The sequence below is a fragment of the Foliimonas ilicis genome (assembly GCF_039939195.1).
GTDB lineage: Bacteria > Pseudomonadota > Alphaproteobacteria > Rhizobiales > Rhizobiaceae > Foliimonas > Foliimonas ilicis.
Genome location: NZ_JBDUUH010000017.1, coordinates 57,672 through 114,887, shown reverse-complemented (window position 1 = coordinate 114,887; position 57,216 = coordinate 57,672). Strand labels below are relative to the sequence as shown.

At 56.1% G+C, this 57,216-nt stretch carries 57 protein-coding genes and 2 pseudogenes (1 of these 59 cut by a window edge); 30 read left to right on the top strand and 29 right to left on the bottom strand.

Features of this window, described 5'->3' with window-relative positions; all coding sequences use genetic code 11:
* The first annotated feature begins 173 nt into the window (after positions 1–173).
* Positions 174–1,151 carry an SDR family oxidoreductase gene (locus ABFT80_RS26480; protein ID WP_347974944.1) on the top strand — a complete coding sequence of 326 codons (978 nt, stop codon included), beginning with the start codon at positions 174–176 and terminating at the stop codon, positions 1,149–1,151.
* 75 nt (positions 1,152–1,226) lie between these two features.
* Here the strand turns inward: ABFT80_RS26480 and prpB are convergent, their stop codons facing one another.
* The 4 genes from prpB to ABFT80_RS26460 form a co-directional block, all read right to left on the bottom strand.
* Positions 1,227–2,141, bottom strand: coding sequence for a methylisocitrate lyase (gene prpB / locus ABFT80_RS26475; RefSeq protein WP_347974943.1), 915 nt, complete (start codon positions 2,139–2,141; stop codon positions 1,227–1,229).
* Positions 2,142–2,149: 8 nt separating this feature from the next.
* Positions 2,150–3,316, bottom strand: coding sequence for a bifunctional 2-methylcitrate synthase/citrate synthase (gene prpC, locus ABFT80_RS26470; protein WP_347974942.1), 1,167 nt, complete (start codon positions 3,314–3,316; stop codon positions 2,150–2,152).
* 19 nt (positions 3,317–3,335) lie between these two features.
* On the bottom strand, positions 3,336–4,853 hold the full coding sequence (locus tag ABFT80_RS26465) for an MmgE/PrpD family protein (protein ID WP_347974941.1): 1,518 nt from the start codon (positions 4,851–4,853) through the stop codon (positions 3,336–3,338).
* A gap of 69 nt (positions 4,854–4,922) precedes the next feature.
* Complete coding sequence (locus ABFT80_RS26460; protein WP_347974940.1) at positions 4,923–7,310, bottom strand: transketolase-like TK C-terminal-containing protein; 2,388 nt, start codon at positions 7,308–7,310, stop codon at positions 4,923–4,925.
* 131 nt (positions 7,311–7,441) lie between these two features.
* Between ABFT80_RS26460 and ABFT80_RS26455 the strand changes: the two genes are divergently transcribed.
* Positions 7,442–7,906, top strand: coding sequence for an Lrp/AsnC family transcriptional regulator (locus tag ABFT80_RS26455; RefSeq protein WP_347974939.1), 465 nt, complete (start codon positions 7,442–7,444; stop codon positions 7,904–7,906).
* Between the two features lie 370 nt (positions 7,907–8,276).
* On the opposite strand, the gene ABFT80_RS26450 is transcribed toward ABFT80_RS26455, so the two are convergent.
* Together ABFT80_RS26450 and ABFT80_RS26445 are read right to left on the bottom strand one after the other, a co-directional pair.
* Positions 8,277–9,332 carry a linear amide C-N hydrolase gene (locus tag ABFT80_RS26450; RefSeq protein WP_347974938.1) on the bottom strand — a complete coding sequence of 352 codons (1,056 nt, stop codon included), beginning with the start codon at positions 9,330–9,332 and terminating at the stop codon, positions 8,277–8,279.
* A 41-nt stretch (positions 9,333–9,373) separates the two neighbouring features.
* Positions 9,374–10,117 carry a hypothetical protein gene (locus ABFT80_RS26445; RefSeq protein WP_455190016.1) on the bottom strand — a complete coding sequence of 248 codons (744 nt, stop codon included), beginning with the start codon at positions 10,115–10,117 and terminating at the stop codon, positions 9,374–9,376.
* Positions 10,118–10,875: 758 nt separating this feature from the next.
* Here ABFT80_RS26445 and ABFT80_RS26440 point away from each other — a divergent pair.
* Positions 10,876–11,397, top strand: a pseudogene (locus tag ABFT80_RS26440) (serine--glyoxylate aminotransferase); the annotation flags it as partial.
* Between the two features lie 101 nt (positions 11,398–11,498).
* Here ABFT80_RS26440 and ABFT80_RS26435 read toward each other — a convergent pair.
* From ABFT80_RS26435 to ABFT80_RS26370, 14 genes are all read right to left on the bottom strand, one after another.
* Positions 11,499–12,203, bottom strand: coding sequence for an autoinducer binding domain-containing protein (locus ABFT80_RS26435; protein WP_347974937.1), 705 nt, complete (start codon positions 12,201–12,203; stop codon positions 11,499–11,501).
* 184 nt (positions 12,204–12,387) lie between these two features.
* Entirely contained in the window at positions 12,388–13,692 is a 1,305-nt protein-coding gene (gene trbI / locus ABFT80_RS26430; protein ID WP_347974936.1) for an IncP-type conjugal transfer protein TrbI, read from the bottom strand.
* A 9-nt stretch (positions 13,693–13,701) separates the two neighbouring features.
* Entirely contained in the window at positions 13,702–14,157 is a 456-nt protein-coding gene (gene trbH, locus ABFT80_RS26425; RefSeq protein WP_347974935.1) for a conjugal transfer protein TrbH, read from the bottom strand.
* Positions 14,154–14,999: a P-type conjugative transfer protein TrbG gene (trbG, locus tag ABFT80_RS26420; RefSeq protein WP_455190015.1), complete on the bottom strand. Its 846-nt coding sequence runs from the start codon at positions 14,997–14,999 to the stop codon at positions 14,154–14,156. The genes trbH and trbG overlap by 4 nt, the downstream gene beginning before the upstream one ends.
* A gap of 16 nt (positions 15,000–15,015) precedes the next feature.
* Complete coding sequence (locus tag ABFT80_RS26415; protein ID WP_347974934.1) at positions 15,016–15,678, bottom strand: conjugal transfer protein TrbF; 663 nt, start codon at positions 15,676–15,678, stop codon at positions 15,016–15,018.
* 17 nt (positions 15,679–15,695) lie between these two features.
* On the bottom strand, positions 15,696–16,886 hold the full coding sequence (gene trbL, locus ABFT80_RS26410; RefSeq protein WP_347974933.1) for a P-type conjugative transfer protein TrbL: 1,191 nt from the start codon (positions 16,884–16,886) through the stop codon (positions 15,696–15,698).
* 166 nt (positions 16,887–17,052) lie between these two features.
* Positions 17,053–17,874 carry a P-type conjugative transfer protein TrbJ gene (trbJ, locus tag ABFT80_RS26405; RefSeq protein ID WP_347974932.1) on the bottom strand — a complete coding sequence of 274 codons (822 nt, stop codon included), beginning with the start codon at positions 17,872–17,874 and terminating at the stop codon, positions 17,053–17,055.
* Positions 17,846–20,302, bottom strand: coding sequence for a conjugal transfer protein TrbE (locus tag ABFT80_RS26400; protein WP_347974931.1), 2,457 nt, complete (start codon positions 20,300–20,302; stop codon positions 17,846–17,848). The genes trbJ and ABFT80_RS26400 overlap by 29 nt, the downstream gene beginning before the upstream one ends.
* 10 nt (positions 20,303–20,312) lie before the next feature.
* Positions 20,313–20,612 carry a conjugal transfer protein TrbD gene (locus ABFT80_RS26395; protein ID WP_347974930.1) on the bottom strand — a complete coding sequence of 100 codons (300 nt, stop codon included), beginning with the start codon at positions 20,610–20,612 and terminating at the stop codon, positions 20,313–20,315.
* Complete coding sequence (locus tag ABFT80_RS26390; RefSeq protein WP_347974929.1) at positions 20,605–21,006, bottom strand: TrbC/VirB2 family protein; 402 nt, start codon at positions 21,004–21,006, stop codon at positions 20,605–20,607. Before ABFT80_RS26390 ends, ABFT80_RS26395 begins: the two co-directional genes overlap by 8 nt.
* Positions 20,996–21,958, bottom strand: a complete 963-nt coding sequence (gene trbB, locus ABFT80_RS26385; RefSeq protein ID WP_347974928.1) for a P-type conjugative transfer ATPase TrbB — start codon at positions 21,956–21,958, stop codon at positions 20,996–20,998. The genes ABFT80_RS26390 and trbB overlap by 11 nt, the downstream gene beginning before the upstream one ends.
* Before the next feature lie 786 nt (positions 21,959–22,744).
* Positions 22,745–23,839: a siderophore-interacting protein gene (locus ABFT80_RS26380; RefSeq protein WP_347974927.1), complete on the bottom strand. Its 1,095-nt coding sequence runs from the start codon at positions 23,837–23,839 to the stop codon at positions 22,745–22,747.
* 39 nt (positions 23,840–23,878) lie between these two features.
* Positions 23,879–24,919 (bottom strand): ABC transporter substrate-binding protein, encoded by a 1,041-nt coding sequence (locus ABFT80_RS26375; RefSeq protein ID WP_347974926.1) that lies wholly within the window; start codon positions 24,917–24,919, stop codon positions 23,879–23,881.
* Positions 24,920–25,038: 119 nt separating this feature from the next.
* The gene (locus ABFT80_RS26370) at positions 25,039–27,306 is read right to left on the bottom strand and encodes a TonB-dependent siderophore receptor (RefSeq protein ID WP_347974925.1); all 2,268 of its coding nucleotides are present in this window, start codon (positions 27,304–27,306) and stop codon (positions 25,039–25,041) included.
* Between the two features lie 202 nt (positions 27,307–27,508).
* Between ABFT80_RS26370 and ABFT80_RS26365 the strand changes: the two genes are divergently transcribed.
* The 3 genes from ABFT80_RS26365 (at position 27,509) to ABFT80_RS26355 (ending at position 30,574) form a co-directional block, all read left to right on the top strand.
* Positions 27,509–28,525, top strand: coding sequence for a helix-turn-helix transcriptional regulator (locus ABFT80_RS26365; protein ID WP_347974924.1), 1,017 nt, complete (start codon positions 27,509–27,511; stop codon positions 28,523–28,525).
* A 51-nt stretch (positions 28,526–28,576) separates the two neighbouring features.
* Positions 28,577–29,053: a DUF6506 family protein gene (locus tag ABFT80_RS26360; RefSeq protein ID WP_347974923.1), complete on the top strand. Its 477-nt coding sequence runs from the start codon at positions 28,577–28,579 to the stop codon at positions 29,051–29,053.
* A 381-nt stretch (positions 29,054–29,434) separates the two neighbouring features.
* The gene (locus ABFT80_RS26355) at positions 29,435–30,574 is read left to right on the top strand and encodes a serine hydrolase domain-containing protein (RefSeq protein ID WP_347974949.1); all 1,140 of its coding nucleotides are present in this window, start codon (positions 29,435–29,437) and stop codon (positions 30,572–30,574) included.
* Between the two features lie 163 nt (positions 30,575–30,737).
* Here the strand turns inward: ABFT80_RS26355 and ABFT80_RS26350 are convergent, their stop codons facing one another.
* Positions 30,738–31,652: a LysR family transcriptional regulator gene (locus ABFT80_RS26350; protein WP_347974922.1), complete on the bottom strand. Its 915-nt coding sequence runs from the start codon at positions 31,650–31,652 to the stop codon at positions 30,738–30,740.
* Positions 31,653–31,842: 190 nt separating this feature from the next.
* On the opposite strand from ABFT80_RS26350, the gene ABFT80_RS26345 reads away from it, so the two are divergent.
* The 18 genes and pseudogenes from ABFT80_RS26345 (at position 31,843) to ABFT80_RS26260 (ending at position 42,947) form a co-directional block, all read left to right on the top strand.
* Positions 31,843–32,544 carry a glutathione S-transferase family protein gene (locus tag ABFT80_RS26345; RefSeq protein WP_347974921.1) on the top strand — a complete coding sequence of 234 codons (702 nt, stop codon included), beginning with the start codon at positions 31,843–31,845 and terminating at the stop codon, positions 32,542–32,544.
* Positions 32,545–32,629: 85 nt separating this feature from the next.
* The gene (locus ABFT80_RS26340) at positions 32,630–33,268 is read left to right on the top strand and encodes a HipA domain-containing protein (RefSeq protein WP_347974920.1); all 639 of its coding nucleotides are present in this window, start codon (positions 32,630–32,632) and stop codon (positions 33,266–33,268) included.
* 297 nt (positions 33,269–33,565) lie between these two features.
* Entirely contained in the window at positions 33,566–34,087 is a 522-nt protein-coding gene (locus ABFT80_RS26335; protein WP_347974919.1) for a hypothetical protein, read from the top strand.
* The gene (locus tag ABFT80_RS26330) at positions 34,063–34,365 is read left to right on the top strand and encodes a hypothetical protein (RefSeq protein ID WP_347974918.1); all 303 of its coding nucleotides are present in this window, start codon (positions 34,063–34,065) and stop codon (positions 34,363–34,365) included. The genes ABFT80_RS26335 and ABFT80_RS26330 overlap by 25 nt, the downstream gene beginning before the upstream one ends.
* A 109-nt stretch (positions 34,366–34,474) precedes the next feature.
* Entirely contained in the window at positions 34,475–34,807 is a 333-nt protein-coding gene (locus tag ABFT80_RS26325; RefSeq protein ID WP_347974917.1) for a hypothetical protein, read from the top strand.
* Between the two features lie 184 nt (positions 34,808–34,991).
* Positions 34,992–35,555, top strand: coding sequence for an RNA polymerase sigma factor (locus tag ABFT80_RS26320; RefSeq protein WP_347974916.1), 564 nt, complete (start codon positions 34,992–34,994; stop codon positions 35,553–35,555).
* Positions 35,552–36,295: a hypothetical protein gene (locus ABFT80_RS26315; RefSeq protein WP_347974915.1), complete on the top strand. Its 744-nt coding sequence runs from the start codon at positions 35,552–35,554 to the stop codon at positions 36,293–36,295. The genes ABFT80_RS26320 and ABFT80_RS26315 overlap by 4 nt, the downstream gene beginning before the upstream one ends.
* A gap of 54 nt (positions 36,296–36,349) precedes the next feature.
* The gene (locus tag ABFT80_RS26310) at positions 36,350–36,838 is read left to right on the top strand and encodes a hypothetical protein (protein ID WP_347974914.1); all 489 of its coding nucleotides are present in this window, start codon (positions 36,350–36,352) and stop codon (positions 36,836–36,838) included.
* Positions 36,839–36,926: 88 nt separating this feature from the next.
* On the top strand, positions 36,927–37,523 hold the full coding sequence (locus ABFT80_RS26305; RefSeq protein ID WP_347974913.1) for a hypothetical protein: 597 nt from the start codon (positions 36,927–36,929) through the stop codon (positions 37,521–37,523).
* 264 nt (positions 37,524–37,787) lie between these two features.
* Complete coding sequence (locus ABFT80_RS26300) at positions 37,788–37,943, top strand: hypothetical protein (RefSeq protein ID WP_347974912.1); 156 nt, start codon at positions 37,788–37,790, stop codon at positions 37,941–37,943.
* Between the two features lie 38 nt (positions 37,944–37,981).
* Positions 37,982–38,332 (top strand): hypothetical protein, encoded by a 351-nt coding sequence (locus tag ABFT80_RS26295; protein ID WP_347974911.1) that lies wholly within the window; start codon positions 37,982–37,984, stop codon positions 38,330–38,332.
* 61 nt (positions 38,333–38,393) lie between these two features.
* A complete protein-coding gene (locus tag ABFT80_RS26290; RefSeq protein WP_347974910.1) occupies positions 38,394–38,936 on the top strand; it encodes a hypothetical protein in 543 nt (180 codons plus the stop codon).
* Between the two features lie 7 nt (positions 38,937–38,943).
* Positions 38,944–39,510, top strand: coding sequence for a hypothetical protein (locus tag ABFT80_RS26285; protein ID WP_347974909.1), 567 nt, complete (start codon positions 38,944–38,946; stop codon positions 39,508–39,510).
* Between the two features lie 112 nt (positions 39,511–39,622).
* Positions 39,623–40,375, top strand: a pseudogene (locus tag ABFT80_RS26280) (AraC family transcriptional regulator); the annotation flags it as partial.
* A gap of 231 nt (positions 40,376–40,606) precedes the next feature.
* Positions 40,607–41,008: a hypothetical protein gene (locus ABFT80_RS26275; protein ID WP_347974908.1), complete on the top strand. Its 402-nt coding sequence runs from the start codon at positions 40,607–40,609 to the stop codon at positions 41,006–41,008.
* Between the two features lie 169 nt (positions 41,009–41,177).
* Entirely contained in the window at positions 41,178–42,245 is a 1,068-nt protein-coding gene (locus tag ABFT80_RS26270) for an integrase (RefSeq protein ID WP_455190014.1), read from the top strand.
* 150 nt (positions 42,246–42,395) lie between these two features.
* Positions 42,396–42,641 (top strand): type II toxin-antitoxin system CcdA family antitoxin, encoded by a 246-nt coding sequence (locus ABFT80_RS26265; RefSeq protein WP_347974907.1) that lies wholly within the window; start codon positions 42,396–42,398, stop codon positions 42,639–42,641.
* Between the two features lie 9 nt (positions 42,642–42,650).
* Entirely contained in the window at positions 42,651–42,947 is a 297-nt protein-coding gene (locus ABFT80_RS26260; RefSeq protein ID WP_347974906.1) for a CcdB family protein, read from the top strand.
* Between the two features lie 13 nt (positions 42,948–42,960).
* On the opposite strand, the gene repC is transcribed toward ABFT80_RS26260, so the two are convergent.
* From repC to ABFT80_RS26235, 5 genes are all read right to left on the bottom strand, one after another.
* On the bottom strand, positions 42,961–44,223 hold the full coding sequence (gene repC / locus ABFT80_RS26255) for a plasmid replication protein RepC (RefSeq protein ID WP_347974905.1): 1,263 nt from the start codon (positions 44,221–44,223) through the stop codon (positions 42,961–42,963).
* A gap of 209 nt (positions 44,224–44,432) precedes the next feature.
* The gene (repB, locus tag ABFT80_RS26250) at positions 44,433–45,485 is read right to left on the bottom strand and encodes a plasmid partitioning protein RepB (protein WP_347974904.1); all 1,053 of its coding nucleotides are present in this window, start codon (positions 45,483–45,485) and stop codon (positions 44,433–44,435) included.
* Positions 45,472–46,725: a plasmid partitioning protein RepA gene (gene repA, locus ABFT80_RS26245; protein WP_347974903.1), complete on the bottom strand. Its 1,254-nt coding sequence runs from the start codon at positions 46,723–46,725 to the stop codon at positions 45,472–45,474. The genes repB and repA overlap by 14 nt, the downstream gene beginning before the upstream one ends.
* A gap of 330 nt (positions 46,726–47,055) precedes the next feature.
* Positions 47,056–47,655 (bottom strand): inorganic diphosphatase, encoded by a 600-nt coding sequence (locus ABFT80_RS26240; protein WP_347974902.1) that lies wholly within the window; start codon positions 47,653–47,655, stop codon positions 47,056–47,058.
* 517 nt (positions 47,656–48,172) lie between these two features.
* Positions 48,173–48,424 (bottom strand): helix-turn-helix domain-containing protein, encoded by a 252-nt coding sequence (locus ABFT80_RS26235; RefSeq protein ID WP_347974901.1) that lies wholly within the window; start codon positions 48,422–48,424, stop codon positions 48,173–48,175.
* 105 nt (positions 48,425–48,529) lie between these two features.
* Between ABFT80_RS26235 and ABFT80_RS26230 the strand changes: the two genes are divergently transcribed.
* From ABFT80_RS26230 to mnhG, 6 genes are read left to right on the top strand one after another with little or no spacing between them, the layout of a single operon-like run.
* Positions 48,530–51,448 carry a monovalent cation/H+ antiporter subunit A gene (locus ABFT80_RS26230; protein WP_347974900.1) on the top strand — a complete coding sequence of 973 codons (2,919 nt, stop codon included), beginning with the start codon at positions 48,530–48,532 and terminating at the stop codon, positions 51,446–51,448.
* Complete coding sequence (locus ABFT80_RS26225) at positions 51,448–51,786, top strand: Na+/H+ antiporter subunit C (RefSeq protein ID WP_347974899.1); 339 nt, start codon at positions 51,448–51,450, stop codon at positions 51,784–51,786. The genes ABFT80_RS26230 and ABFT80_RS26225 overlap by 1 nt, the downstream gene beginning before the upstream one ends.
* Positions 51,786–53,429: a monovalent cation/H+ antiporter subunit D gene (locus ABFT80_RS26220; protein WP_347974898.1), complete on the top strand. Its 1,644-nt coding sequence runs from the start codon at positions 51,786–51,788 to the stop codon at positions 53,427–53,429. Before ABFT80_RS26225 ends, ABFT80_RS26220 begins: the two co-directional genes overlap by 1 nt.
* Complete coding sequence (locus tag ABFT80_RS26215; RefSeq protein ID WP_347974897.1) at positions 53,426–53,911, top strand: Na+/H+ antiporter subunit E; 486 nt, start codon at positions 53,426–53,428, stop codon at positions 53,909–53,911. The genes ABFT80_RS26220 and ABFT80_RS26215 overlap by 4 nt, the downstream gene beginning before the upstream one ends.
* Complete coding sequence (locus ABFT80_RS26210; protein WP_347974896.1) at positions 53,908–54,189, top strand: K+/H+ antiporter subunit F; 282 nt, start codon at positions 53,908–53,910, stop codon at positions 54,187–54,189. The genes ABFT80_RS26215 and ABFT80_RS26210 overlap by 4 nt, the downstream gene beginning before the upstream one ends.
* Entirely contained in the window at positions 54,186–54,551 is a 366-nt protein-coding gene (gene mnhG, locus ABFT80_RS26205) for a monovalent cation/H(+) antiporter subunit G (RefSeq protein WP_347974895.1), read from the top strand. The genes ABFT80_RS26210 and mnhG overlap by 4 nt, the downstream gene beginning before the upstream one ends.
* Here mnhG and ABFT80_RS26200 read toward each other — a convergent pair.
* The 3 genes from ABFT80_RS26200 to ABFT80_RS26190 all read right to left on the bottom strand — a co-directional run.
* A complete protein-coding gene (locus tag ABFT80_RS26200; protein WP_347974894.1) occupies positions 54,540–54,725 on the bottom strand; it encodes a hypothetical protein in 186 nt (61 codons plus the stop codon). The genes mnhG and ABFT80_RS26200 overlap by 12 nt on opposite strands.
* 356 nt (positions 54,726–55,081) lie before the next feature.
* Entirely contained in the window at positions 55,082–56,308 is a 1,227-nt protein-coding gene (locus ABFT80_RS26195; RefSeq protein WP_347974893.1) for an AGE family epimerase/isomerase, read from the bottom strand.
* Positions 56,305–57,216 carry the 3' portion of a LacI family transcriptional regulator gene (locus ABFT80_RS26190; RefSeq protein ID WP_347974892.1) on the bottom strand. The gene runs 108 nt beyond the window's last position, so the window shows 912 of its 1,020 coding nt (coding positions 109–1,020); its start codon lies beyond the right edge, outside the window; the stop codon is at positions 56,305–56,307. Before ABFT80_RS26190 ends, ABFT80_RS26195 begins: the two co-directional genes overlap by 4 nt.

Sequence of the window (57,216 nt, the reverse complement as noted above, 5' to 3'; positions counted from 1 at the left end):
GTAATAACACGATGAGCCCTGTACCAAATCGGAGGCTTTTCCAATGCGGTTTGCACGCATCAAATTCTCATTCTCTTATGAGTGTTCATCTGGCGCTTTTTCAGGAAATCCATTTTAAGAATTAAACTTTTGGCGTTTTTGCGCGTTCCATTTTTTAGAAGGAGATGACCGCAATGTCCAAACGCAGCGAGACGTCAGCAGTAGGCGAAAAAAGCAAACAGCAGCGGATACAGACCAAGGTGGACGCGGACGATCGCGCCAAGCCGCGCTCGAAACCGAAAGCTGCGATGCAGGCCGGGGCGCGAAAATATCCCGTCCCGCCCTTCCCCAAACAGCACCATTCCAAACCTGGTGAAGAATGGAAGATCGACCCTCAACCGCTTTACGATGCACCTTTCTATATCGGTTCCAAAAAGCTCGACGGAAAGATCGCTCTGATCACCGGTGGAGATTCTGGAATCGGGCGTGCGGTCGCAGTGCTGTTTGCCCGTGAAGGAGCTGACGTAGCTATCTCCTATCTTACCGAACACAAGGACGCCGAGACGACGAAGGCAGCGGTCGAAGCAGAGGGTAGAAAGTGCATTCTGCTTCCCGGCGACGTGAGCAGCCGTGCCTATTGCAGGAAAGCCGTATCCCAGACAGTGACGAAACTCGGTGGGCTTGATGTGCTGGTGAACAATGCCGCGTTCCAGATTCATTCCGCCGACTTCGAAGACCTGACGGACAAGCATTTCGATACGACGCTGAAGACAAACTTGTATGGCTATTTCCAGATGGCACAAGCAGCCGTCGCCGAAATGAAACCGGGATCGGCAATCGTCAACACAGGGTCGGTTACAGGCATTTCAGGCAGCAAGAACCTCATCGACTATTCCATGACGAAAGGCGGCATTCATGCCTTTACCCGCGCTTTGGCAGGCAATCTGGTCTCAAAAGGTATCCGTGTAAATGCGGTTGCGCCCGGGCCGGTCTGGACGCCGCTGAACCCTTCGGACAAAGAGGCTGACGATGTCTCAAAATTCGGTGCAGACACACCTATGAAGCGTCCCGCGCAGCCGGAGGAGATTGCGCCAGCCTACGTGTTTCTCGCCTCATCGCATTGCTCAAGCTATATCACCGGCGAGATATTGCCGATCGTAGGCGGCTATTAGACGTGGCGACGAGAAAAATGAGACGGCGGCCGGATTTAGCTAGGCGGCCGCTGTCTTACCACCCAGTTCCTCTGGCTATTCAGCGTTTGTCGGAATAACCGTCTTAACTATGGATGCATCAAGCTCCTCGTAATCGTGCAAACCGATATGCTGGTACAGTTCTGCGCGCGTTTGCATGGCCGCTAACATCGCCTGCGTAGACCCGTCTTTCTTCAACGTGGCGTACAACTTCGCCTGCGCCTTATTGGCGACACGGAGCGACGAGACAGGCCAAATCAACATTTTGTAGCCCATCTCCTCGAATTCGGAAGCAGTGAAGAAAGGTGTGCGGCCAAATTCGGTCATATTGGCGAGCAACGGCACTCCCGGCATCCGTGCGGCAAATTCGCTGAACATCTCGGCAGTATTCAAAGCCTCTGGAAAGATCGCATCGGCACCTGCGTCAAGATAAAGCTTTGCCCGGGCAACTGCTCCGTCGAGACCTTCGCTTGCAGCCGCATCTGTGCGGGCGATTATGTAGAGATGTCTACGCGCCTTCGCGGCTGCAGCGACCTTCGCTGCCATATCATGGGCATCGGCGAGCTTTTTGTCATTGAGGTGTCCGCATTTCTTCGGCAGGAGCTGATCTTCAATATGGACCGCACCAGCACCTGCGTCCTCAAAAGTGCGGACCATGTGCATGACGTTAAGCGCTTCGCCGTAGCCAGTGTCACCGTCGACCAGCAACGGGAGGCCACTGGCCCGGGCGATCTGCCGGATAAAGAAGGAAACCTCGTCCACCGTGATAATGCCAAGATCCGGCAAACCCATCGATGCTGTCATCGCAGCACCCGATAGATACAGTCCGTCAAACCCCGCCGCCTTTGCCTGGAGTGCTGCCATGCCATTGTGGGCGCCAGGGAGTTGGACGATGCCACCACGGTCGAGAAGTGCTCTGAAGCGCTGTCCCGCCGGCAGGTCTGGCACATCGGATGAAACGAGATAGGGCATGTTATTCCTTAAACAGCTTTGTCTTGAAAAGTTGTTTGACCGCGACGCTCAATCGGAACGAACTCCTGATCTTCTGGCCCGACATAATTGGCCGACGGGCGAATGATTTTGTTATCTTGTCTCTGTTCGATGATGTGCGCGGCCCAACCTGACATGCGCGAAATAACGAACAGAGGCGTGAACATCGAGGCCGGCACCCCCATCATGTGATAGGATACGGCACTGAACCAATCGAGGTTCGCAAACATAGCTTTGCTATCTGCCATAGTGGCTTCGATACGTTCGGCTATATCGAACATTCTCGTTGAGCCGGCATCGATAGATAGCCGTTTTGCTATGGACTTGATGACATTGTTGCGTGGATCCGAAGTCAAGTAGACCGGGTGGCCAAAACCAATGACGACTTCCTTCGCCTCCACGCGACGCCGAATGTCCACCTCAGCCTGATCAGGGTCGGAATATCGGTTTTGGGTTTCAAAGGCGAACTCGTTAGCACCGCCATGCTTGGCACCTCTCAATGCGCCAATCGCTCCCGTAACGGCCGAGTAGACATCGGATCCAGTCCCCGCAATCGAGCGGGCGGTGAAGGTCGATGCGTTGAACTCATGCTCGGCATACAGGATCAGTGACGCGTGCATCGCTTTAACATGAGAAGGGTCCGGAGCAATTCTGTGAAGCAGATGCAGAAAATGTGCGCCAATGCAATCGTCGTCGGTCTCGACGTCTATTCGCCGTCCGTTCCGTGCAAAGTGGTGCCAATAAAGCAGCATTGAACCAAGGGAGGCGATCAGCCTGTCGGCGATGTCGCGTGCACCAGGAGGATTATGATCGGTTGCTTCGGGAAGGATGCAACCGAGCGCGGAGACTCCCGATCTCATTACGTCCATTGGGTGTGTGGCTGCGGGAAGCAATTCCAAAGTGTGCTGTACTGTCCTGGGCAGTCCACGTAGCGACTTGAGCTTCGCCTTGTAGGCAGAAAGTTCAATTGGAGTTGGAAGAGTGCCATGTACCAGGAGATGTGCAATCTCCTCAAATTCACACGCTTGCGCTACATCCAAGATGTTATAGCCGCGGTAGTGGAGGTCGTTACCTGTTCGGCCCGCCGTACAGAGCGCCGTGTTGCCAGCGATCACACCTGACAACGCAACGGACTTTTTTGACCTTTGCACTTTCATGACATAACTCCAAAACCCATCATTTTTTGTTCCAATCGAAAATTCCACGGGCGTCTTGAGGATCGAGCGTAGCGTCATCGACAGTGAAGTTCAGGCCCGCCAATTCGTCAGGTTTGAGATCAATCAGACGCTGGACGGTCTTGATAAATCTGTCCTGCTCTGGCGGTGCAACGATGCCGTCAGCCAAGGTTCGAAATTTTTCGACGTAGTCCGTTCGTGCGAATGGCCGTGATCCGAGCGGGTGTGCGTCGGCGACGGCCAGTTCGTCTTCAATTGTCCTGCCACCTTCAAGGGTGATGATTACCTTGCCGCCGAACGCTTTGTCCTGGGAGTCATGACTGTGATAGCGACGTGTCCACGCAGCATCCTCGATGGTGCTGATCTTGTGCCAGAGCGAAATTGTCTCAGGCCGCTTTGCACGTGCAGATGCATAAGATTTCTCGTGGTGCCAACATCCATCCTCCAGTGCCACCGCAAAGATGTACATGATGGAGTGATCGAGAGTTTCTCGGCTGGCCTCAGGATCCATCTTTTGTGGGTCGTTTGCGCCAGTGCCTATCACGTAGTGAGTGTGGTGACTGGTGTGGATCACGACGCTTTTCACCTTTGAAAGATCGCCGATTTTCGGCCCCATGCGGCGCGCCAGGTCGATCAATGCCTGGCTTTGATACTCGGCCGAATGCTCCTTGGTATAAGTATCTAGTATGGCTCGTTTGGCCTCGCCCCTGTCAGGTAATGGCACGGCATACTTGGCAGTTGGTCCGCTCAACAGATATGCGATAAAGCCGTCCTCACCTTCCCAGGCGGGAGATGGAGCGCCCTCACCCCGCAGAACTCTATCGACTGCCTCCACGGCCATCTTGCCTGCGAAGGCTGGCGCATATGCTTTCCAACTTGAAATCTCGCCCTTGCGCGACTGGCGGGTTGTCGTTGATACATGAAGGGCTTGCTGAACGGCCTGAAAGATCACCTCTGCAGACAATCCCAACGCTGCGCCGATGCCGGCTGCTGCCGAAGGCCCAAGATGCGCAATGTGATCGATCTTATGTTCATGAAGGCAAATGCCTTTCACCAAATTCACCTGGATCTCGTAACCGGTAGCAATACCTTTTGCCAGTTGCGAGCCCGACAAGCCGCAATGTTGGGCAACGGCGAGAACCGGTGGAATGTTGTCACCGGGGTGGGAGTAATCGGCGGCAAGGAATGTGTCGTGAAAATCTAGCTCACGCACCGCTACGCCATTTGCCCAAGCCGCCCATTCCGGCGACACTCGTTTGCTGGTTGGAAGGCCGAAAACGCATGCACCTGGTAAGAATGGGTGAGCTACAGCCTGAGCGCGTGCGCTTGCCACTGGATGGCGTGCCAAAGACGCGGCCGCCACGGCTGCGTTGTCGATGATACGGTTACCAATCATCTCGACGACATCGTCGTCGAGCGACACATTGTCGGACGCGACCGACGCGATCTTCCATGCGAGTTGATCCTCGCGCTCAAGCTTTTCTGCCGATTTATAGGTGCGGACAGTATGTGATTTCACAAAAACGCTTCCTTTTTTTATCGTCTGTTTATGCTTGGTGAGCTTCAGGTTCTTGTCACTGCTCGCGTATTACCGAGATAGATACCTGACTGGTCTACCCGGTACGAGCATCTCTGCTGCCTTCAAAATGCCCTGCGCATCAATGCTGAAGTGCCTGTAAAGATCAGCGATCGTTCCGGTTTGGCCGAAATGTTCCACCCCCAGTGATCGTGTTCGATGCCCACGAACGGAGCCGAGCCACGCCAGCGTTGCAGGGTGCCCATCGAGGACAGTTATCAGGCCGCAAACTGGCGGCACTTTCCCGAGCAGTCTCTCGACATGACTCTCGGCGTCGCTCCGGCCGCTTTCGCGCGCACGTTGCGCTGCAGTCCATCCGGCATTCAACCTGTCCGCTGAAGTGATTGCCAGGACACCGACATCCCGGCGATCTTCGGCTAGCAAACCGGCCGCCTCCACGGCCTCCGTCGCAACCACACCCGTGTAAGCAATGACGACCTCAGCGTTAGGTCCTGGCCTACGAAGCCAGTAACCTCCATTGATAATGTCGCGTGCAGTCTCTGGGTCTAGTTTCCTGTTCGGTTGCTCGATCGCCCGGGTGGACAAGCGCAAATACACAGCGCCACCATTTTCATCGCGGAGCCAACTGTCGGAATCGGGAGAGCCATCACCGTTCCGCTGGATGTAGTCGAAGGCAAAACGAAAAATCACGGCCAACTCGTCGACGAATGCGGGCTCGAAGCAAGCAAGGCCGTCTTGGGCCATACCGATCAGCGGCGTCGCGATGGACTGATGCGCGCCCCCTTCTGGTGCAAGCGTAACCCCCGACGGCGTTGCTGCCAGAATAAAGCGCGCATCCTGGTAGCAGGCATAGTTCAAAGCATCCAAGCCACGCTCGATGAACGGGTCGTAGAGCGTCCCGACCGGCAAAAGCCGTTCCCCGAATATCGTATGCGAAAGTCCCAACGCCGATAATGTCAGGAAAAGATTCATCTCGGCGATGCCGAGTTCGAGATGTTGGCCATTGGGCGTAAAATGCCAGTTGAACGTTGACGGGATTTTCTCCTTGCGGAAAAGATCGGCCATTTCCTCACGGGCAAAAAGGCCTCGTCGGTTCACCCAGGCCCCGAGATTGGTTGAGACAGTTACATCGGGCGAGGTCGTGACGACCCGTTTAGCAAATTCTGTGTCCAGCTTTGCAATGCCATGCATTAGCAGGCCAAAGCCCTGCTGAGTCGACATGGATGGCGATAACTTCACGTCCAGGCGATTGGGGACGTCGATCGTTGGCGCAGTATGTCGCCGTGTCCCATTCTGATTGAACGGAACACGTGAAAGGTATTTTTCCAGCCGAGCGACATCGCCTTGGATGCCTTCGGTCGGGGCCCACTCGTGCCCTTCCCTGACATTCATATTTTTGCGGAGTTCAGTTATCTGAGCGGGCGTCATCAGCCCGGCATGATTGTCCTTGTGCCCGGCAAGCGGCAACCCGAATCCCTTGACTGTGTAGGCAATGAAACAGACCGGCCGATCATGCGATATCGCGTCCTCAAACGCCTCCAGCAATACTGGAAGGTCGTGTCCTCCCAGGTTGGTCATCAGCTTTTGTAGTTCGGCATCATTTCGTCGGTCAATAAGGTGACTGACGTCCCCCTGGTCGCCCAGATCGCTCATTAGGCGCTGGCGCCAAGCCGCACCACCTTGAAACGTCAATACGGCATATAGCTGGTTAGGACAGGTATCGATCCAATTCCTAAGCGCCTGGCCGCCGGGCTCAGCGAACGCTTTCAATTGGAGGGAGCCGTATTTTAAAACAACGACATCCCATCCAAAGTTTTTAAAGATCGCCTCGAACCGTTCCCATAGCCCTTCCCTGACGACAGCGTCCAAACTTTGGCGGTTGTAATCCACAATCCACCAGGTGTTGCGAAGGCCATGCTTCCAACCTTCTAAAAGCGCCTCGAAAATGTTTCCTTCGTCCATCTCGGCGTCACCGAGAAGTGCCACCATGCGCGCCTCTTTTGCGGCCGCTGACCACTCCTTTGCATCCAGATAGTCTTGGACCAACGATGCGAACAGTGTTTGGGCAACACCAAGCCCGACTGAGCCAGTCGAGAAATCGACGTCGTCAACATCCTTGGTTCTGGACGGATAGGATTGCGCGCCCGAGTAGCCCCTGAAGTTCTCCAGCTTTTCTCGCGACTGATTTCCCAAGAGATATTGGATGGCGTGGAAAACCGGGCTTGCATGCGGCTTGACTGCAACGCGGTCTTTCGGCCTCAAAACCGCAAAATACAACGCGGTCATGACTGTAGTGAGCGAAGCGGACGAGGCTTGATGCCCGCCCACCTTCAAGCCATCATCGTTTGGACGGACATGGTTTGCATGGTGGATCATCCAGCTCGAAAGCCAAAGCACCTTTCGCTCAAGCTCGGACAGAATGGAAATGTTATCTCTCATGGCTAAACGCCCCCCTCGTGAACTGACACTAGGTCAAACGCGGCGGCGATAGTTCTCAAAATCGATAGCAAAAGGGGTTGATTTTGGTGGGATCCGCCAAGAGTATATTTGCTCGCGGAGGATTCCACCAAATGGATAAGTTGGATCACATCGGTCGCAAGATAATAGCGGCCCTGCAAAGTGACGGACGCATTACCGTTCAGGAACTGGCCGAAAAGGTGGGGTTATCAGCCTCACCATGTGCCCGGCGAGTGCGCATGATGGAAGACGAAGGCGTCATCAAGGGGTACAGCGCCGTCATTGATCAGGCAAAGATAGGCCTGCCAATGAGTGCGTTTGCTTCGATAAAGCTTGAGAAGCAAAGGGAGGACCATCTCGACCGGTTTGCAAAAGCGATCGCGGACTGGCCTGAGGTAGTGGACTGCTACTTAATGACCGGACAGTACGATTATTTGATGCGAATAGTCGTTTCCGACCTTGCCTCATACGAACAGTTTCTCAAAACAAAACTCACTCGACTGGACGGCGTTTCATCAATCGAAACGAGCTTTGCTCTCGGCCAAACCAAACGGTCGGAGGTACTGCCGGTGGGCTGATCGCAATCAACCAAGACCACACGCGCTACGGCAACACGTAGTCCCTGTTACTCGGATAGATTCGCGCTCCGGTCAAAGCTAACAGATGGCCGTGGTCGTGAGTTGTCGGCTCAAAATGTTACACAAATCGATTTGCAGGATACCTGGGCTACGGTGTGTCATTTTTGGATTTATTAAGACTAAAAAGTCCTCACATTATATTAGAGAAATTAAATGTAGCTGTATTTAGGCTGATTAAAAATGCGAAGAATCGTTGCCGACTTTCGCCATCGAGAGGCACATTGAGGCACTGGGGATGACTCTGCTCAAATGACGCCATCGGGTGGAAAGCGGTCAGGCAGCTTCCATTCGGTTGGCAAAAAAGCAGCCTTCATTCGGCTTCCATAAATTCGAAAGGCTTTTCAGGGACGAACTGGTCCGATGCCTCACCGGCAAGCACCCGGGCCATGTCCACCCCGAGATCCAGTTTGCGCACCTGCGCAGCTTCGGAGAAGTCCAGCTTCTTCAAATCCACCCAGAAAACGTTGGGCGAAGTAGCAGATTCTCCATAGAAAAGCATGCTCTTCTGATCCGCCACCACACGCCACCGCGTCGTGGAAAGGTTCGGCGCCTCGGGCAGGCTCACGCCATAGGGCACCGAAGCGTTCCGGACAACGCTAAACACAGCAGCGGCAGCAATCCGGGGGTCGTCGCTTTGTGTCACCGCGTTGATATAGAAACCGGCGCGCACAAAACGATCTTCAGAGCGGCCGCTGCCGGGGAGGAAGTTGAGGGAGTCAACCGCGCTCCAGTATTTCTGGTTGGCGAGTTGGTCATCATAGGGCGGATCGTTCGTCACCACTTGATACGCGCGGCCGTGATGAATGCTGAGCTCTCCACCGATCCATTCGAGAACAGCACTGTCGCCGGTTGCATCGGAGAGCGTCAGATGGAGCGGTGCGAGACTGCCAGGACGCCCGGGCACCTCACCGCTCACCACCTGCATAGGGTGGTTTTGCGCGTATTCGACCGCCTCGGCGACCGTCGCGAATTGATCGAGGTAGAATTGCGCCCAGATCGAAAGTGACATGCGAGGCGTCGCCTCGTCGTCCTCTGGGAACTCCGTGGCGTTAAGCCAAAGCAGGCTAGCGTTGAGCCCGGCTTCGTTCATGCCGTCGACCGTCGAGATGTCATAGCCAGAGACGGCCAGGCTGCCGAACTTCGATGTCCATTCCACAGAACGCGAACCGGCGGCTCCATCTCGCTTCATTCCGCGAGGAAAGACCCAAAAATTGCTGACCATCGGATCCTTGAAGTCCATGTTGCGGCCCGTGAGATTGCGCCCGTCAGGCCCCTGATAGACGACCCGAGTGCAGGCCTGGGCCTCAGCGGTCAACAGCGCCGAAGCGGCAATCAAAGTGGAGAGAATGCGTATGAATCCAGACATATTGAACACCAATCCATAAGAAAACTGCGCAAGAATACCGATCAGAACCTATAGGTCATGCCGAGAACCGGGCCGCTGAGGCGCGTGTCATAAACGTGACCGTCGTGATCGTAATCGACGGAGAGCACCTTGTAGCCCACAGAGGCGGAAATGTGCTCGCTGAAGACGTAATTGACGGTGGCCATCGCTGACCACGTGAGGTCGGAACCAGTTCCGAATCCGCCGATGTCGGCCTGCCCCTGAAGGGACAGATTTTCGGTTAGTGGAAGGAAGGCGCGCAGGCCCACCAGCGGATCGACCCAGCCGAAGCTTTCATCGTAGCTGACAGACCCGCTCAGTCCGCCAAGGCTCCCGGTAAGCTTCACATCGTTGGAGATGTGCCAGAAGCGCGCGCCGCCAAGAGCGTCGAGAGTGAACTGCGGCGTATCGATGATCCGATAGCCGCCCATCAATGTCGCGGTGAACTGTTTCGTATCAACCCTCGCATCGATGTTGCCACCCGGCGGGATCACGCCGACGCCTGGAATCGGGAATGCCGGCAGCGGTCCCGTACTATGGCTGTCGGTCGTGTCTACGTACATAATGTCGCCTGTAAACACGAAGCGATCGTAGCGTCCCCAAACATTGATGAAACCGCCAAAATTCAGGTCGTCCATGACGTCGGAGAATGACTTTTCGACACCAATCGTGGGGCCACGTTGAAACGGGGAAACATGCCCATCGAGGCCAGCAGCCCACATATAGGGTGTAACCTGTAAGGCCCAATATGGGGGGTCTTCCTGCACGTCGAGCGTAGCGTCCGCGCCATACGCGGAATGTGCGCCGCATAGGGATAAGGCAATGACAGCGGCATACCAAGGCGACAGAACGGCGGCGACGTTGGTGACAATTGGCTGGCCTTGGGGGGTGTGACAGGTGTGATCCCGACTACGAGACTTTTTCCTAGATCGAAATACCATGATGCGCCCCTCTCGCTGCATCTATGTCAAATAGACTGACAATATCCGTTAGTAAATCAGCGTTGTCGAGCGCTGTGCTCTATAAAGGTTCCGCACAATTGCCAGAACCTGTGACCGATGTGGTCGAAAACAACAGCGACTGCGAAGGCTGTAAGCGTCTTCGCCTCTTGCCTAACGGCAAGGATGAGGTCGAAAATGCCGATTAGGCCATCTGCAACGCCTAGCGTGAATCCGTGTCCGAGTACTGCACAAGGGCCCTTGTCGCTTGGTCCTGTTGTGTCGCAGTCAAATCACCTACTGTGCAGGTTGACCTTCTTCAGGATTAGTGCCCTGCGTTTCACCACCCGAGCCGGTGTCCGGGGTTGGGTCTCGGTCAACTGGCGCAGACTGCGGTGCCTGAGTTCCTTGCCCCTCGCGCTGCTGCTGCTGCGACGAATCATTGCAGGCTGCTGCTATCAATGCAAGAAGTCCTAAAGCTATCACCTGTCTCATCTTCAATCCTCCATGTCGTGGAACGGAAATGGAGAGAACCAGTTCCGGAGTTTCATGCAGAAGGGTTGGCATTCGTTGCAGCATCGGCGCCTAACAGTATGAAACGATCCTACTGGGATTGGGAAGAAATGCTGAAGACAAATGCAAACGGATATTTTCCCTACACCCCCGCGACGAATCTTCTTTATGGATTGCCCGAATCCATCTCCATATTGCTCGAAGAAGGTCTTGAAAATGTTTTCGCCCGCCATCAGTGTCTCGCAGCGGCAACACGCGCGGCGGCCGATGCATGGGGGCTGGAGATATTGTGCCGAAATGCCGAAGAATACTCTCCCGTTCTGACGGCAATTTTAATGCCGGAAGACCATGACGCGGATCACTTCAGGCAGGCCGTTCTCAAGTCTTACAATATGTCGCTTGGCGCCGGTCTGGGAAAAGTGGCAGGGCGTGTGTTCCGCATCGGTCACTTGGGCGAAACAAACGATTTGACGCTACTCGGCGCCCTTTCGGGCGTGGAAATGGGGCTCACCGTTTGTCAGGTCCCACATAATTCCGGCGGGGTCGAAGCAGCAACGAAAGTGCTGCTGGACCAAAACGCGTCAGTCTCGCATTAAAGGGTGCAAGACGGAGCTGCCACTGGAGCAGTCCATGATTGATGCAGAAGCGATTACGCCTGCCTGGAACGCGGCCTAACGGGAGATATTCTTCCTCAACTTCAAATCAGACGTAATTGGGTGGCCCTGGCCGTTGCTTGAGGAAGCGTATCTGCATCCAGCGCTCTGCGTGCATTGCTGATGTGGAAACAAACGTTGGCGAACGACATGCTCTCGATCATCGCGATCGATCTCATCGTCTTCCCCTCCGCTGCCCATTTCAGGCATAGGGCCTGCTTTGCTGTCAATTTCACTCGCGTGCAGGCCACTGTGTCACCGGCATGCAGTTCGAGCCGTGCATGAAGTTGAGCGACGGCAGTTGCTGCAGCGATTGGATCGATGTCCTCTTGCAAACTCACCGCTTCCTTGCCGGACGCCAGTGTAAGAATTGATAGATGTCCAAATGCAGTACGAACAGGAATCGATATCCCCGATTTAATGCCGAAGGCTATTGCCTCCGCGTGGAAACGGTTGACAGCGGTCGAACCGGTGCGGCGTGCGGCGCTCCACTCCCAGTCGAAAGCCTCCATCTTTCGTCGCGCTGCTGCCACGACCGGATCAATCTTCGCATAATCCTGAGAGATGTAGCGTAGTTGCCATTCAGCGGGATAGTTCGAAATGACCACTGTCCTGATCGGCTGAACGTGCATGAAGGCGTAAAAATCAAAATCGAGCTGCTGGACAAGACCTACAAGTGCTTTCCTAAGTGCGGCTTCGTCTCGGGTTACGGCTATCAGGTCAGTGAGTTTCTGGAACCACAGGTTCAAGCGTCAGTTCTCCCCAATTCTCCAATCGGCTCCGTCAGAAAGTTGTCGCTGCACTGCGCGAGCCCTTCGCAGTTCCAATCATTCCGGAGCAGTGCAGATTAATTGTTTTGAAGCGAACCCTTTGGCTGGGGCATACCCAAATTCTGGGAGTGATCTTGATTGGTTGATCCACGCTTCATGGTTTTCAACCACGGTAGAACCCAGGAAATACAATGTCTTGATCGACAAGCACGTTAAACTTGTAACCCGGACGAATTTTCAGCGTCGGCTGAACATCCAGGTTCCGCTGGATCATTCGGTCTGCAACCCGACCGAATGTCTCTGCGAAATTTCTTCGCGAAGCGTCCTCTGCGTTGTTGGACACGCCTGACCTGTTTCGGTCCTGTGGAATGGCCATATCAATACCCGTTCCGATCAAGGCTATCAGTGCGGCAGAGCCGAATGTCGGGAGTAATTTGCGGTCCACCTTGTCTCGGAAACCGCTATAGCCCTCAGCATCGGTGCCGGCCATCCCGCCAATCTGCAAGGTTGATCCGTTAGGAAAAATGATGTCGGTCCATACAACAAGCACGCGGTTTTGACCAAATGCGATCCTGCTATCATAGCGGCCAAAAAGCTTGGCGCCTTGTGGGATCAACAACCTATGGCCCGTCGCGGAATCGTAGACGTTTTGACTGACTTGCGCAGTGATCCGACCGGGAAGGTCGGAATTGATGCCGGTAATCAGTGTCGCTGGAACTACCGAGCCGCGTTTCAGCTCGTAAGGTGACTGTTGCGGTAACACGCGGTTCGCGACGTAGCCACGCGGGGTAAGTTCAGCGTTGAAGAAATCCTCTTTGGAGCGCTGGCCGTTCGGATCAAAGTTCTCATTTCCGATCCCTGCGCGCAGGGCTGCTGCATGTAAGTCTCCGGCAGTGCCATTATCCGAACGTGTTTCGATATCAACTGCGTCCGACAACTTGCCAAACGTCCCAGCCGATGCCAGCTTGCTCTTATCGATAGCAAGTGGTGCATCGTAGGCGGCGTCATTTGCTTGCAATCGTGCCATTCGCTGACGGTGGCGCTCCCGCTGATATTGTTCTTGTTGCTCGCGTTCCAGCCGATCTTTCCAGGTCGCCTCTGATTCAAGAACAGATGTGGAACGACTCTCCGCTTGTCTCGGCTGAGGGGTAAAAGGAGTGACTGCGGGCGTTTCGACCTCCACCGGCTTCGGTTGGTAGTGTGCGGTTCGTTGAGGCTCGCCGATAATTGCATCTGACACTCCACGCTTGAGCTGATCAGCATAAGTCGAGGCCGGATTGCCGGTCGAAACATTGAGTTCCGGATTGCCACGCGAGTATAACCCTCGAGAACTTAAACCGTAGAAAATCACGCCTAGGAAGGCGATGATCACAACAACGATCACAATGATCGGCAGCCGATTGACACGTCGAATCCCGGAGCGCTCCGGCTCGGTCGTAACTCCGCCAAGCTGAAGAGATTGAACCATGAATTTCTCCTAGTCGCGGCTCATAATTGAAATCGGGCTTGCAGGCACAGCACCTGCAGCGCTCAAAGTGTACGCGCGGCCAATGCTGAAACTGTCGCTTGAGAGCTGTGCCAATATCTGATCTTCGAATGGGGAAATTACGTAAGACAGTGGCACCACGCGGACAGTGGCGTCGGTCTTCTGGTCTGTGACCACCGCATACCCCCACCCTTTCAACGCAGCACCCAAAGCATCCCCGAACAGTGATCCGTCCTGTTTTACTGCGATTGTCGCGGATCCGGGGCCAAACTGCTCTGCCAGGCGGCTGACCATATCACCAGCGATGGATTCTGCTGCCGGCTGGGAGATGTCTGATGGAGCGTAGCTGGTCAGAGATGCATCGCCACCGAGAGTTTGACAGCCAGCCAATATCGACGTCGACAGCAAAACGATGGCAATTGGAAGTCGATGGCAGATGTAAATCATCGCCCTGCCCTCCTGATTGCTACTTTTTCTTGTCTCGAACCAACTCCGGATACGAGGATCGCACGATCGACATTGTAGTCGACAACCATCATGTCGTTGCGCATGCGGTAGTTCACGACACGGTTTTGCCCACCCGACACAACAAACAACACCGGGGCATCCTGGCCGCTAATTAGGCGAGGGAACTGGATGTAGGTCTTTTGTCCGTCCGAGTAGACCCGCGTTGGTCGCCAGCGTGCTTTTCCCGAAATCGAATAGGAGAAGTTAAGCTGCTCTGCCGGAACGCCAGCGCCCGGGATAATTTTTGCTTCAAGCCGTGCATTCACATCAGCCAACTTGGCCGAAACATCCTCGACATATTCGAAACCAACGCGCGCCATGTATTCGCTGCGGTGTGATTTCAGTTGAATATGATAAGTACGCCGAGACGTTGTAACGACCATCGAGGTGACCAAGCCGGGCTCGGATGGCTTCACGATAAGGTGGATCTTCTGGCCACCAGCGTCGCCGGACGTTGCTGGCTCTACTTTCCAGCGCACCGTGTCGCCGATCAGGACGTCGCGCACTGCCTCGCCAGATTGAAGTTCAATGTCGCATACCTGCAATGGCGAGCAGACGACAGAAGGCTGGACCTCGCCGAAAAGGAAAATCACTTTGCCGTCCGGCCCTTTTGTGACCAACCCACGCCTTTCGCGCCACTCATCGGAAATGCGGGCACCCTTCGCCTCCTTGCCGCTCAATCCATTTGCAAGCCCATACGTATGATTGATAGGCGACGCGTAGACCAAGCTGGCGATGGCCGCGATCATCGTCGTCTTGGGAGCTGGAATTCTTGGAATCATATGAGGATTATCCTTTTCAGAGCTGAGCGATCCAGTCGAAGTCGCGCAGATAAAGACCGATAGGATTTAGGCGGATAACACGCTCGTCCTGGGGCGGCGTAAGCGTGACGGTTGCGATGCCACGGAAATTTCGCACGGCAGTCTCTTTGCCCTGCCGGTCTCGCTCAAACTCCGTCCAGTCAATCTGATATGATTGGCTCGACAGCGCGACGATGCTGTTGACCTCAATCGCGACGGTCGCGTTTCGCGCTTTATCGAATGGAGAATTTGAGCGAAACCACGCATTGATCTTCTCCGTCGCGGGGTCTGAAGTTCTCAAAAGCGCGTAAGTGCGATCGATATACTGCTTCTGGACAACTGCATCTGGCGTGACGCTCCTGAAGTGCGAAACGAAGCTACCGAGCGAAGCGCGCACTACGCGGGGATCGGAGTATTCGATCTGCTGAGGAAATCCGGCATTGGCGGACATCCCAAGTTTATCGACTTCAACGATGTAGGGCACAAGTTTCACCTGGGTGCTTTGAAACAGCGCGTAGGAGAAGCCGATTACTGCCATCGTCATCCCCGTGACACCGACGATGCGCCATGCAGCCGTAGCCTTTACGTAAGATCCATAGCGTTCATTCCATTCTTGACGTGCTGCCAAATAAGGATTTTCCGGTGGGGTGCGCGCTGACATGCAAGAGACGTCTCCAGTTAATTGGTTTCCTTAAGCGGTGGCGGAGGAGGTGCTGACGCATGCGACGAACGCGTTTGATCAAGCTTGGCATTGGCAAGACCCATCAATGATCCCGCGTAAGCGCCTGGGGACGCGATGGCCTTCTCTTTGGCGGCAGATCCAACCGCCCATGCAGCGGCTCCCATCCCGGAAGCTAACCCGCGAAGTGAAGTGCCCGCTATAGAGGAGCCGCTTGCGCGTGCTGAATTCGCGCTCGACGCTCCCGTCACAGCGGCACTCGCGCCAAGGAAGGCGCCGCCGGCCGCGAAGGTTGCAGCTTGCCCCCCATGGCGGATAGCTTCCATCCCACCTGCAACGGAGGCACCTTGAACGACTCCTTGCAGGATGGGCGGTACGTACATTGCAATGACGAAGACCACGACCGAAATGCCGGCGATAGCCAGCGTGGTAACAAATTGGTCTGACGTGGCAGTAGAGGCTTCTGCCAGTCCGGTCAGGACGTCGGCGCCTATCTTGGAGATCATAACCAGCGCCATCAGCTTCATGCCGACCGAAAACGCGTAGACCAGATACCGGATGGCAAAGTCCTTCGTAAAAGACGAACCACCCAGGCCAAGCATGATCATGCCCGCGAGCAAGCCGACATACATCTCGACCATCACCGCCACAAAGATCGCCGCGACCAGGCTGAATGCGACAACCACGACGATCATCGCGAACACGGCGGCAATCGCTAACGCATTGTCCTCCCATAGGCCAAACTTGGCCTGCTCTGACATTTTGGAAGCAACACGGATTCCGGCGTCGAAGATTTCTGCAGGCGACGCAGACCCGCCGCTCGCCCCTATTTGAAAAAGGCTGTCCACGATTGCTTTGGCAAACGCAGGTCCCTGGTCAAGAATGAACGCGAAGAGACCTATAAACATGATGCGCCGCACCAGCTCGGCAAACCAGCTGTCGAGTGAAGCCGCGTTGATTGCAAGCCACACGGCCGCTATCCCGATTTCAATCCCGGCAAGGATCCAGAACAGCGAACGAGCGGCATTCATGACTGTCGTTTCCCACCCGCGAGCGGCCGTCACAACTTCGTTCTCCAACGTTGTCAACACTGCTCCCTGTTGAGCGAATGCAGGCGCGCCGGCCAAGAGCAGAAGGGCTACGATGAGGAAGGCAGCTTCGAGTAATCGGGAACCTTTCATTGTCACCATCGTGGGCGCATCTCCTGCCCTTTCGGAATGTCACGCGGCGTATCCGCGCCAAAGAACCTCTCGCGCCGCTCTTTCATTTCGGTCGCGCGTTGAACGGCGCAGACTGCAATTCCACTTGAAAAGCCAATCAGGCAGCCAAACGCCAAAGCGATAAGGACACGGCGGCTCACCAGCGCGGCTCCATTTTCTGGCCGCTCGGTATATCTCTTATCGGCGCATCGAAAAAATGCTCTCGACGAGCCTGCGCAAGATCTTTGTGCGCTTGCTCGGAGTGATACCAAGTTCCCATCATTGTTATTTGTTGAGAGACGAGTCCGCGAAGTTTCTGCATTTGCGCAACTTGCTGGGCGGCGATCTGATGGCCAACTTGCAAGGCCTTCATCTGGCCGTCTGCACTTTCTGAAAGCGACCGCAATGAGGTCATCGTCGTTTCTTCGTCCGAAAAGAGATCCGCAGTGAGATTTGCAGCTTTCAACGTACCGGCAATCGTGTCGCGATTGGTGTCTGACCAGTTTTGGTAAGTAGTCGAAAAGCTTCCACCGTCTGGGAGATTGCTTTTCATCTCGGAAAAACTCTGAAAACGCTGCTTCAGTACGTCATCGACATTGCCCATCGAAAATGCGACGCCTTGACCTTGCGCGACGATGTTCTGCAGTCGGCTCAGATCATTCTGGACCTCCCCCCAGACGTGGTTGGGAAGCTGCGCGGTATTCTGCAGAAGGTTGCTGTAGATGTTGAGTTGGTTCTGAATCTGCTCGGCGAGCTGAGTGATTTGCTTGATCTGATTGGCGACCTGCTCGGATGACTTTCCCACAAGGCTTATCAGCTCAACGTTGTTGGCAAGCTGCGTCCATTCCGTGGCCTGACCCGTAACACCACCTGCCCGGGCTGGTGTTATATTCAGAGCCAACGATACAAACAAAGCACCGACAGTCGTGACGCAACCGCCGCGCGCGATGTTAGAGACCTGGAAGTAGCTTTTCGGCATGCATTATCCCTCTCTTTTGGAGCCATTTGACGGGCCAGCCATCGCCATGCCTGGAATGCAATGCGCGGATTTCAGTCAGGTCTTCCTTGCTCGACGCTCCCACGAAAGAGAGCGCAACCGGTCCAAGCGACATATCGAACAGCCTTCGCCCTTGTGGAGATGAAACGTAATACTCACGCTTCGGTAAAGCCGAAGCGACAATTTCAATCTGCCGCTCGTTAAAGCCGATCCGCTCGTAGAACTCGCGCGTGCCCGCGTCCCGGGCTGCGCCATTTGGCAAACAGACTTTGGTTGGACAACTTTCCTTCAATACATCGATGATACCGGAGCGTTCAGCATCCGAGATCGATTGGGTAGCAAGAAGTACAGCGCAATTGGCTTTCCGAAGTACCTTTAGCCATTCCCTGATCTTGGCGCGAAACACAGGGTGCCCGAGCATGAGCCACGCCTCGTCCAGAATAATCAGGCTGGGAGCGCCGGTCAGCCGCTTTTCTATTCGCCGGAACAAATAGGTTAGAACAGGAACGAGGGTGCGCTCGCCCATATTCATCAATTCCTCTACTTCAAATGTCTGGAACGTGCCTAGCAGAAGTCCGTCTTCTTCCGCGTCAAGCAACTGACCCATTGGTCCATCGACCGTGTAGTGATGGAGGGCCTCTTTTACCTGGCGCATTTGCACACCCGAAACGAAATCGGAAAGCGAGCGTCCACGAATATCGCTCATCAAGGTTATTTGACGGGAAATGGCATTGCGATAGTCTGGCGTGATCGTAACGCCTTGCAGGGACAGCAGCGTCTCTATCCATTCTGAAGCCCAAGCGCGATCCGTCTCTGTCGCGAGATCTGCAAGCGGACAAAAAGCGAGTGCGTCGGCCCTGTCTCCTGCATCACTTCCAATTTCATAGTGGTCACCACCGACCGCCAAGGTCAGCGGCAGCATCGACCGACCTTTGTCGAATGCAAATATCTGAGAATTTTTGTAACGTCTGAACTGCGCGGCAATAAATGACAGCAGCGTCGACTTGCCTGAGCCGGTAGGTCCGAAAACTAGTGTGTGGCCAACATCGTCAACATGAAGATTAAATCGAAACGGCGTAGAACCGGACGCGACCTGCAGTAAGGGCGGCGAACCAGTCATATAAAGCGGGCAAGGCGCGACAGGGCTTCCTGACCACACCGAGTTTAGCGGGATGAGGTCAGCAAGGTTGCGTGTGTTGATCAGAGGCTCGCGAACGTTCGCGTACCAGTTGCCCGGCAGCGAGCCGAGAAACGCGTCCGTCGCGTTCAATGCTTCGATGCGAGCGCCAAACCCTTCCGCCTGGACCAAGCGCCGTATCGCCTCACAGTTCTGTTGAAGCTTTGATCGATCCTCGTCGAAAATGACGATGACCGGTGTGTAAAAGCCATAGGCGACAAGCTGCGACGAGGCTTCGGCAATTGCGTCTTCGGTTTCGGTCACCATCATCATGGCATCCTGATCCACGGCGCGCGACTGAGTCTGGAATAACTGATCCAGAAACGGCCGAACCTTTTGCTGCCATTTCTTTCTTGTCCGCTGCAGCTTCTCCCGGGCCTCTTGTTCATCAAGGAAGATAAAGCGGGACGACCAGCGATATGTCAGCGGCATTAGATCAAGAGAGTTCAGTATGCCGGGCCAACTTTCCGCTGGAAGCCCGTCAATCGCTACAATGCCGAGAAACCGGTTCTCAACCGTTGGTGTCATCCCATGTTGCAGTTCAGCGGTTGCCAACCAGTCCAGATACATTGGAATGTCCGGCAGGCGAACCGGATGATTTTGGCCGGTGATGCAGAAACGGATGAATTGAAAAAGCTCATCGTAGCGCGCAGTTCGTAGCCCAGCCCTCTCCTCGACATTCCGTGTCACCATACGTCGTATAGACACCACGTTGGCGAGGTACTGCTCGACCTCACGGACAGCCGTGTCGAAAGTCTTGAGTGCGATATCGGCGTAAGATGCCGAGCGGCTGCTTGCGTCGGAATACACATAACGGGTCAAACCCGAACGACGCTTTTCCGGTGGGCGGTAGGTCAATATGAGAGCATGGTTGCTTTCGAAGTGGCCGGCCTCTCGGCCAAAATGTTCTCGCCTCTCCATGTCGATGGCACTGGTGACCGGGTCAGGAAAATGAGACAGATCTTTTGAAGGGTAATCAAGGACCGGTGTTCGTACTGCTTCAACCTGAATCATCCAGTCCGAACCGAGCCTGCACAGAATTCCGTTAATTTGCCGGCTTATTTCATTGCGCTCTGCATCAGTGGAACTCTCGCTATCTGGCCCTGCAAAGTACCAGCCTGCCATGAGCGACCCGTCTTTTAAAAGAATGACGCCATCGGCAACCAAGCCAGCGTAGGGAACTAGATCTGAGAACGAAGGTCCTGAATGGCGAAATGAGTGAAGCGCGACCATAATCCAGGCCCTAGAATTGCCGCCAGGGCGTAGAAGTTGCCCGGTAGTATGGCTTGTACGAAATATGGCGGATGTAAACGCGGCGCATCATTGGGTCGCCCTTCGCCATGATGCGAAGTGCTGTCAACGCAACCAGCCACAGGGTGATGCCAAGAAGCGCCGCATACCAGGTGAGCACGACGAAAATGAGGATCAAAGCCGCCAGGCCTGACAGAAGCACAAGCTCGCGATCCGCGCCCAGAATGAGGTTGGGCCTCGACAAAGCTCGATGTATGCGCGATCTGTGGAGGTGAGTTCCTGACTTAGCCACAAACCCCCTCCGCTCTCGAGACCCACCGGAGATCTGCAAGGGTCTCAGACAGTTGGGGTTTGTCGTCGAAATTACCAACCGAAGCTCCGGTTGCTCCAAAAAGCGCTACGATTTGCGTGGCACCGAGCAAAATGCCTGCGACGAGCACGATGTACATAAGTCGACGTGCAAAATCGTTGAGCTCACCACCAAATATCAACATGCCACCCGCGACTGCGACGGCTGTGAGTGCGATAAATCCCGCCACCGGGCCGGTGATTGATTGTTGGATCTGCTCAAGTGGAGCTTCCCATGGCAGGCCGCCCCCGCTAGCTGCGAATGCAGGAATTATCAGAGCCATTGAAATGGGGAGCGCCAAGACACAGACGCTGAACGGAGGTTGACTATGAGACATGGCGGTCCTCGGCAATCTGCGGAAACGTCTGGTAGATCGAACCATCAAAGCGGTAGACATGGATGACATCGCGTACACAACGCCCGCTAGACGTTCGCTCTATCGACACTACTAAGCCAACCGCTTCGCCTATGACTTCACGCATCGGCTGCTGGCTAACTTCTGCCGTGAGCTGTTCGAGGCGGCGCAGGGCAGAATATGCCGTGTTGGAATGGATCGTCGTCACACCTCCGGGATGGCCTGTGTTCCACGCCTTCAGCAGCGTTAGCGCTGCTCCGTCACGTACTTCTCCAACAATAATTCTGTCTGGACGAAGCCGCATGGTGCTCTTCAAAAGGCGTGTCATATCGACGTCTCCGCTGGTGTGCAGCACAACAGAGTTTTTGGCGGCACACTGGATCTCAGCCGTATCTTCGAGAATGAGGAGACGATGGTCCGGCACCGTCTGGACGATCTCGGAGATCAAGGCGTTAGCAAGGGTTGTTTTTCCTGACCCCGTCCCGCCTGAAACGACGATATTCAATCGCGACAAGATCGCACTGCGGATGATTTGAGCCTGGTTGTGCGTCATCATTTTCGTCGAGACATACGCATCGAGCGGAATTAAGTTTGACGCGCGCCTGCGAATTGTGAAAGCTGGGCCGGAGACGATCGGAGGAAGCAATCCCTCGAACCGATGACCGCCAATTGGTAGCTCGCCAGACACTATCGGATGTTCTTTGTCAGCCTCTGAAAGCATCGCGTGGGCAACGCTTCCAATGACGATTTCGGCCGCCGAGGTACTCATCTCGCCAGCGAGCATTGCAGGATTGCCGAGCCTTTCAATAAATAACTGCCCATCAGGATTGAGCATTATCTCTATCACCGTGGGATCTTCGAGCGCGAGACAAAGCTGACCGCCGAATGCTTCTTGAAGTTTCCGGATCAAGCGAGGACGAGACTGAAGCTGCACGTTACGCGTCTCAGCTCAATCTCTGTTGTTTTGCAAACCGCCGGTTTCCGAAAACCCAGTTCAGAGTTCCAAAATTGTTAATGCTGCCAAATCCCACGTGCTTCATCTCCAACAGTATTCACTCGAAACAACTGAACACGGGGCAGCCGACGCCGCCCACTGGCAAATTTGTTAGTGATTCCCCGTTCTTACCGCTCGGAGTGCTCGTCAATGGCCCCAAATTGCCAGTTTGAAGAACAATGCACTGGCAAACGTGCTAGCTCTTTCAGTAACCTAAAAGGCTTCCCGAAAATCTCTAACCTCTTGATTGAAAGATATAAGATTGAGTCGCGGGTATTGGAGCGCGACCTCGAGATTGTGCTATAGAGAGCCTCAGATGAACCTATTCTTCTTCTCTCAGGTCCGAAATCGCACACAATAGCGCTGTGGCTCAATTTGGAGGAATTGCCGCTATTTCTCGATAGGGCAGGTTGAATCTTGACGCTTCCGTCGTTTGAGTTCGACGACAAGATATTGATGCGAGGCGCGGTGTTTCGTGCAAGCTCAATCAATTGTAGATCGAGCGATTTCCCCTGACGCGCAAAAAAACGCTGCGGCGGCTCTATATGGCAGAAGCTGAGTATTGCCTCGGTATCAGCCCCAACAAACTGAAAAAACTGCATGCGGAAGGCAAAGGCCCAGAGCCTCTAGTGGTCTCCGGTGGTCTGTCTTGAGTCCTTAGATTATCGATTTGCTCACTTTGAACGGATTAGCTGTCTTAATGCGCTTCTGCGCGCATGACTGGTTTCACGCTTCCGAGCTATTCAACGCCTCGTATTCGCTTTTGTCACGACGCCAGTATGAGACCACAAGATGTTCGTGCTTCTTGAGACCGTGCTCCTTACGGAGATATGCCCGGATTGCACTGAAGGCTTCGAATTCGCAACCCGCCCAAACGTAAACGGATGATCCGTCTTTCGGGAAATCCGCCCTACGAACGGCATCTGCAAGCAAATCCGACGTACCTGCTTTCGCCACGTCACGGAAAAGCCATTCGACCTCGATGTCCGCCCTGGAATCGAGCTGCTGAATCTCACCTTCGTCGGCAACCTCGATGAAAGCCTTCCCGCGCGCGTTTTCAGGCAGGTTTTCCATCATGCGGCCTATGGCCGGAAGTGCGGTTTCATCGCCTGCAAAGAGATACCAGTCTGCCTCGACCAGCCCTCCCCCGCCCGGACCGACAATACCCACATGATCGCCCGGCTTTGCTTTTTCCGCGAAGGCCGACCCCGGTCCTGCATCCGCATGAATGACGAAATCGATGTCGAGCGTACCGGCAGCAATGTCGAGCGAACGTATCGTATATTTGCGGAATGACGGACGGCGCTCCGGGTCTTCCCACTTGACCATTCCGTTTTCGCCAACGCTCGGCCATTGCGGCGCGGTCAGCTCCGGGTGCTGAACCAGTATATTGAGATGCAGCGCGTTCATTGTGGCAAACCGAGCAACATCCTCGCCTGAAAGCGTGATGCGGCGCATGTGAGACGTGACATCCCGGCAGGCGACGACTTCCAGAATCTGGAAATTTGGCGGCCGTATGAAATCGCCGCCGTCGCCGGTCCATAAAATTTCCGGCGTTTGGCCTTCGGCAAATTCAACGATGTGGGAAGCCACCGTCAGCCGGAGAAAATAAAGGTCCTCGAGGCTCGCAGCGGCAGCATCGACGCGCATCATCTCAGCCTCGCGCGAAAAGCGCGCCCGCGAATTGGCAAACCGAACGACATGCGTTCCGTCAAGCTCCTCCACATCCGCGCCATGCTCAATCATATGCTCGCAGAAAGGCGCGATAACCGCCTGTGGATCGGCAAGTGCAATGCGTGCGTGCGCGACAAATTCCTTCACACTGAAACTCCGTCTAATTCTTTTTGGCTTTGTTCGAAATCACGGCTGCGTTGGGGCGTCCGAGAGGCCGACCCAGAATGTGCCTTCGAGCGGAAGAGCCATGAAACGGCGGTTTATCTCAGCAAGCGTGTCCGCCGGATCGAGGTCGGAAAACAGGTCGGGATGCATCCATTTCGCAAAACATTCGAGCACGAGCACGCTAAGCGCCGAGATCGAAAGCTGATGCGAGACACCGAATGTCCGCCCCTCGCTAACGGCGGTAAGCTCACCCAGAAAATTGCTGCTGACGACGCGCCTCAGTGAATCGTGCGAGGTTTTTTCGTCGATGCCGCCGCCGACCACCAACCCGCCCTGCGTTCCAGGGCGTGATATGCCCGTGGCGATGTAAACTTGCGGATCGACGCCCAGAACATATTCAGCGCTCAACTGGCCATCATATCCGGGCACACTGTCAGCTCCGATACTGTGCCCGCCAGCAAGTTCCATATATTGCGTGATGCGATTGTCCGAACCGGGCGTTGCGCAACAAGATGTGCCTGCATGTGCATCGATAATCACATCCGGGCGCTCCGTCACGCCTTCCAGTCGCTCGGCCACTGACCGGTAACGTTCTTCCACGAAGAAGGCGAATTCAACGGCCTGCGTTTCGCGGCCTATAGCTTGTCCAAGAAGCTTGATGGAAAACGCCGTCGCCTCGGCCGGCCCGCGCTCGTCGTTTTCTGGACCGTCCAGAAAGATCACCGGCACACCCGCCGCTTCCAGCGTTTGCGTCGCCGATTCCCAACCAGGCTGCCAGAGGCTGACGACGAAGAGATCAGGGTTTGCACTCAGGATCGATTCGACAGACACGGCAGAAGGCACTACGCCGCCGACTTCGGGAATAGCGTCAATATCCGGGAAGCGCTTGCGGAACGTTTCATACATGCCGCGGTCGATACGGCGCGGCGCGGCCCAGCCGGCGATTTTCGCAATAGGATCCGGATCGATCAGCGCAAGCGAGATGAGCAGAAGGCTTTCATTGGTCACGATGCGCGTTGCAGGTGCTGCAAGATGCACCTCACGCCCTACGGCGTCGGTCATCACGATTTCTGCGCATGCGCCAGCGACAGTGCTCACCATCAGAAGCGCGCAAAGCGTCAAACGGCATAGGGCCGCCGATAATCTGGCGGCCCCTTTTCTCAATAGACGATACAGATCCGTCACCATGTGTATTTCAGATTTGCCGTAATCGCGCGGCCTGCACCGTAGTTGCAGCTACCGCCAGTCATGTTGAGGCAGTGCGAAACGTATTTCTTGTCGAACAGATTGGTGACGTTCACGCGCAGCTTGGTGCCTTCGAATTCCTTTTTGATCCCGCCGAAATCATACTCGGCACCGATATCGACCAGCGCGCGCGCCGGAATGCGCAACTCGTCCAAATAGGTGATGTCGGTCTGATAGGAAGACGTTGCACGCACACCTGCACTCAGTGCCAGACCCGGCACGCTGTCGGGCGTATAGATTGCCCAGATGCTTCCCTGATGCTCCGGCAGCCGCAGCATTTCACGACCAAGGTCAAACGGGCTGTTGGAACTCAGAACCTTCGACTTCGAATAGGCATATGCCGCCAGCATGCTGATTTCCGGGGTCAGTTCGTATTTACCCTCGATTTCGAGGCCGCGCACGCGCTGCTTTCCGCCCTGAACGAACTGGCTTGGCCGCGCCATGAACTCGCCGAGAGCCGGGGTCAACGCATTGTCCTGCGTCAACTGGAACAGCGAAAGGCTGATCAACCCGAGACCGCCAACCGGCTCGTATTTCATGCCTACTTCGAACTGGTCCGTGGTCGTCGCCTCGAATGGCGTGCCTGTCGGATCGGTTCCGAGCACAGGCAGGAAGCCCGTCGAATAGCTGATATATGGCGCAAGACCATTGTCGAAGAGATAGGTCAGGCCTGCGCGTCCCGTTAGCGCATTGTCGCTTGTAGTGATGGTCGGCGCACCGGTCAGCCGGTTGTTGGTATCGATCTCTGACATGTCGTAGCGCAGGCCGAACGTGCCTATTAGCCCGCCATAACGCACCTGATCCTGCACATAGAGACCGACCTGATTCTGCTTTTGCAGGCCCGAAGCAGTTATTGGAGCGACCGGGAAGTCGAGCCCGTAGACCGGATCGAGATAGTCGATGCCAGGCACCATCACGCCCCATCCGGTGTTGCCGAAATTCGTGCTGGAAACGCCGCGTGTATAATCGAGGCCGAACAGCAGCGTGTGGTCGAGCGCGCCGGTCTGGAATTTTGCTTCCGCCTGCGTGTCGACGGCAAAAGTCGACGTCCAATCGTCGGATATCGCGGTCACGCGGTCCAGCACACTGCCCGGCGTGCCTGAAAACGAGAATGCCGGATTGACCAGCACCAGATCCATATTCTGATCCGAGCGCCCATATCGCAAGTTCTGGCGGACGGTCCAGCTTTCGTTGAAGTCATGTTCGAATTCATAGCCGGCATGATAATAATCGCGCTTGAAACCGCCCCAATCCGGGTCGCCGAGGAACACGTCGCGCGGTATCTGCCCTGCCGGGTTGGGCAGCAACGTTCCGATTGCCGGATAGAAGCGCGGATTGAACACCGGATTGTCGTGCTGGTAATAGCCGTAAAGCGTCAGCGACGTCTGGGCAGTCGGGCTCCAGGTCAAGCTCGGCGCGATCATGAGCTGACGATCACGCTCATGATCGACCTGCGTGTTCATATTTTTGGCAAGGCCAGTCACGCGATACGACCAGACACCGTCTTCCGTCAGCGGACCAGTCGCGTCGAATGCACCCTGAATGCCTCCAAAACCGCTAGTCTGCAGCGAGACTTCGCGATGCGGCGTCGTCTGCGGGCGCTTGCTGACCTGATTGACCAGACCGCCGGGCACGGTCCGCCCATAAAGCACGGACGCCGGACCCTTGATCACCTCGATCCGCTCAAGCGCATAGGAATTGATGCTCGGCGTCGAATAATTGAGTGGATCGCCCGCAACTGCGAGCCCGTCCAGCCACATCGTGCCATACGAATTAAAGCCGCGAATATTCAGCCAGTCATAGCGAATGTCGTAGCCATTTGGGTCGGCGAACACGCCGGGCGTATAGCGCAGCGCTTCGGCGACCGTGTTGGCACCCTGCGCGTCCATCTGATCGCGGGTAACGACACTCACCGCCTGCGGCGTTTCCAGAATGGAAGTGTTGGTCTTTGAAGCGGCTTTGCTGCGCTTCGCTACGATTCCCGTACCTGCACCGCCAGTGCCTTCTCCTTCCACAACGACTTCGCCAAGCGTGGTGTCGCTCGGCTCAGCTTGCTGCGCATAGGCCGGCGAAGCAATCACGCCGTAAAAGCCACAAATTATCGTGGATGCCAGCAGCAGGGAATGCCCCTTGGAACCCGCCAGTGAATGCCTCCGCAAAATGCCTGTGCCCCGCAAAATCGTCTCTGCCCCAAACCAGTTCATGATTCACCCCGTAAACTTGACTTTTGTCATCAAGTTAAACTAGTGAGTACGGCAACATGGTATTGCTGACAACGTCAGGACCTTTGCGTGACGATCAAAAACATTTGCAAGCCAGCCAAATTTCCTGGCCACGCGATCGTAGCGCTCACCGCTCGATGCGTGAGCAAGTACAGTCGCCCGCAAAACTGGAAAGGCATGAAGGATGAGCTCGTCTTCGGGCGCGCATGATGATGGCTTGAACCAGGGTCGCGGCAAGCGCGTGCGGGTTCGCGATTTCATGCGCAACGATGGCATCGTCATCGACAGCCGCGACGATCGTCTCTCGATGGATGACACCCTGATCGAAGGCGAATTTCTGCATCAGGAACTGCGCCAGGGCCTTTTCCTTCACGTCAGCGATGCCATCGAGGAGCGTCCATTCACGGTAACGTCCAGCCAGCGCGAGGAATTGTCCTGCGTCTTTTTTCTGGATGGCGAAATCGATCTCAAGATCGGGGACCGCCGCTTTGAATTCAAAGGCAATCAACGCGGCGCGATAAAAGGCGCTGCAATCATGAGCGCAGGTTCCGAAAGCTTCGAGAGGGCATCCGTCGGCAATCAGCACGTTCGCCACCTCGTTGTTTCGGCGACCCCCGAATGGCTCAATCTCGAAGCCTTGGAGGAAGTCGGCGACGAGCGCCTTGCGGCCAGACTGTTCAAGGACAACCTCGCCGACCACCGCTGGACGCTGACGCCGCGCGTCATCGAGCTGGTCCGCCAAATCGTTACGCCGTCGGCCTTCGCGCCCGCATTGCGCAATCTTTATCTTGAAGGGCGCGCCGTCGAAATCGTCGCCGAGACGATCTCCGCCGTCATGCATGCAGATCGTCGCGGCGAAGGCAGCGGCATTCTTCAGCGTCAGGAAACGATACGCCTCAGCCGCGCCAAGGATTTGATCGCGGCAAACCTTACCGAGCGTTTGAGCGTCGAGATGATTGCGCGCAAATCCGGCATCAGTGCCAGCGGATTGCAGCGTCTTTTCCGAATGTCGGAAGGCCATAGCGTTTTCGAGTATGTTCGTCTGCGCCGCTTGGACAGCGCCTTTAAAGCCCTGCGGTCCGGCGAGACGAGCGTTCAGGACGCCAGCGCAATCGCCGGCTATTCAAACCCGGCGAATTTCGCAACCGCATTCAGGCGGCAATTCGGTGTGACGCCGCGAGCGCTAATACTGAAACGGTAAAGCCGAGCGAGAGTAAAACCCAATTGATGAACCCCGGGGCTTGCGACAAATTTGATCGATTTAGGTGATCAATCCGATACAATTTTCCTCACTCCCGATGATCGGCAGCGCGGCTTAGAGTTCCTTGAGAGGCAAGACATCCCTAAGGGCAGATCTCCAGCGATTGGCCGTTTGAAAAACCGTCGGAAGGAAAAAGCAATGAATATCTGGGCAACCATTCTACTATGGGAGAATGCCGATCCTGAAGCGGATCGGATCGTCCGCGAATCCGCTCACGAGCGGCTTACGATCGTTTTTGCTCCCTCCGTGGAGACTGCGGTGAGCGTAGCGGCAGAACTTGCAGCACAGGGAACCGAGTTGATTGAACTTTGTGGGGGCTTCAACCTCGAAGCTGGCGCTAAGGTTTTCAGAGCGGCGGGCGGAAAGGCGGCAGTCGGCACTGTCAGTTTCGGAATCGATTCCATCACACAGGCCGCTGCGTATAAGGAAAAATTCGCGCCTAACGACCACGGTACGGTCAGCACCTAATATTCATCCACCGTTAGAATGCGAACAGACTACATGTTTGAATGTCATATCGTATCTTGGTATTTCTAGCGGACGAGATAGATTGGAGGCAGCATTTCGAAGTTAGCGAAGTGGGATTTTTTTAACGTCAACTGATCGAACACCGCTAGACCCTTTTGCGTCGTCGCAATGGTTTCCGAAGAGCACCGTCAAACGATGTCGATCCGCAACGATGGAGACCTAACGGTTCGATTATCACGCCTTTTCGCTCGTGCGGCACGATCTGTTCGACTTCGAATTCTCCCAAGTCGAAGACAGCCCAACGGAAGGCGGAGGTCACGACGTTACATCCGATATGGAAGGCACATGAGGTTGAGCTGTGGGAAATTGATCGTCTTGTCGATGGGCACGCTATTGGGTCTCATCGTTCTTGCCTATGGCTTCGCTTGGCTCAATCTAGACCGTTCGGCCGTGGCCCGATCCCTTATCTGGATGCATGCTGATGTCAGTGACTACCTTCGGTTTCCATCACGCGTCATTGCTTCGGGTGACATAAAGTTCAACTATGCAAAAGCGCCCGAATACCCAGAGGCTCTCCCGTCCGACGTCGCTCCGGGATACCCTGATCTATCGACACTGCTCGAACAAAGTCAGACGGCGGCATTCATTGTCATTCACAATGATCGGCTCGTTTACGAACGTTATTTCAATGGACATCACCCAGACACGTTTCACACGTCATTTTCAGTTGCCAAATCCTTCAACTCAGCTCTGATCGGCGCAGCAATTGCAAATGGATCGATTTCGTCCATCGACGAGCCAGTCACAACTTACATTCCCGAACTGATCAAACGTGACGCACGCTTTCAGGCAATAACCATTGGCAATCTGCTGTCGATGTCATCGGGGCTTCGCTATCAGACCGCTGGCATGCCGTGGGGCGACGACGCTCGAACCTATTACGACCCCGACCTCAGGCATCTTGCGGTCCAAGGCTCTGAAATCATCGAAGCGCCAGGAGAGCGATTCCACTACAACAATTACAACCCTCTTCTCATCGGCATCGTCCTGGAACGCGCAACCGGAATGCACGTTTCGGACTATCTATCGGAAACCCTATGGAAGTCATTGGGTGCGACCGCCGATGCAAGCTGGTCTCTTGACTCTGAAGCGAGCGGTTTCGAAAAGATGGAGAGCGGCATCAACGCTCGTCCAATCGATTTTGCAAAACTAGGCTCTCTCTATCTCAACCGCGGAATGTGGCAAGGAAGCCAATTGCTGCCTGCGACTTGGATCGATCAGTCGACCCACCATGCCGATGCGGCAACCCCGTCGAGCGGGTATCAGTTTGGCTGGTGGACATTCACGAACGAAGCGCTTGGCGACTATTACGCAGCCGCTGGCAACAAAGGACAGTACGTTTTTGTCTTCCCCGACGACCGATTGGTTATTGTCCGGCTCGGAGCGGAGACTGGGGGTATCGATTGGGTGCGAATGATCCCCAATATTGCCCAGAATCTGCAATCACGTTTGCGCGGTTGATCAAGGCGCAATTTGGGTCCGTAGCTCGGTGCAAGTTGAGTTATTCGTCGCACTTGTCGGTGGCACCAGGTTCCGGCGTCGCGAAACCAACTTGGCCGACGGGAGCGACGCTTCCATAAATGATTTTCGGCCAAAGAATAAGATTATCTTCGCCGCCATTTGCTCAGTCTTGATGTGAAACGACATTGCGCAACGCTTCACCAAAAGCACGTCCTGCCGGCCCGGGAGGGTTGTCGAGCCTAGAGGCCAGATAGGCCTCCGCCTTAACTTGGCTTTTTCGCCCCAACGCTTGGGTGTTGAGCCGGACAAGCCTGCCTTCATCAAGATCGCGTTCCACCCTCCACAAAGGCAGACGCCCCCATCCCAGCCCCGACACGATCATGGCGTGCTTGGTATCTTGCCCATCGACACGGCAGGTTTGCGGCGAGAGGACACCAAAATCACGTCCTTCGGATAAGGATGTGCGATCTGATAGGACTACCTGGATATGATCTGCGAGATCAGGAAGTCCTATTTCCTTTGTTTCTCCCTTAATCGCCAGTGGGTGCACTGTCGACGCCACGGCAACGAGCTTGACCGACGAAATCGCCGTCATGACAACGCGCGGGTCCCGGAAATCCTCACCAACGATAATGGCCAAATGACTGCGCGTCTGAAGCAGCGATGAGATGGGGCCGCCCAATGGCTCAACCGCGAGCCGGATTGTGACTGAGGGATAGACGTGGCGCATCTGGATAAGCGCGGTGCCAATAGCATCGATTGGAAACAGGGGGTCTATGACAAGAGAGAGTTCAAGTTCCACCCCTTCGCCCATGCCAACGGCCCGCGCCCGCATTGTATCAACTCTTAACAGGATGTCGCGTGCATTGGTCAGCAAGGCGGCGCCTTGCGAAGTCAGCACCGGGCGATGCCCCGAACGGTCGAAAACTGTGACGCCGAGATTTGCTTCGAAGTTGGCGATCGCGCTGCTTATGCCGGATTGGACACGCGACAGCCGCGCTGCACCTGAGCGGAAGCTGCCTGCATCCACTACAGCAACGAACATCCTGATCTGGTCCAGAGTCAACGCGTCCAACATGATCATTCCATTCGATTAAACTTTTTGATTTTCTATCTTTCATGTGGCTCTTGATAAAGGGATATATCCACCAAAAGCCGGCACGAAATCTATCCTCTGAAGCCCGCGAAATGCTCAAAATTGCCAACCTAACGGAATACATTCTATGAAGTGCCTGAAACGACGAAAGCCATGATGGGGCGGAGTAAATATGTTCACGCTTGTGATCGGCAACAAAAACTATTCGTCTTGGTCATTGCGGTCGTGGCTATTGTTGCGCGCTTTGGAAATTCCCTTCGAAGAGCGTCTCGAAGCGTTTACAAATCACGGCAGTTACGAGGCCTTTCGGTCTTTCTCACCCACAGGTCGGGTGCCCTGCCTAATTGATGGCGATATTGCTGTGTGGGACTCACTTGCCATCGCCGAATATGTTGCCGAAACCTATCCGCAGGTATGGCCACACGATCGGGCCATGCGTGCTTTCGCCCGCTCAATAGCAGCTGAGATGCATTCAGGTTTCATGGTGCTACGAAATGTCTGCACGATGAACTGCGGACTAAGGGTGGAATTGCACGATCGACCTCTAAATCTGGAAGCAGAACTTCGCCGGATCAACGAAATCTGGAAAGATGGCCTTCAGCGCTTCGGGGGTCCTTTCCTCGCTGGGGAGCGCTTCTCGGCCGCCGATGCCTTCTATGCTCCCGTGGCTTTCCGCTTGCAGACTTACGGCATAAGTCTAAGTCCGGACTCCGACGCCTATGCAGATCGACTGCGCCATTTGCCCGCTATGAAGGAATGGTACCATTCAGCAATCATGGAGGAATGGCGCGAACCTGACCATGAGGCGGAAGCTGTGGCAGCCGGTCGTATCGTGAGTGACTTTCGTAGCCGGAAGCCCGCTTCGATATCTTAACGCTCAAATTCAGCAGCTACCTGACCATAGCATATTCTTAAATATTTAGTCTGGTTGATCGCGCTCGCGGGCGTCTCGATGTCGCTTGCAGGGGTGCAGGAGAAAACGACGTTATCTGCTGGTGAAGCGCTATGATCGCTTCACAGATCCGCAAGGCGAGATTCGCCGCCTGCATCAGGAAGATTTCTGCCAGCTCACAGGTCGTTTCCCGTTGCAGAAATACGGGCGATCCTCGACGGGTGGCGGCGTGACCCTCAAGATGATGTTCGATGCCATCAGCGACCTCGTTTCTCCTGCCGAGCGACTGAAGTTTCTCGATGCGGTGATTTTCAACGTGCTGATCTGCAATTCGGACTCGCATGCAAAGAACTACTCTGTCCTAATCGGAGCTAGCGGATCAGCCAGGATGGCGCCGCTTTATGATTTGATGTGTGCCGCCGTCTACCGTCAGTTCGACCAAAGCCTGCCCCAAGGTATTGCCGGACGGTTCACGGCGCCTGACCCGGGACGTCCTGATTGGCAAGCCCTTGCCGACGAAGCCGGGCTGAGCGGCGCAGCGACCGTCAGACGTGTCGAAGAACTGGCAGCGCTCGTAAGCAGCGCATTGGAGACCGTGGCGTCGCAACTCGCCGCCATGGCTGGCGATCCGACGAGAGTTCTTGAGCGCATCACGCACGAAGTTCACAAGAGATGCCGGCGAGTTCAGGTGCAAGCACGCAGTTGATGATGCCCAAAGCGATATCATTACCCAGCAGGTTCTTTCCGAGATTTACGGGGTTGGGCAGCCAAATGGTGAGGATATAGCGGTGGACGAACTCGTCCCTCAAAAATTGTGCGAGCTTTGAACGAAAAGGAGTTTTACGGAAACGTTCTGTAGAGAAGCCTTTAAAAAAAACTCGCAGCAAACCAAACTGTAGCGACTCTGGAACGTCACACCCAAGAACAACATGCATACAGGGTATTCATGGGCTCCACTATCTGGCTTCGCCCATTATTTGCCACTGCTGACCAGGAGAGATAGATGATCGTACAAATCGGCTTGCGCATCGCAAGGGTGACCGCCGTTGCGGCCGCAATTTTGATACCGTCTGCAGCTCTGGCAATTGAAGACACCACCCGCACGCTTGCAAAGAATCAGCGTGCGATCGAGGAACTGAGCACTCTCGGCGTTCAACTGAAATCGGTGCTCCGGCCCGAGATCGGGTTCCCCGAAAAATATGTCGTACACTGGCAGGCTGCAGTAGACGCAGCGTTTGCTCCGGACCTCTTGGAAGCGGACTTCCTGAAAGCTTTTGAGACCCAGCTTTCCGACGAAACACGCGATGCCGCACTTGCCTTCGACTCGTCGCCGGTCGGACAAGAAGCTTACGAACTTATCATGGCCTCTCAAGGCCTTGAGGGCGACGCAAAACACTTGGCCGAAGCGCAGAAATATCTAGACACGGCCTCAGTCGAGGAAAATGCGCTTCATGTTGACTTTTTCGAGTCGCAGGGCGGGCCTAAACGGGCTACGACATCATGGACGTCTACTTCCGCGCCATGAAGACGGCGGCCGAACCGGTCATCGGCGCGCAGACTGCGGATAAATGGATCGCTGGCGCGGGTGACCTGAAAGTCGGTTACGTCAAAGACTATTTCGTGACAACCGTTGCAACCTTCAGGCAACTCCCCCAGGAGCGGCTTCAGGAATTGGTCAAGGCTGTCGGGACGCCGGAGATGGTCGCCTATGCGGAGCAGTCCACTACGGCCTTTATCGAAGCGCTGAACGCGGCCGCCGACAGACTGGAAACCTCTTATGCCAAGGAATTGGGCAACAACTGACGCCTGTTTCAGGAACAGGTATCTACGGCGTTGAAACGATCGCTCATATTCGACCAAGGTCAGCGCCACATCATCCGTCTCACCTGTAACCGCAACAGGAGTCGAGACCATGAAACGTCTGCTTGCTGCCGCAATGACGGCCGCCATTATGGTCACGTTGCCAAGCTACGCAGACGGCAGAACCTCCCTACCCTTCGGTACGTTGTCGGTCGGCAGCACCGGAACTTATTGCTACCGGTCTCCATGCGCATGGCGGGCTATCGTCGGTTCCAGTAGTGCGGAACGCCCGGTATGGACCGATAGTGTCTTGCCTACCCTCGCCGCGAGCCCAGCGGACGCCCGCCGCATTTCAACAGCATGGGACAATTTTGACTGCCTGCTGGTCGATGGTCGTTTTGACGGCGTAACTCTGACCGTGGCGAAAATCCTGGGAAGCTGTTGATGATCAGGTGTCTTTCCATCCTTGGGCGAGCGAATGTCGAGCAATGAAAGTTGAAGCGATCTGTCGTCAGCAAATGAGGCAAAGTCCCTGCACGGCACGCAATCGGTCGTCGATACTCAAAAACGTTGTAGTCTCACTACAACCTTTCCGCGCATATCGCGTTAAGGAGTCTGGACAGTGGGGGGTGAGCATCGGCGTGGGAATGGTGGACCAACAGATTGACGGCGTTGCCGAAGACACTAAAGAACTGGTCCGGCTGGCCAAATCGGGTGATGTCGAGGCCTTCGAGCGACTCATTACGGGACAGTATCGTTTTATCTACAAAACGGCTTTTCGCTGGCTTGGCCACAAAAGCGATGCTGAAGATGTGACGCAATCGGTTTGTCTGCGCCTCGCCCATGCGCTCCCCGGTTTCGATGGGAGATCCAAGTTTACCAGTTGGCTCTATCGAATCACGTTGAATGCCGTGCGCGACCTGCAGCGGACACATCAGCGGCGCGGCAAGCAGGTTGATGACGCTGCCGCGGTAACAAGCGAAGAAATCGAGCCAACGCAGGAGGACCAGCTTCGTGTCAATGACATCTGGCGTATTGTGCGGAAGTTGCCGCAAAAGCAGCGCGATGCGGTGATGCTGGTGTTCGGTGATGAAATGTCTCAAGCGGAAGCCGCCGTGATCATGGGATGCAAGGAAGTGACTGTGTCCTGGCACATCCACAACGCGCGGAAATCGCTGAAGGAATTGCTATGAACCCGCGAGACCGCGATCCGCTCGAAATGATGTCGAAGTTTCCTGACCCGGAGCCTGATCCTGCGTTGATGAAAGCCACCATTGCGCAAAGCCGCGATGCTTTTGCGCGGCGGCAAGGGCGCCGCTCCCCTACCGGATTTGGCAACCATGGAAACCGGCTGCGTCAATCGTTGAGATGGCTGGTACCGGTGAGTATAGGTGCTTTTGCGTTGGTTGCGGCCGTTGTTGTTGCGCCCCGCGTGTTGCACCTGCCATTCAACAACAATGTAAGCGAGCAGGTCATTGCCGATTCACCTACGCAGGCTCCACCAGCGCCTTCAAGCAGCCGCGGCCCTGCCGCAGCCAACCCGAGCGGCACTCGCATGGGCATGCAACCAGGCCCCGGTCAAAGTCGGCAGATCGATCCGAAAACGCTCCCCATGTCGATTTTCTCAGGTGACGATGTACGGCTTGGCTTCCGGCTGATCCCTTCCGCCCTGCTGCTTTATCTGCCCGACATTTCGAGCGAAAAGCCGATTGAAAACCAGGGCGTGGTGCTGGGAGAAGAGGTTGAGATTCTGGCGGCTTTCAGTGTCGCCGGGAAAGACCTCGTGGCGGTGCGGATCAGGGTCGATGCAGCCCGGTTCTGGCGCGCATACCGGCCAATCGACGGCAGTTTTGCGAGGGATCAGAACCTGTCTAACCTGATCCAGGACGCGCCCGATAAAGCAGAGGCCGAGCGACGGCTGGCGGCTGACTAACCAAGGTCCTGAGATGCTGGCGCCTCTCATCTGCATAGAATGGAGACTGCGCGAATGACGATGCACTTGCTGCCGCCGATGAATCGGGCAATCGCTTTTGTGTTTCCAGCGATCATCGTCGTTATAGCCGCACTCACGTTTCCGGTTTTTATCAAAGCAGGGCTTGGCTGGTGGCCGGTATTCATTCTCGGGCTTCCGGGTATTCTGGCGGTGGTGATCTGCATGGAGTTCAGAGCAACTTCGATCGGCTTCGACGCCAACGGCGTTCACTACCAAGCAGTGGGATACAAGGTTTACGCGCCCTGGAAGGGCGTAGTGTTACAACCCAATCGCGGCAAGCCGGTGCTGCTTGTGACTAAAGGTGAGCGGCAATTCTTTCCCTGGCTCGGTGTGATGTACAAAATTCTCAGCGTGCTCATGCCTTACCGGGCTCGCTATGCGAGCTATCTCACGGCCACCATCCCCCTGCACTTTTTCCTCAGCACGGGCAACGACGCGGTGATGCGTGATCTGCGCGCATCCGCCCCGCCGGGCTTCGCATAAAATCTGCCCACCTCACCAAGGTCTGTGCTGGAAAGATCGTCTCATCTACACACCGCGCAATCCGCGTATCCAAAGGGGAATTCTGCCGATGCTATCTATTAAAAGTTTTAGACACATGGCCGCTGCTGCGGTGCTGTTGTCCCTCACCGTTCCCGCTATGGCGCAAAACGTTACCGATTATCTCGGAATGCCGGGACCTATCACCTTCGATGGCAAAGCCTATGCGTTGTCATGGTCATCACAGCCGAACCCAAATTACACCAAGCAGGAATATCTCCCCGCCGGGCAGAGTTCCAAAAGCTATGACAGCATGGTCTTGGTCGAATTTGTAGAAACCGACCTGCCGCCGCTTGCACTGGCCAAATTGCAGATCGACATGCTTGCCAAACGCAAGGCAACCGATCCGCTGGTCAATTCAAATGTCATTCAGAACGACAAAACCGGCGAAGTGCTGCTTGACTTCATTCTCTCCAGCAAAAACGAAGCCGGTGAATTTATCGTCGAATGGAATGGCTACCGCTACAGCCAGACCAAAAATGCAGAGGGTAAAAGTGGCGGCATGCTGTTCGCAATCAGCCACCGCGCCTATGGCAATGCGCAATCCCAAGCCTTCCTGAAGTCATTGCGCGATTTCAAGGGCACTCAGATTCAAGCCCTCGCTACAGCACCCCTGCCGGAGCTCTGATGGAGAAAGACAATGATTAGCGCCCTTATGGCTCTCGTCTTCGTACTCACGCCGGCGCAGGATACAAATCAATCTATCCGTGAGTTGGATGCCTATTGCCTTAGCGCAGATGGCTCGCGGACCAGCGTAGCGGCGAGCCAGGACGGAGCTATATCCGTCCTCATTCAGACCAGAGCGAGAAAACCAGTAATGTTACGCAATATGCATAACCGCAGGACAGTCTCCCAGTGGCATGCGGAGTTGGACCGGGCGGATTTCGATAGTATGGAGACGCCGACACTGACAGCGGCTCATTGCGCAATCGAGCGGTTGCGTGACGGAAATGTTCACCGCGTCATGTGGGTCAAAGGCGAAACGCCGGAAGCTTTGGCGCGTCTATTCACAACCATTATGAAACTTCACAAAACCGACCCGCTTTGATGATTTCGCAATGTTTGGCATTCTTCCTTGCGACAATCATGCTCGTCGTGTCCTGTGTGGGCACGCTCCCGCCAGCTAGCGCATCCGACACCGATCCTCCGCTGGAGATGATCGCCCGTGCATCTGTAATGCCCGATTACCCGACTGAGCAGTTAGCGGCGAATGCCCTTGCCGAAAAAAAGCGAATTTCACGCGACGGCATCAATCATTACAATAGCGGTTCCATCGCAATCTTGGCCGACGCGTTCGATCGCGCCAGACCGGAATTTCGAATTGGATTGCTTGATCTGATCGCCGAAATCTTGCGATCGGATGCTGGCTCACCCGTACTCGAACCACAAATGCGCGCACGCCTTATCGAGATTACACTGCAGCGCGGCGACTTCTGACAAACATCAACGAAGGATTGGCGACTTTCAACCGCCCAAGAATATGGCGAGTTGCACCGAGGTGAACCAGCTCAGAGATCTAAGGTTTACCGGTGGTCCTATATTTTACTACCATCACCTACGAAAAACAGGACGGTCATATATGATCCGAACGACAATCTGCGCCGCAATGACAATTGCCTTGACGATAGTAACTCCGGCACTGGCCGGCTGGGAGACAACGCAGTGGGGTATGTCGCCTGACGAGGCGCTTGCAGCGCTTGACGGTGCTGAGACGAAAACCCCGACGCCCGCGGAATTTTACAATGACCGCGGCAAAACGTTTAAGCCGCTTGTGAAACTGAACACGCAATTGGACAAAATAAAAGTCGAAGCCTCTCTTTTGTTCGATTCAGACAACAGGTTGGCTTCCGTGCTGATCAATCCGACAGCAGTCGATGATTGTATGGCACTTCGCGAGCATCTGGTCGCGCAACATGGAAATGGAAATGAAATCAAAAGCGGACCAATATCCATTACGGAATGGGAAGCCGGATCGGACCTGATCAAACTGACCGCAACGCCATCGATCGGTTTGTGCAATTTGTCCTACAGGCCCGGCTAAATCAGGGATGGGATTTGTAAGCTCTGATTTACGAAAAAAACTGCGGCCTCTTACCATCCCGGCGGCTGCGACCGGCGCATTGGTTTTGACATCGATGATGTCATGCACATCCGCCGACCGGGTAAGAATACATTACACGCCTGACGAACTCGTCACCAAGTCGATTAAAGTGGATCGCATCGAGAGGCGTCGTGAGCGTGTTCGCCACATTCCACCCAGACCGGGCTATTTTCATCAAATCACACGGTTTCTTATATCTGATGCATATCCCGGCGTTACATTCCGGTTGGCCTACGATGCCCGGTCAGCGACTATTTCTGCAGGCACCTATTCCGATCTCACTTTGACAAGAGACCCTGCAGAAGCAGTGCAACAGCACGCGAAATTTCCCAATTTCAGCACCATGATCGATGTCGTCGGCATATCGAGCAACGGCCGCGTGATCGCCGATGCGGTAGCAGCCTATGAAAGAGCCGTCGCTTCAAAGCAGCGTAAATCACGCCTCGCGCTTGTCGCGCTTCTGCTGGCTCTTTTACCGGCAGGAATAATAGTGGTTAAACTCAGGCGGGTTTGACTGAGTTTACAATCCCTGATCTCACGCCCCGTTTATTCCACGGTTCCGGTGATGGTGGAATATGCCCTCACGCAGAACGGCCAAAGACTGAACAAGGCGGTAACTGTCGTTAAAGGAATTGCATCTCGGAGAGCGCCGCCTGAGCTATCGAACGATGGAGTGCCTCGTCGTCAACGTCGGAGTCCCGGCGACCGGCCAGATCGTGGAGGCAAGCAAGGATGCCCCATATGTGGGCGTCATGATCGATTTCGACGTTGCTATTTTGCGGGACGTTCTGGAGCAACTGGATACACCACCGGCGCAACCAGAAGAATCTGGCCCCTGTGTGTTCGTTGCCAAAGTGGATCAACCCTTGGCCGACTGCATTCTTCGTCTGGTGCGAATGCTGGCGACGCCGAAAGCAATTCCTGTTCTGGTGCCCTCGATCGTGCGCGAAATCTGCTTCTGGCTGTTGAGCGGCCCCCATGGCGGTTAGCTTTGCAAACTGGCCTTGCCGGAATCAAGTATCGAACGTGTGGCCAGGGCCATATCGATGTTGCCCACCAATTTCGCAGACACACTCCGCGTTGAACAGCTTGCAAAGATCGCACACATGAGCCCGTCTTCGTTACACCAGCACTTCAAGGCGTTGACCTCTATGACGCCGCTGCAATTTCAAAAGCAGCTGCGTTTGCTGGAGGCGCGCCGGCTCATGGTGACGCAGGCGGTCAATGTTGCCGAGGCGGCTTACACGGTCGGCTACGAAAGCGCATCGCAATTCAGCCGAGAATACTCGCGAACCTTCGGAGTTTCGCCGAAGCAGGACGCCTTAACGCAGCAGCGTTTACATAGCGAGTACGCGAACCGATCGGTGCCTTCCGCCTGAACGCGCGGGACGGCGGGGTTGGGTTCGTGCGAATACGCCCCACACTATGATGCCTGCCATCACGCTGATATCCGGATTATGCCAACCTCTGCGCTGATGAGGAGCCGCCTATTGTCGCTACGTGAGAGAAGTGTTCATTATACAAGTTCTTCGCGCGCTTTGGGTTGGCAGAGCCCCCGCCCACTTTGTCAGAGAGGTCGCCGATTTGTCGTGCAAGGAAGCGTTTCGCGAATGTTTGGAGTTTATGAAGCCAAACCAGCTCCGTTGAGCTTCCTCGATGGGCGCGCGGCCGAGCGTCTCGTGAAGCGCGTCGGTGTGGAAATTGCCGATCATGTCATGGCCTTTCCGGTGACCCTCAGGGCGCAGCTTCAGAGAATTGATAACCTGCCGTCATGGACATCGCCCTGCCTGCCTGTCGGTAGAACCCGCGCTTGGCTTTCGCTTTGCTGTCCTCAGGAATGCCTTCCGCGAGTTCACCGTCTACGACGGATCTGGATCATTGCGATGGACGTGAAGCACGATCCCGCCATGTCCAGCCTCGAAATTCCCGGAGGCTTTATGGGAACGGCGCTTCCACTCTGGCGGTTCGAACTTAGGCCCAACTTCGATCTCAAGGTGAGACTGCACGCCTAAATCGTCGTGCGGTCACGTCCGCGATGCCGTCAATCTCCGATTGCAGACATTTTTGCTCCGGAGCTTGGCGATTGCGCGCGGGCTGGAACGTGCGGTTTACCGCGGTTATTACTGATAAACCGCACCGCTTGTCGCCGCATTAAAACGAACGATAATGTTGCCTTGTCGCTTGTTTTATGATCAGCAGTTTGAAATGGCCAAAATCAACGACCAAAATTCTAAGCAAGATGCTCGTTTGCCTGAAGCGCATCAGGCGGACGGCGATGCCCAGTCAGGATCTGACTGCGAAAAGCTTAATGACCTGCCTGACATTGTTGATTTTGACATGGCGATGGCCGAGACGCAATTGCCTTCAAAAGGTACCGAAAATGCGCCCTTTCCTTCGCATATCGAAAGTCTCGCGGGCCGTGGGAATGATGCGGGTTCTGTCCACACGCGGCGCGCCTACGCATCAGACTGGAAGCATTTTTGTGCCTGGTGCCGCAGGCATCAACTTTCCCCCCTCACCGCGGATCCGCAAACGATCGGGCTCTACATCACTGATCTCGCCACAGGCAGCGGAACCGGCGGGCAAAAATCCATCTCGACGATCGAGCGCCGTCTCTCTTCCCTAAGCTGGAATTTTGCGCAACGCGGCCAGTCTCTCGATCGAAAAGACTCGCGTATTGCCAACGTGCTTGCCGGCATTCGCAACGGCCATGCAAAACCGGCAGCTCATAAAGAAGCTATTTCACCGCAAGACCTGGTTGTCATGCTGGAAACGCTCGACCGTGGCATATTGCGCGGTTTGCGTGATCGGGCGATGCTTTTGCTGGGTTTTTCAGGCGGTTTGCGGCGTTCCGAAATCGCTGGACTGGATGCGGGGCAGGGCCAGACTGGAGACGGACGCGGCTGGATCACGTTTCAGGACAAAGGTTTGCTGATAACGCTGCGCGGGAAAAGCGGCTGGCGGGAGATCGAGATCGGTCGCGCCTCGTCGGAGGCCACCTGCCCTGTCGCCGCTATGGAAATCTGGCTGAAATTCGCGCGGATTGACCGTGGCCCGCTGTTCCGGCGCGTTACCGGGCAGGGCAAAAGCGTCGGGCCGGACCGGCTGAATGATCAGGAAATCGCCCGTTTGGTAAAGAAAACAGCCTTAGCCACCGGTATTCGCGGCGATCTTCCTGAGGGGCAACGCAAGGCAAAGTTTGGCGCCCATTCGCTGCGCGCCGGTTTTGCCTCAGGCCGAAGTAAATAAGCTCTATTCGAGAAAAAAGTCGGTACATTTCCTCGAATGTACCGAAAATACCGCGCTGCGGCGATCGTTTCACGTGAATCTTATCGAGGCGCGCCCCTTTTGAGTTCCACTTGTATGCGCATAGAATTGGGAAAAGTCAGGAGAAACGATATGCCTGCCGAAATTCAGCACTCCAATTCGCGAAAGCCCGCCAATCTTTCCATAGATTCCGGCTTACTGGCCGAAGCCAGAGCGCTTGATATCAACATTTCCCGCGCGGCCGAGACCGGTATTGCGAAAGCAGTTGCCGAAGCAAAGGCTGTCGCCTGGAAGCGCGAAAATGCTTCCGCAATCGACAGTTCAAACGCCTTTGCCGATGCAAATGGACTGCCGCTCGGCCAACATCGTCAATTCTAGCGCTTTCGAATGGCGCGCTACGATGTGTATCCGAATCCTAATGGCGGTTTTGTCGTCGATGTTCAGGCCGATCTCCTCGATGGATTGAAAACGCAGATCGGTGTTCCCCTTTTGCCTCTGAACGATGCGCCGAAACCCGCACGCAGGCTCACTCCTGTTTTCGCGATCGACGGCGAGCAATATGTTCTGGTGACCCAGTTCCTTGCCCCAATCCCGCTTTCGGTGCTTGTTTTTCCCATTGCCGGTCTTGCCCGGCAATCCGATGAAATCACGGCAGCACTCGACATGGCCTTTCACGGATTTTGACACGATCTTCTCGCTAACTTACTGTTGTCAGTGCGGTTTTTCGCAAGGCGTTCAGCACAGGCGTTGTCGAGTAGAGGCCAAGTTCGGCCCGCTCGGTCAAACTGCGCAGATAGCCCCCGGGGGAGCGAATGTCCCCTGCCCGCTCCAGAATTGCCGCAACGGTTACGGCTGCGTTGACGTCGCCCATGGCTTTTCGGGCTTTTTTCCAAGCATCCGGCGAAATTCCGAGCATGGTATGCACGAGGCCGGCCGTTCGAAGGAATTCCATCCAGTCTCGAATTCCGCTCTGTGAATAGGCTGAAAACTGCGGACAAATCTTGAGTACACTGCCGAGATTGGGCCCGACCGGTTTGGTTTTTGGCACAAATTGCGGATTTCGAGGCTTTTCCGCTTCCGGTTTTTGAGGCGGGTTTTCCTTCAGATTATTTTCCTTGCATTTATTCTTATTGGGTTCTGAGTCTGAACTCTGAATATGGCGCTCAAAAACGGACTCATTGGCGCTCATTTCTTGTTCAGTGAGCGTGTCGAGATAGGTGTTTTCGATCTCTGCGCGCAGTCTCACGAGAGCATCGCGGCGGGCCGTCTGGGCTTCTTCCGATGCATTCTTGGTCACACGGCCGGAAAGAGATACCAAACGCTCCTGAAACGCCTCCCAGGGCCCTTTGCGGCCTTCTGACAGCCCTGCCTCGATCGTTTTGGAGATATCGCGCAGGTGGATGGTGATTTCCGTGCGCAACGTTCCGATACGATGCGCAAGCGCGCGGGCTTCATGGGCGTGTGTCTCGATCTCGCTTTGGCGCAGTGCAAGCGGCGAAAGATCGAAGCCATAAGCGGTTTCCACCATGCCTTGCTCGTCACGGCGGGCATAACGCTTGCCGTTGGGGCTGTCGCGGCGAATGATGAGGCCCGTTTCGACCAGAATTGCGAGATGACGACGCAACGTTGCAGGCGCCATGCCGCGTGTTCTGAGCGAAAGCTCGGCATTCGACGGAAAAACGATAACCGCTTTGCTTGCATCGAGCGTGGTGCCCGGCTGGAAGCTTACGAGAGCCTCGAGAACCGCGATGGTGCGGTCGGAAAGCGCGTAGACGGTGCGAGCCTCGGTTAATGCGCGCAGAAGACGCCATTTATCAGGCGCAGAAACGCCCTCCCCTTCTTGGGAGCTACGTGTTTTTGCCAGACGTGCGCGGGCGAGCGCGGTGCTTTCCTGAACAGAAAACATGCCGCGCGAAAGTGAACGACCGCCAAACGGCGTCGTTGCAAAACGCTCAGTCATTTTCAAACCTCGATTAGAGGCAGAATCAGACCTACCGGAGCGCGACCAGTGCTTGACAATTCAGCGTGGAAGTGATTCTCTCACAATTGCTACATTGATGAGGGCTTCCGGAATGGTGACGTTTCGGGGGCCTTTTTCTTGCCGGTTTTCCTTCTTTTTTGTCGTTTCGATTACGCGGTTACAGCTACTCGGTACGCTTTAGGCCGCCCTCACCCTTCGGTGGTTTTGTTTTTCTCGAATTTTTCGATGAGGGAAGGCACTTCTTTCCTGAGAAAAGCATCGAACTCGTCAGGCATTTTCTCGAGAAACTGGATTGAGAACCGTCCTTTTTGCGCAGCGATCTGCGCGACGGGACGGCCCTGCTCGTTGCTTATCTGCGTATCGCGCAGCTTCTTTTCAGAACGGCGCGACAGGCGCTCGAACAGCATGTTGAAGCGTGTATTCGTATCGGCCTGGCGAAAGCGCTGGCTGGTGACTTCATCATCAGCCTTGACCATTGCCGCTTCGCCCTTGATGACCTCGGCCAGCGCCATCCAGCGCGGACGGCCGATCTTGGGTGCAGGGCCAATGGCATTGGCGATCTGAACAGGAATTGCCTCTGCGACCTGCAGGAAGCGCGTCATTTCGGCCTTGTGCAGCGATAGGGCCTTCTGGACGACGCCCCGCTCGAAACCGCGTGCGATAAGCGCGTTTGCAAACAGTGCACGTTCGATGAAGGAGAGGTCGCGCCGCTCGGTATTTTCCTTGCCCTGCGCCAGAACGAGCTGAACATCGCTCAGATCGCGCACAAGAGCGCTAACAGGGCGGCCAAGCTGACGCGCCGCCTGCAATCGCCTGTGACCATAGGCCGTCTGATAGCGGCCCTGCTTGTCGGGATGCGGGCGAACGAGGATGGGCACTTGCTGCCCGCTTTCCTCGATGCTTTTTACCAGCTCCTGGAATTCGGTGTCTCGCAGATCGTTGCGCGACAAGCGGTCGGTCACGAAAGACATATCGACCAGAGACGTATCGAGTTCGATGATGCGATCGCTCGTATCGTCTTTATGGCGGCGGACTTCTTCGAGTTCGCGCGAAAGACCGCCCAGCGAAAGTCCCATGGCCTTGACCGCACCGGAAGCGCTGCGCGGACGCATAATCCCTTCGTTTGGTGTGGAGGCAGCCTCAGGCTTCTTGTCTTCGGGATGTGGGGCAGCAGGCATAGACTTCTGTTCGGGTGCTCCGAACAGGGCTTTAAGCTGATCCTTGCGATTAGGTCCTGACATCTGTGCCTCCACGTCCCGTTCTGTTCCAGGCGTCGAGTATAAGGCCTTCGATCTCGGAGTTGACAGCTGTCAACGATTCCATCGCCCGATCGTAAGTCGCGCGGTTGAAATTCTCCCGCGCAACCTCATAAAGCGTCTGTTTTGTAAGGCCCGCATCGGAAAATGCGGTCGATTTTACCAACGGCGCCGTCAGCACTCTTTCCCCGAACAGGGAGCGCAAAAAGCCGACGATCTGCGTCTGCGGACCGTCATTGGGCTCGTAGCGGGTGACTAGATAGCGCATGAAGTCGAAGTTCAGTTCTCCGCCTGCCTCGCGCACCACCGAAAGGAGGTCTGCGGTCATGAACAGGAACTGGCTCATCGACGCTACGTCGAGCATCTGCGGATGGACAGTCACCAGCACGGAAGTCGCCGCACAGAGGGCCGAGAGGGTGAGGAAGCCAAGCTGCGGCGGGCAATCCATGACGACGACGTCGTATCGATCTTCCACCGTCGCCAGCACAGCCTGAACGCGCGCAAAGAAAAGCGCATTGTCGGTCGTTCCCTTGCCGCCCTGACGGTCGGCAAGCATTTGCGGCGTCGTGTGCTCGAACTCCTGAAGCTCGAGATTGCCGGGAATGAGATCAAGCCCATCGAAATAGGTCTTGCGGATGATATCGGAGAGCGGGCGACGCTCATCATCGTAACGGATCGCGCCATAGAGCGTGTCATTACCGTCGAGGTCGAGTTCCGGCTGATAGCCGAAGAGTGCCGACATCGAAGCCTGCGGATCGAGATCCACGGCCAGCACCCGAAAGCCCGAAAGCGCCAGATGCTGGGCCAGATGCGTGCTTGTCGTTGTCTTGCCCGAACCGCCCTTGAAATTGGTGACGGCGATAACTTGCATGTGCTCGCCGCGCTCGGCGTCACGCCACGGCAGATAGAGGCGCGATTTCGCGCCGCCCTGCTCGGCCAGATGCCGCCTGAGTTCGTTTATTTCCTGCAGCGAATAATAGCGGCGTCCGCCCGCACCCGTTTCCGGCTGAGGCCCCTCGCCTGCGATCGACAATTGACGCAGATAGCCATCGGACACGCCGACGAGCTTGGCAGCTTCGCCGCTGGTAAATTTGCGCAGTGCCTTGCGCGATGCGGGCTGGAAAAGACGCTCACGCATCGCTTGCAATTGTGCGGATAACAGCTCGGCGTCGCGCGCAATAGCGCGGTCGGTCGACAGCGCTACCGCCTGTTCTTCTTCAGTCACTTTAACCCGCTCCGGCACCTGATATATCTCCCCGGCAGGCGATAGAATCGCATGCTCACCCTCTATAATGCTTCGATTCGGCCAAAACGCATAGCCGCTTACGATTTTGCAGTTTTTTACGTTGCAAAGCGAAAATTACGCGGCAAAGTTACGGTTACGCAGGACGCGCTCGTTAACGAAAAAATCCGTATTTGGAAAGGTGCGGCAGCGCGTGAGTCGTGTCAAGCGCCTGCGCGTCAGGGTTGCCGGGGGCGGCCGAAGTCCTGGCAATAAAAAACGCCTACCTGCAAATGCAGATGGGCGTTTCCGGCAGTCGCGTCCTTGGGAGGATTACTGATTGCGACCGCGATAGGCGTTCAGGGCTGCCTGAACGGTTTCGTTCGCGACATCGACATCATCGAAGCCGCCGAGTTCGACTTTTTTGCGGCCTTCCGGAAGCTGCTTGTAAACGCGGAAGAAAGCCTCGAGGCGTTCGCGCTCGATCGAAGGCAGATCGTTGATCGACTTGATGTCGTCATAGGTCGGGTCGATGTCGGACGCGGGGACCGCGACGATCTTGTCGTCGGTCTCGCCGCCATCGATCATTTTCAGCACACCGATCGCGCGCACTTTGATCATCGCGCCCGGAACGATCGGCTCACGCGTGTAGACCAGTGCGTCGAGCGGATCGCCATCGCCTGCATGCGAGCTTGTGATCGAGCCGTAATTTGCGGGATAGACGACGGGCATCGACTGATAGCGATCGACGAAGACGTGACCATTGTCAGCATCGATTTCATATTTGGTGAAGCTGCCCTGCGGAATTTCGATGACGGTGTAGAAGTCGGTGCCTTCTGCCGGTTGGGGGTAGGCGAAGGGGTTTACGAATTCGGCCATCGCAGCGGTGGTTGCAAGCATCACGCCTGCGGTCGCCAGAATCAATTTGCGCATGAAAATCCTCTTGAGGTTCAGATCAGGTGAGGGGCGCGGTTCTCGTTCGCGCCGGAGCCTGCTCCTATCGGCGGTTCATGACAGAGGGATAACAACCGCCGCTGGCCTTATTGGAGCATGGTCTTCTCCGAACTAGTTCCCGCTTTTCGGATCGCGCTCCAAGTTGACAGCTGTCAACGCGCTCGAGATAGCCGCGTTCGATCTTGGCCTGCAGCAAATACCCACATGCTGTGAGCGCGTCGCTGTATGGGTCGAAGAGATCATTTCGGAGATCGCCGCGTGTGCGAATGCGGCCCATTCAGCGACTCACGTGAAACCCTTAAGCACGTTCAATCGAGACGACACAAAGCAGCGCCATGCAGGAAACTCGATGGAAGGCTTTCGCATAGTGGCGAACGATTCTGGCAAAGACGGAATTGCCAGGTCCAATAAAGGCCCGAATTAATGAGCTTCGAGCGATCCAATGCACTGATGCGACGATGCGCCGCCCGCATTGGATTTTTAGAAGGCGAGGGGCCTATTGCGGTTGCGGTGGTAAGCCTGAAATCAGGCGGACGCCCGGACCCTCGCCATCATGGCCAAGCAGCCGCACGCCGCCTTTTTCCAAGGCTTTGATAAGCAGCTTTTCCGTTGCCTGATGCAGCGTGTGCCGGCGGCATTCGAAATCCTTGATCGTGCTGCGCGATACCCCTGCCAGCGCTGCGAGCTGCTCTTGCGACCAGTTCAGCAGGCTTCTTGCTGCGCGACATTGCTCTGGAACCAGATTCACCGCTCAAAATCCTTGCTTGGGTATGGACAAGTCAACCATAATGGGTGAGATAAGGCAACAGACCTAAAATTCGGCTTTATTTTCAAGAAGGAACCCAGACACACGATGACGGGCGACGCATTACTCACTTTCATTGTCGTCCTCCCCTTTGTGGGCAGCGTCATCGCTGCGCTCTTTCCTTCGAACGCCCGAAACACCGAAGCCTGGCTCGCGGGTGCCGTTTCCCTGACCGTGTTCCTGATAGCCGCGTGGCTTTATCCGATCGTTGCCGATGGCGGCGTTCTGCGCGCCGACATACCCTGGGTGCCGTCGCTCGGCCTGAATTTCACGCTGCGGCTCGACGGTTTTGCCTGGCTGTTCGTGATGCTGATCACCGGCATCGGATTTCTGGTCGTGCTTTACGCGCGCTACTATATGTCGGCGGAAGATCCGGTTCCCAGGTTCTTTTCCTTCTTCCTCGCCTTTATGGGCGCGATGCTGGGCATGGTGGTTTCGGGCAATCTGATCCTGCTCGCGATCTTCTGGGAACTGACCTCGATCTTCTCCTTCCTGTTGATCGGCTACTGGTATCACAATGCCAATGCGCGCGACGGTGCGCGTATGGCGCTGACGATCACTGGCATTGGCGGTCTGGCGATGCTGGCAGGCTTCCTGATCATCGGTCATATCGTCGGCAGCTACGATATGGACGACGTGCTGGCGGCGGGAAACCAGATCCGCACGCATGAGCTTTATGTGCCGGCACTGGTTCTGATCCTGCTCGGCGCGATGACCAAAAGCGCGCAGTTTCCGTTCCACTTCTGGCTGCCCAACGCGATGGCGGCACCGACGCCGGTTTCGGCCTATCTGCACTCGGCGACCATGGTAAAGGCCGGCGTGTTCCTGATGGCGCGGTTCTGGCCGGTTCTGGCCGGAACCGAGGAATGGTTCTGGATTTTGGGTGCGGCGGGCATGAGCACCATGCTGCTCGGCGCCTATTTCGCGATCTTCCAGCAGGATCTGAAAGGCCTTCTCGCCTATTCGACGATCAGCCATCTCGGCCTGATTACGGTTCTGTTGAGCCTTGGCAGCCCGCTGGCGCTGGTCGCCGCGATCTTCCACATGGTCAATCACGCGACGTTCAAGGCGTCGCTGTTCATGGCTGCCGGCATCATCGACCATGAAACCGGCACGCGCGACATGCGCAAGCTCAGCGGGCTGATAAAATACATGCCGATAACGGCCACGCTCGCCATGGTGGCGAGTGCGGCGATGGCTGGCGTGCCGCTGCTCAATGGCTTCCTGTCGAAGGAAATGTTCTTCGCCGAAGCCGTCGAAACGCATCTGGATTCCTGGCTCGACCGCGCGCTGCCTTACGTCGCGACCATCGCCAGCACGTTCAGCGTCGCTTATTCGCTGCGCTTTATCCATTGCGTGTTCTTCGGACCTGCACCGACCGATCTGCCGCGTGTGCCGCACGAGCCGCCGGTCTGGATGCGCCGACCGATCGAGCTTCTGGTGCTGATCTGCCTTGTCGTCGGCATCGTGCCTGGCCTGACAATGGGTCCGTATCTGCATTCGGGCGTGCTTGCGGTGCTGGGCGAGGCGACCCCGCAATACAGCCTTTCGATCTGGCATGGCTTCAACGTGCCGCTGGTGATGAGCCTGATCGCGCTTGTCTGCGGCATCATCCTCTATGCGCTGCTGCGCAATTATCTGGCGACCTGCGAAGAAGGCCCGCCGATCTTCCGGCTGTTGAAAGGCCAGCGTATTTTCGAACGCGTTCTGGTGACTGTTTCGTGGAAGTGGGCGAGGGCGGTCGAATCCTATCTCGGCACGCGCCGCCTGCAGCCGCAGCTTCGCGTGCTGGTGGCCTTGGCGATCGTTGCCGCAGCCTATCCGCTCTACACGCTGGGACTGAATCTCGGCCGGATCAGCTTCGACGGCCTCGATCCGGTGTTTGCGGTGCTTTGGCTGGTTGGCATCGTGTGCGCGGTGGGAGCAGCCTATCAGGCGAAATATCACCGGCTGGCAGCGCTCGTGCTGCTTGGCGGGGCAGGGCTTGTGACCTGCATCACCTTCATCTGGCTATCGGCGCCCGATCTGGCGCTGACGCAGCTTCTGGTCGAGATCGTGACGACTGTTCTGATCCTGCTTGGCCTGCGCTGGCTGCCGAAGCGCTTTCAGGATGAAAGCGGCGACATCGTCACGTTCAGCGCGCGGATGCGGCGTTATCGCGACCTGCTCATCGCAATCGCAGCCGGAACCGGCATGGCGATGATGGCCTATGCGGTGATGACGCGTCAGATTCACGATTCAATTGGCAGCTATTTCCTCGAACGCGCCTATAGCGAGGGCGGCGGCACGAATGTCGTGAACGTCATTCTGGTCGATTTCCGCGGCTTCGATACGATGGGCGAAATCGCCGTACTTGCCATTGTCGCGCTGACGGTCTTTGCGCTGCTTCGCCGTTTCCGCCCGGCTCAGGACAGCATCGAACGGCCCGAACAGCAGCGCATCCAGAACGCATTCGACGAGGCGCAGCCTGATCGCGAAAAGGGCGCGACTGTCAGCGATTACCTGTTCGTGCCATCTGTGATCATGCAGTGGCTGTTCCCGGTAATCATCATGATGGCGGTGTATCTCTTCATGCGCGGCCATGATCTGCCGGGCGGCGGGTTTGCTGCCGGTGTCGCCATGGCGATCGGCTTTATCCTGCAATATCTGGGTGCTGGAACGCTATGGGTGGAAGACCGCCTGCGCATTCTTCCGCTGCGCTGGATCGGCCTCGGATTGCTGTTTGCAGCCTTTACAGGCGCCGGATCGTGGATATTTGGCTATCCGTTCCTGACGTCCTATTTCCAGTACACGGAGGTTCCATTTATCGGAAAAGTACCGACGGCCAGCGCCATCCTGTTCGATCTTGGCGTGTTTTCGCTGGTCGTGGGCGCCACCGTGCTGATGTTGATCGCTCTTGCCCACCAATCGATCCGTAGGGTGCGCGCCGAAAAAGCGGCCGCGACCGCAGCGATGGAGGAGGCGTAATGGAACTCGTCCTCGCAATCGCAATCGGTGTGATGGTCGGTTCCGGCGTATGGCTGCTGCTGCGGCCACGCACCTATCAGGTCATTATCGGCCTTTCGCTGATCTCCTACGCGGTCAATCTGTTCATCTTCGGCATGGGACGGCTGCGCATGAATGCGCCGCCGGTGGTCGCTTCGGGCAGGGTCGATCCGGCGCAATTCACCGATCCGGTGCCGCAAGCGCTGGTACTGACTGCAATCGTAATCGGTTTTGCGATGACGGCGCTGTTTCTGGTCGTTCTTCTGGCATCCAGGGGCATGACCGGCACCGACCATGTTGACGGAAGGGAGCGCAATTGATGGGCTCCTGGTCAAGTCACCTGATCGTCGCGCCGGTCTTCATTCCGCTTGTCGCGGGCGCGCTTCTGCTGCTGTTCGACGAGCGCCGTCGCGGCCTGAAAACCATAATCAGCCTGATTTCGGCAGTCAGCGTGCTTGTCGTGGCGCTTATCCTGCTGAATTACGCCGACCAGCCGACACTGGACGGCACGGCATCGACCGGGGTCTATCAGCTTGGCAACTGGCCCGCACCCTTCGGCATCGTGCTGGTGGCCGACCGGCTGTCGACCATGATGCTGGTGCTGACCAGCATACTGGGCTTGTCCGCGCTGGTCTTCTCGCTGGCGCGCTGGCACAAGGCGGGACCGCACTTCCATACGCTGTTCCAGCTTCTTTTGATGGGGCTGAACGGTGCGTTCCTGACTGGCGATCTGTTCAATCTCTTCGTGTTTTTCGAAGTGATGCTGGCGGCGTCATATGGACTTGTGCTGCACGGTTCTGGGCCGGTTCGCGTGAAGGCGGGCCTGCACTATATCGCGATCAATCTGGCCGCCTCCTCGCTGTTCCTGATCGGCGTTGCCCTGATCTACGGTGTGACCGGCACGCTCAACATGGCCGATCTGGCGGTACGGATACCGTCCGTTGCGGCGGAAGACCGTATGCTGTTGCAGGCTGGCGCGGCCATTCTCGGCACGGCGTTCCTTGTGAAGGCGGGCATGTGGCCGCTGAGCTTCTGGCTGCCGACGACCTATACGGCGGCTGTAGCGCCTGTTGCCGCGATCATGGCGATCATGAGCAAGGTCGGTGTCTACATTATCCTGCGGCTTTCGCTGCTGCTTTTCGGGGCAGGGGCGGGCGCATCGTCAGGCTTCGGCGGAGACTGGCTGCTGTATGGCGGTATGGCGACCATAACATTCGGGCTGATCGGCGTGCTGGCATCGCAGGCAATGGGCCGGCTTGCGGGCTATAGCGTGCTTGTTTCGTCCGGAACGCTGCTTGCGGCTGTCGGCATCGGCAATACCGGTGTCACGGGCGGCGCACTGTTCTATCTCGTCAGCTCGACGCTGACGATCAGCGCCTTCTTCCTGCTGATCGAGCTTGTCGAACGCGGGCAGGACGCAGCTGCAAACGTTCTTGCAGTGACGATGGAAGCCTATGGCGATGCGGACGACGATGATGTCGAGGAAGAGGTCGGAACGGCCATTCCCGGCACGCTTGCCGTACTCGGCATATGTTTTGCGGCATGCGGTATCCTGCTTGCCGGACTGCCGCCGCTTTCCGGTTTTATCGGCAAATTTGCCCTGCTGGCAGCCATGTTCAACCCTGATGGGCTGGGCGAACCGGCGCAGATCCATCCCGTAATATGGGCTTTGGTCGCACTTATCATCCTTTCAGGGCTTTCGGCGCTGATCGCTATGACCCGCGTGGGCATAAGGACGTTCTGGGCGTCCCTTGAAGGCACTGTGCCGCGTGTTTTGATCATCGAAGTGATACCCGTTGCGACGCTTCTGTTCCTCTGCGCGCTGCTGACCGTGCAGGCGGGACCAGTGATGCGCTACATGGAGGCGACGGCTCAGGGACTGCATCTGCCGCGCGACTATGTGAACAACGTGCTTGGCGCTCCTCGCGTCGGGAAAGCCGGTGCGCAGGAGGCTGCACAATGAGCCGCATCCTGCCTTATCCGCTGCTGACGCTGGCGCTGATCCTGATGTGGCTGCTCCTGAATTCGTTCTCGCTGGGGCATTTGCTGCTGGGAACGGCGATTGCGCTTATGGCATCCAAGGCCATGTCGGCGCTGCAGCCTTCAAAGCCCGTTCTGCGCCGCTGGGGGCTTATTCCGAAGCTGCTTTGGATCGTCTTTATCGACATCACACGTTCGAATATCGCTGTGATTTCGATCATTCTGAAGGGAAACAGAAGGCAGCGAACGTCCGGTTTCATAACGATTCCTCTTGAACTTCGGGACCGCACTGCCCTGGCTTTCCTCGCCTGCGTGCTGACCAGCACGCCGGGAACCGCCTGGGTGAATTTCGACTCCGCCAGCGGCACGTTGCTGATGCATATTTTCGACCTTGTCGATGAAGAAGAATGGAGAACGCTCATCAAGCAGCGCTACGAGGCGATATTGATGGAGATTTTCGAATGAGTGCCACGATATTCATCTGGTCCGTGACGATCGCCCAATTTTTCCTGGCAATCGCGATGGGTCTGGCGGTGTTTCGTCTGATACGCGGGCCGCGTGCGCAGGACCGCGTTCTCGGTCTCGATACGCTCTATGTGAATGCTATGCTGCTGCTTTTGACATTCGGCATTCGCACCGGAAGCGTGCTCTATTTCGAGGCCGCACTTGCCATCTCGCTGCTGGGCTTCGTGGCGACTGTTGCACTCGCCAAATTCCTCATGCGCGGCGAGGTGATCGAATGACCAACCACGCGCAAGACCTTCCCGCCTGGGCAGCGCTGCTCACTTCGTTCTTCATTCTGCTGGGCGCAAGCGTGACGCTGATCGGTTCCTTCGGTCTGTTGCGGCTGAAGAGTTTTTACGACCGTATCCACGCGCCGACGCTTGGCACGACATGGGGGGCAGGGGGCATTCTGCTCGCCTCGATCGTCTGTTTTTCCGTGCTCCAGTCACGCCCGGTTCTGCATGAAGTGCTGATTACGGTGTTCGTGACCGTGACAACGCCGGTGACGCTGATGATGCTGGCGCGCGCCGCCCTTTACCGTGATCGCACGGAAGGCAATGAGGGTGTGCCGCTCGACCGACCGGACAAATCAGACGAGTAGCACTCGGCACGACGTCAGATGAAACGCTGCTGACTTCGTGTGGTTTCGGGTTTGACGCTGGCCGTCGCCAGCGTCTTTAGCCGGCTTGCCGGGCATCGCTTCATCGGTGAAATGGAACGATCCATTCAGGATCGACAGCGCTCTTAAAAAGCCCAAAGGCTTGATCTCAGCCAAGTTTGTGTCACACTCGACGCAGTGGTCATCGCAAAAGCGTTGATATTTGTCCGCTTTACATTGGACGTACCTGGAAACGATTTATCACAACATTATCGTTCGTGTTATGGTCACGACACCCTGTGCGGATAGTTCGATAAAATCCGATTAAAAGCGCACGACGCTGGTAAGCCTTCCGACTGGAAATGCGTCCGTCAATGATATTCTCGGCGCTGTGTTTCTGCAGTGCGTTCATCAATTGCAGGGCAGGTGTTTTATACCCGGCTGCCAATGACAACATGCCGACGACTTCAACTTTGACTTCAAGTCCGCGGCTGGTGGGCTGCAGGCAAGCAGCCACGAAGTTGTCTCGAATCTCAGGCGGGACGGCCCTTCGCAAAGCCTGTCAGTCCAGGCATGAGCGGATAGAGCGCGGCTTGCAGTGAGTGGTAGATATCGGGCTTGCCGGCGAATTGTCTGCCGTCTGGTTTGCCTGCGTTATCGACCTCTGGCAGCCAGCCGCCGCGTTTGCTGTCGATAAACAAGGTTTCGCCAGTCTCCCAGAACAGACGATAGTCTTCGGCACAATCCTCTCCCGCCTTGATCATCGCTGCTGCAGCCCCGATCGCTTCAGTTACAGGCCACCAGTAGCGGCTGCGGCGTAGCGGTTTTCCGGTGGCGGGGTCTACCGTGTAGAATAGGCCGCCGCGCTCCTCGTCCCAGCCGTCGGCGCGCGCGCGGCGATACAAATTGCGCGACCACTCCAGCAGTTGCGCATCATGCCCGCCGCCCATGTCGCGCAGTTGAAGCAGCAGACGGGCCAGTTCGAAGGAATGGCCGGGCGTCGCGCCCTTGGGCCGGAACATCGGGTTGCCCTCATAGTCCGGGTCGATCTGCCAGTCTTCGGTGTAATGCTCGGGCAGCCGCCAGTCATGCGCTGCGCCGATCTCGCCGACGAAGAAATCGAAGATTTTTCGCGCCCGCGCGGCATAAGTCCTGTCGCCGGTGGCTTCGGCGGCTGCCAGGAGCGCCTCGGACATATGCATGTTGGCATTCATGCCGCGATAGCTGGAAAAGGTCTGCCAGCCGCGTGTGTATTCCTCCTTCATGCGGCCCAGCGCATGGTCCCAGAACCGTGTGTCGATCACCTCCATGACATCGGCAATCAACCTGTCTGCATCGGGATGCCCGCCCATCTTTGCGCTGGCGCCTGCCAGCAGCACGAAGGCATGCCCATAGGCGAGCTTGCGGTCATCCAACACCACGCCATCTGGCTCAAAGGCCCAGACGTAGCCGCCATGCTTTGTGTCGCGATGGTGTTTCCATAGCGCCTCCATGCCGTGATCGATCATGGATTTCGTATCGGTGAAGCCTGCCAATTGGCCTATCGCGAAGGAGTGAACCATGCGCGTGGTCGCGTGCAGCTCTCGTGCGGCGCCCGGAATTGGATTGCCATCGAAATCCTGTGCATGGAATCCGCCGGCAGGATCAAGGCTGCGGCGGAAAAAATCGAGCTGACGCTGGGCATCGGCCAGCAGGTAGGTGCGGTGCGCGTCTGTTCCCCACCAGGGACCCTCGCGAGGCACCGTCATTTCGGCGGTCATTCTTTGTCTCCGTCAATATCTGTGCTGCCGGATGCGGGAACAGGTTGCAGATAGTTGAGTGCGTCGGCTTGCTCGCCCTTGATGGCGCGCAGGAGAAGAGCGCCCATGCGCTCGCCGGCTGCCGCCAGATCCTCAAAAATACTGTCAATGCGCGGGCGGATGAAGCCGGCTACCTGGGATGTGCTTTTCATTACCAGCCGGCATTTGTCGGCGTGGCCAGCATCCGAACACGCCGCATAAGCAGCCATCGCGCTGGTTTCGCCGGGGCAGACCAGTCCGTCAGGCAGGCGGCCGGCTTCAATGAGGTGCGCAATATGCGCGTAGATTGAGTCAGGCGGGCTATCGAGCGTCACGCCTTCAAGAATGTTTCCCTCCAGTCCGGCCTCGGCGCAGCCGCGCAGGAAGCCCATACGCAGATGTTGCGCGAAGGTGAGGCGGGATGGCGCGGGGATCATGCTTGGTCTGTGCACTCCCTGTTTGGACAGGCGATGCGCGGCGGTACGGGCGAATTTGAAATTGTCGTAGTCAACGAAGGGATGCGGTGTCGCGAGCTCCGTGCGACCATGCGAGACGAATGGAAATCCATGTTCCAGCAGCAGCCGCACGCGCATGTCGGCCGGCTCCGTCCGAGAAAGCAGTACGCCGTCGGCAAGCCGGTTTCGCACTATGTTCTCAATCTGCTCCAACGGTTCGCGGTCTGCAAAATTAGGCATCACCACGAGATGGTAGGGAGTGCCGCGCAGGGCGCGGGTGAGACCGGAGATCATCGAGGAGCCGTAGCCGATGATCTCCTCATGCGGATTTAACACCAGCGCGATAACGTTGGTTCGCCCGGTGCGCAGGCGCTGTGCTGCGCGGTCCGGCGAATAGCCGATCGTGCGCGCCGCGTTTGCCACCCGGCTGCGGGT

Excerpts from the sequence above, each read along its gene's own strand:
- ABFT80_RS26195 (WP_347974893.1), bottom strand. The coding sequence starts at position 56,308 with ATGACCGCCGAAATGACGGTGCCTCGCGAGGGTCCCTGGTGGGGAACA.
- trbL (WP_347974933.1), bottom strand. The coding sequence starts at position 16,886 with ATGGTGACAATGAAAGGTTCCCGATTACTCGAAGCTGCCTTCCTCATC.
- trbI (WP_347974936.1), bottom strand. The coding sequence starts at position 13,692 with ATGGTTCAATCTCTTCAGCTTGGCGGAGTTACGACCGAGCCGGAGCGC.
- ABFT80_RS26260 (WP_347974906.1), top strand. The coding sequence starts at position 42,651 with ATGGCGCGCTACGATGTGTATCCGAATCCTAATGGCGGTTTTGTCGTC.
- ABFT80_RS26365 (WP_347974924.1), top strand. The coding sequence starts at position 27,509 with ATGAGCTCGTCTTCGGGCGCGCATGATGATGGCTTGAACCAGGGTCGC.
- ABFT80_RS26215 (WP_347974897.1), top strand. The coding sequence starts at position 53,426 with ATGAGCCGCATCCTGCCTTATCCGCTGCTGACGCTGGCGCTGATCCTG.
- ABFT80_RS26295 (WP_347974911.1), top strand. The coding sequence starts at position 37,982 with ATGCTCGTCGTGTCCTGTGTGGGCACGCTCCCGCCAGCTAGCGCATCC.
- repB (WP_347974904.1), bottom strand. The coding sequence starts at position 45,485 with ATGTCAGGACCTAATCGCAAGGATCAGCTTAAAGCCCTGTTCGGAGCA.
- ABFT80_RS26455 (WP_347974939.1), top strand. The coding sequence starts at position 7,442 with ATGGATAAGTTGGATCACATCGGTCGCAAGATAATAGCGGCCCTGCAA.
- ABFT80_RS26350 (WP_347974922.1), bottom strand. The coding sequence starts at position 31,652 with ATGTTGGACGCGTTGACTCTGGACCAGATCAGGATGTTCGTTGCTGTA.
- trbG (WP_455190015.1), bottom strand. The coding sequence starts at position 14,999 with ATGATTCCAAGAATTCCAGCTCCCAAGACGACGATGATCGCGGCCATC.
- ABFT80_RS26460 (WP_347974940.1), bottom strand. The coding sequence starts at position 7,310 with ATGAGAGATAACATTTCCATTCTGTCCGAGCTTGAGCGAAAGGTGCTT.
- ABFT80_RS26330 (WP_347974918.1), top strand. The coding sequence starts at position 34,063 with ATGGACGTCTACTTCCGCGCCATGAAGACGGCGGCCGAACCGGTCATC.
- ABFT80_RS26400 (WP_347974931.1), bottom strand. The coding sequence starts at position 20,302 with ATGGTCGCGCTTCACTCATTTCGCCATTCAGGACCTTCGTTCTCAGAT.
- ABFT80_RS26310 (WP_347974914.1), top strand. The coding sequence starts at position 36,350 with ATGACGATGCACTTGCTGCCGCCGATGAATCGGGCAATCGCTTTTGTG.
- prpB (WP_347974943.1), bottom strand. The coding sequence starts at position 2,141 with ATGCCCTATCTCGTTTCATCCGATGTGCCAGACCTGCCGGCGGGACAG.
- ABFT80_RS26305 (WP_347974913.1), top strand. The coding sequence starts at position 36,927 with ATGCTATCTATTAAAAGTTTTAGACACATGGCCGCTGCTGCGGTGCTG.
- ABFT80_RS26480 (WP_347974944.1), top strand. The coding sequence starts at position 174 with ATGTCCAAACGCAGCGAGACGTCAGCAGTAGGCGAAAAAAGCAAACAG.
- ABFT80_RS26415 (WP_347974934.1), bottom strand. The coding sequence starts at position 15,678 with ATGTCAGCGCGCACCCCACCGGAAAATCCTTATTTGGCAGCACGTCAA.
- ABFT80_RS26450 (WP_347974938.1), bottom strand. The coding sequence starts at position 9,332 with ATGTCTGGATTCATACGCATTCTCTCCACTTTGATTGCCGCTTCGGCG.
- ABFT80_RS26370 (WP_347974925.1), bottom strand. The coding sequence starts at position 27,306 with ATGAACTGGTTTGGGGCAGAGACGATTTTGCGGGGCACAGGCATTTTG.
- prpC (WP_347974942.1), bottom strand. The coding sequence starts at position 3,316 with ATGAAAGTGCAAAGGTCAAAAAAGTCCGTTGCGTTGTCAGGTGTGATC.
- ABFT80_RS26375 (WP_347974926.1), bottom strand. The coding sequence starts at position 24,919 with ATGACCGACGCCGTAGGGCGTGAGGTGCATCTTGCAGCACCTGCAACG.
- ABFT80_RS26355 (WP_347974949.1), top strand. The coding sequence starts at position 29,435 with ATGGGCACGCTATTGGGTCTCATCGTTCTTGCCTATGGCTTCGCTTGG.
- ABFT80_RS26225 (WP_347974899.1), top strand. The coding sequence starts at position 51,448 with ATGGAACTCGTCCTCGCAATCGCAATCGGTGTGATGGTCGGTTCCGGC.
- ABFT80_RS26390 (WP_347974929.1), bottom strand. The coding sequence starts at position 21,006 with ATGTCTCATAGTCAACCTCCGTTCAGCGTCTGTGTCTTGGCGCTCCCC.
- ABFT80_RS26345 (WP_347974921.1), top strand. The coding sequence starts at position 31,843 with ATGTTCACGCTTGTGATCGGCAACAAAAACTATTCGTCTTGGTCATTG.
- ABFT80_RS26325 (WP_347974917.1), top strand. The coding sequence starts at position 34,475 with ATGAAACGTCTGCTTGCTGCCGCAATGACGGCCGCCATTATGGTCACG.
- ABFT80_RS26315 (WP_347974915.1), top strand. The coding sequence starts at position 35,552 with ATGAACCCGCGAGACCGCGATCCGCTCGAAATGATGTCGAAGTTTCCT.
- mnhG (WP_347974895.1), top strand. The coding sequence starts at position 54,186 with ATGACCAACCACGCGCAAGACCTTCCCGCCTGGGCAGCGCTGCTCACT.
- ABFT80_RS26220 (WP_347974898.1), top strand. The coding sequence starts at position 51,786 with ATGGGCTCCTGGTCAAGTCACCTGATCGTCGCGCCGGTCTTCATTCCG.
- ABFT80_RS26265 (WP_347974907.1), top strand. The coding sequence starts at position 42,396 with ATGCCTGCCGAAATTCAGCACTCCAATTCGCGAAAGCCCGCCAATCTT.
- ABFT80_RS26230 (WP_347974900.1), top strand. The coding sequence starts at position 48,530 with ATGACGGGCGACGCATTACTCACTTTCATTGTCGTCCTCCCCTTTGTG.
- ABFT80_RS26335 (WP_347974919.1), top strand. The coding sequence starts at position 33,566 with ATGATCGTACAAATCGGCTTGCGCATCGCAAGGGTGACCGCCGTTGCG.
- ABFT80_RS26285 (WP_347974909.1), top strand. The coding sequence starts at position 38,944 with ATGGGATTTGTAAGCTCTGATTTACGAAAAAAACTGCGGCCTCTTACC.
- trbJ (WP_347974932.1), bottom strand. The coding sequence starts at position 17,874 with ATGCCGAAAAGCTACTTCCAGGTCTCTAACATCGCGCGCGGCGGTTGC.
- repC (WP_347974905.1), bottom strand. The coding sequence starts at position 44,223 with ATGACTGAGCGTTTTGCAACGACGCCGTTTGGCGGTCGTTCACTTTCG.
- trbH (WP_347974935.1), bottom strand. The coding sequence starts at position 14,157 with ATGATTTACATCTGCCATCGACTTCCAATTGCCATCGTTTTGCTGTCG.
- ABFT80_RS26210 (WP_347974896.1), top strand. The coding sequence starts at position 53,908 with ATGAGTGCCACGATATTCATCTGGTCCGTGACGATCGCCCAATTTTTC.
- ABFT80_RS26300 (WP_347974912.1), top strand. The coding sequence starts at position 37,788 with ATGGAGACGCCGACACTGACAGCGGCTCATTGCGCAATCGAGCGGTTG.
- ABFT80_RS26275 (WP_347974908.1), top strand. The coding sequence starts at position 40,607 with ATGTTTGGAGTTTATGAAGCCAAACCAGCTCCGTTGAGCTTCCTCGAT.
- ABFT80_RS26240 (WP_347974902.1), bottom strand. The coding sequence starts at position 47,655 with ATGCGCAAATTGATTCTGGCGACCGCAGGCGTGATGCTTGCAACCACC.